General features: G+C 34.7%; 50 protein-coding genes, 2 tRNA genes and 3 rRNA genes (1 of these 55 only partly in view). 34 read left to right on the forward strand and 21 right to left on the reverse strand.

Annotated elements, in window-relative coordinates:
- The first annotated feature begins 414 nt into the window (after positions 1 to 414).
- The gene (locus ACNH59_RS14115) at positions 415 to 1728 is read left to right on the forward strand and encodes an ammonium transporter (protein ID WP_418263167.1); all 1314 of its coding nucleotides are present in this window, start codon (positions 415 to 417) and stop codon (positions 1726 to 1728) included.
- Between the two features lie 119 nt (positions 1729 to 1847).
- On the opposite strand, the gene ACNH59_RS14120 is transcribed toward ACNH59_RS14115, so the two are convergent.
- The 3 genes from ACNH59_RS14120 to corA all read right to left on the reverse strand — a co-directional run bounded on the left by ACNH59_RS14120 (position 1848) and on the right by corA (position 6369).
- Positions 1848 to 3032, reverse strand: coding sequence for an acetate/propionate family kinase (locus tag ACNH59_RS14120; RefSeq protein ID WP_418263168.1), 1185 nt, complete (start codon positions 3030 to 3032; stop codon positions 1848 to 1850).
- 131 nt (positions 3033 to 3163) lie between these two features.
- Entirely contained in the window at positions 3164 to 5257 is a 2094-nt protein-coding gene (pta, locus tag ACNH59_RS14125; protein WP_418263169.1) for a phosphate acetyltransferase, read from the reverse strand.
- Positions 5258 to 5301: 44 nt separating this feature from the next.
- Positions 5302 to 6369, reverse strand: coding sequence for a magnesium/cobalt transporter CorA (gene corA / locus ACNH59_RS14130; RefSeq protein WP_418263170.1), 1068 nt, complete (start codon positions 6367 to 6369; stop codon positions 5302 to 5304).
- A gap of 292 nt (positions 6370 to 6661) precedes the next feature.
- Here corA and ACNH59_RS14135 point away from each other — a divergent pair, with 292 nt between their 5' ends.
- On the forward strand, positions 6662 to 6871 hold the full coding sequence (locus tag ACNH59_RS14135; protein ID WP_418263171.1) for a hypothetical protein: 210 nt from the start codon (positions 6662 to 6664) through the stop codon (positions 6869 to 6871).
- A gap of 7 nt (positions 6872 to 6878) precedes the next feature.
- Here the strand turns inward: ACNH59_RS14135 and ACNH59_RS14140 are convergent, their stop codons facing one another.
- The gene (locus tag ACNH59_RS14140; protein WP_418263172.1) at positions 6879 to 7670 is read right to left on the reverse strand and encodes an ABC transporter substrate-binding protein; all 792 of its coding nucleotides are present in this window, start codon (positions 7668 to 7670) and stop codon (positions 6879 to 6881) included.
- 110 nt (positions 7671 to 7780) lie between these two features.
- Positions 7781 to 8593, reverse strand: coding sequence for an orotidine-5'-phosphate decarboxylase (pyrF, locus tag ACNH59_RS14145; protein ID WP_418263173.1), 813 nt, complete (start codon positions 8591 to 8593; stop codon positions 7781 to 7783).
- A 159-nt stretch (positions 8594 to 8752) separates the two neighbouring features.
- Between pyrF and ACNH59_RS14150 the strand changes: the two genes are divergently transcribed.
- The 13 genes from ACNH59_RS14150 to ACNH59_RS14210 all read left to right on the forward strand — a co-directional run bounded on the left by ACNH59_RS14150 (position 8753) and on the right by ACNH59_RS14210 (position 18047).
- Complete coding sequence (locus ACNH59_RS14150) at positions 8753 to 9220, forward strand: Dps family protein (RefSeq protein WP_418263174.1); 468 nt, start codon at positions 8753 to 8755, stop codon at positions 9218 to 9220.
- Between the two features lie 15 nt (positions 9221 to 9235).
- The gene (locus ACNH59_RS14155; RefSeq protein ID WP_418263175.1) at positions 9236 to 9463 is read left to right on the forward strand and encodes a hypothetical protein; all 228 of its coding nucleotides are present in this window, start codon (positions 9236 to 9238) and stop codon (positions 9461 to 9463) included.
- A gap of 42 nt (positions 9464 to 9505) precedes the next feature.
- Positions 9506 to 9691: a CsbD family protein gene (locus ACNH59_RS14160; RefSeq protein WP_418263176.1), complete on the forward strand. Its 186-nt coding sequence runs from the start codon at positions 9506 to 9508 to the stop codon at positions 9689 to 9691.
- 107 nt (positions 9692 to 9798) lie between these two features.
- On the forward strand, positions 9799 to 10920 hold the full coding sequence (locus ACNH59_RS14165) for an AI-2E family transporter (protein ID WP_418263177.1): 1122 nt from the start codon (positions 9799 to 9801) through the stop codon (positions 10918 to 10920).
- Between the two features lie 221 nt (positions 10921 to 11141).
- Positions 11142 to 11708: a helix-turn-helix domain-containing protein gene (locus ACNH59_RS14170; RefSeq protein ID WP_418263178.1), complete on the forward strand. Its 567-nt coding sequence runs from the start codon at positions 11142 to 11144 to the stop codon at positions 11706 to 11708.
- Between the two features lie 6 nt (positions 11709 to 11714).
- Positions 11715 to 12161, forward strand: coding sequence for a response regulator (locus ACNH59_RS14175; protein ID WP_418263179.1), 447 nt, complete (start codon positions 11715 to 11717; stop codon positions 12159 to 12161).
- A gap of 3 nt (positions 12162 to 12164) precedes the next feature.
- Positions 12165 to 14372 carry a PAS domain-containing protein gene (locus tag ACNH59_RS14180; RefSeq protein ID WP_418263180.1) on the forward strand — a complete coding sequence of 736 codons (2208 nt, stop codon included), beginning with the start codon at positions 12165 to 12167 and terminating at the stop codon, positions 14370 to 14372.
- A gap of 87 nt (positions 14373 to 14459) precedes the next feature.
- Positions 14460 to 15011, forward strand: coding sequence for a hypothetical protein (locus ACNH59_RS14185; protein WP_418263181.1), 552 nt, complete (start codon positions 14460 to 14462; stop codon positions 15009 to 15011).
- 4 nt (positions 15012 to 15015) lie between these two features.
- Positions 15016 to 15990 (forward strand): YihY/virulence factor BrkB family protein, encoded by a 975-nt coding sequence (locus ACNH59_RS14190; RefSeq protein ID WP_418263182.1) that lies wholly within the window; start codon positions 15016 to 15018, stop codon positions 15988 to 15990.
- A gap of 167 nt (positions 15991 to 16157) precedes the next feature.
- A complete protein-coding gene (locus ACNH59_RS14195; protein ID WP_418263183.1) occupies positions 16158 to 16808 on the forward strand; it encodes a porin family protein in 651 nt (216 codons plus the stop codon).
- A 23-nt stretch (positions 16809 to 16831) separates the two neighbouring features.
- Positions 16832 to 16984: a lmo0937 family membrane protein gene (locus ACNH59_RS14200; protein WP_418263184.1), complete on the forward strand. Its 153-nt coding sequence runs from the start codon at positions 16832 to 16834 to the stop codon at positions 16982 to 16984.
- Positions 16985 to 17032: 48 nt separating this feature from the next.
- The gene (locus tag ACNH59_RS14205; RefSeq protein ID WP_418263185.1) at positions 17033 to 17311 is read left to right on the forward strand and encodes a YtxH domain-containing protein; all 279 of its coding nucleotides are present in this window, start codon (positions 17033 to 17035) and stop codon (positions 17309 to 17311) included.
- Positions 17312 to 17387: 76 nt separating this feature from the next.
- Positions 17388 to 18047, forward strand: coding sequence for a hypothetical protein (locus tag ACNH59_RS14210; RefSeq protein WP_418263186.1), 660 nt, complete (start codon positions 17388 to 17390; stop codon positions 18045 to 18047).
- 68 nt (positions 18048 to 18115) lie between these two features.
- Here the strand turns inward: ACNH59_RS14210 and prfA are convergent, their stop codons facing one another.
- Positions 18116 to 19192, reverse strand: coding sequence for a peptide chain release factor 1 (gene prfA / locus ACNH59_RS14215; protein WP_418263187.1), 1077 nt, complete (start codon positions 19190 to 19192; stop codon positions 18116 to 18118).
- Between the two features lie 269 nt (positions 19193 to 19461).
- Entirely contained in the window at positions 19462 to 19908 is a 447-nt protein-coding gene (locus ACNH59_RS14220; protein WP_418263188.1) for a hypothetical protein, read from the reverse strand.
- Positions 19909 to 20232: 324 nt separating this feature from the next.
- Between ACNH59_RS14220 and ACNH59_RS14225 the strand changes: the two genes are divergently transcribed.
- From ACNH59_RS14225 to lysA, 3 genes are all read left to right on the forward strand, one after another.
- Complete coding sequence (locus ACNH59_RS14225) at positions 20233 to 21552, forward strand: mechanosensitive ion channel family protein (protein ID WP_418263189.1); 1320 nt, start codon at positions 20233 to 20235, stop codon at positions 21550 to 21552.
- Between the two features lie 236 nt (positions 21553 to 21788).
- Positions 21789 to 22805 carry an LLM class flavin-dependent oxidoreductase gene (locus ACNH59_RS14230; protein ID WP_418263190.1) on the forward strand — a complete coding sequence of 339 codons (1017 nt, stop codon included), beginning with the start codon at positions 21789 to 21791 and terminating at the stop codon, positions 22803 to 22805.
- Between the two features lie 113 nt (positions 22806 to 22918).
- Positions 22919 to 24145: a diaminopimelate decarboxylase gene (gene lysA / locus ACNH59_RS14235; RefSeq protein WP_418264903.1), complete on the forward strand. Its 1227-nt coding sequence runs from the start codon at positions 22919 to 22921 to the stop codon at positions 24143 to 24145.
- A 43-nt stretch (positions 24146 to 24188) separates the two neighbouring features.
- Here the strand turns inward: lysA and pafA are convergent, their stop codons facing one another.
- The 6 genes from pafA to ACNH59_RS14265 form a co-directional block, all read right to left on the reverse strand.
- On the reverse strand, positions 24189 to 25796 hold the full coding sequence (gene pafA, locus ACNH59_RS14240) for an alkaline phosphatase PafA (RefSeq protein ID WP_418263191.1): 1608 nt from the start codon (positions 25794 to 25796) through the stop codon (positions 24189 to 24191).
- Positions 25797 to 26150: 354 nt separating this feature from the next.
- A 5S ribosomal RNA gene (gene rrf, locus ACNH59_RS14245) occupies positions 26151 to 26260 on the reverse strand.
- Positions 26261 to 26443: 183 nt separating this feature from the next.
- A 23S ribosomal RNA gene (locus tag ACNH59_RS14250) occupies positions 26444 to 29326 on the reverse strand.
- A gap of 193 nt (positions 29327 to 29519) precedes the next feature.
- Positions 29520 to 29593: transfer RNA gene (locus ACNH59_RS14255), tRNA-Ala, on the reverse strand.
- A 101-nt stretch (positions 29594 to 29694) separates the two neighbouring features.
- Positions 29695 to 29768, reverse strand: a tRNA-Ile gene (locus tag ACNH59_RS14260).
- A 130-nt stretch (positions 29769 to 29898) separates the two neighbouring features.
- Positions 29899 to 31412: ribosomal RNA gene (locus tag ACNH59_RS14265) — 16S ribosomal RNA — on the reverse strand.
- Together the 16S, 23S and 5S rRNA genes with 2 tRNA genes alongside form the textbook arrangement of a ribosomal RNA operon.
- A 1155-nt stretch (positions 31413 to 32567) precedes the next feature.
- On the opposite strand from ACNH59_RS14265, the gene thrS reads away from it, so the two are divergent.
- The 7 genes from thrS to ACNH59_RS14300 all read left to right on the forward strand — a co-directional run bounded on the left by thrS (position 32568) and on the right by ACNH59_RS14300 (position 38986).
- Positions 32568 to 34514: a threonine--tRNA ligase gene (gene thrS, locus ACNH59_RS14270; protein WP_418263192.1), complete on the forward strand. Its 1947-nt coding sequence runs from the start codon at positions 32568 to 32570 to the stop codon at positions 34512 to 34514.
- 17 nt (positions 34515 to 34531) lie between these two features.
- Positions 34532 to 35089: a translation initiation factor IF-3 gene (infC, locus tag ACNH59_RS14275; RefSeq protein ID WP_418264904.1), complete on the forward strand. Its 558-nt coding sequence runs from the start codon at positions 34532 to 34534 to the stop codon at positions 35087 to 35089.
- Between the two features lie 103 nt (positions 35090 to 35192).
- A complete protein-coding gene (gene rpmI / locus ACNH59_RS14280) occupies positions 35193 to 35390 on the forward strand; it encodes a 50S ribosomal protein L35 (protein WP_011921545.1) in 198 nt (65 codons plus the stop codon).
- A 167-nt stretch (positions 35391 to 35557) separates the two neighbouring features.
- The gene (gene rplT / locus ACNH59_RS14285) at positions 35558 to 35902 is read left to right on the forward strand and encodes a 50S ribosomal protein L20 (RefSeq protein ID WP_077371129.1); all 345 of its coding nucleotides are present in this window, start codon (positions 35558 to 35560) and stop codon (positions 35900 to 35902) included.
- 156 nt (positions 35903 to 36058) lie between these two features.
- The gene (locus ACNH59_RS14290; protein ID WP_418263193.1) at positions 36059 to 37789 is read left to right on the forward strand and encodes a tetratricopeptide repeat-containing sensor histidine kinase; all 1731 of its coding nucleotides are present in this window, start codon (positions 36059 to 36061) and stop codon (positions 37787 to 37789) included.
- A gap of 11 nt (positions 37790 to 37800) precedes the next feature.
- Complete coding sequence (locus tag ACNH59_RS14295) at positions 37801 to 38469, forward strand: response regulator (RefSeq protein ID WP_418263194.1); 669 nt, start codon at positions 37801 to 37803, stop codon at positions 38467 to 38469.
- A 142-nt stretch (positions 38470 to 38611) separates the two neighbouring features.
- Entirely contained in the window at positions 38612 to 38986 is a 375-nt protein-coding gene (locus tag ACNH59_RS14300; RefSeq protein WP_418263195.1) for a hypothetical protein, read from the forward strand.
- Between the two features lie 28 nt (positions 38987 to 39014).
- On the opposite strand, the gene ACNH59_RS14305 is transcribed toward ACNH59_RS14300, so the two are convergent.
- From ACNH59_RS14305 to tgt, 5 genes are all read right to left on the reverse strand, one after another.
- On the reverse strand, positions 39015 to 40277 hold the full coding sequence (locus ACNH59_RS14305; RefSeq protein WP_418263196.1) for an asparagine synthetase B: 1263 nt from the start codon (positions 40275 to 40277) through the stop codon (positions 39015 to 39017).
- A 135-nt stretch (positions 40278 to 40412) separates the two neighbouring features.
- Positions 40413 to 41960 (reverse strand): replicative DNA helicase, encoded by a 1548-nt coding sequence (dnaB, locus tag ACNH59_RS14310; RefSeq protein ID WP_418263197.1) that lies wholly within the window; start codon positions 41958 to 41960, stop codon positions 40413 to 40415.
- A 142-nt stretch (positions 41961 to 42102) separates the two neighbouring features.
- Positions 42103 to 43056, reverse strand: a complete 954-nt coding sequence (locus ACNH59_RS14315; protein ID WP_418263198.1) for an acetyl-CoA carboxylase carboxyltransferase subunit alpha — start codon at positions 43054 to 43056, stop codon at positions 42103 to 42105.
- A gap of 210 nt (positions 43057 to 43266) precedes the next feature.
- On the reverse strand, positions 43267 to 44355 hold the full coding sequence (locus ACNH59_RS14320) for an LptF/LptG family permease (RefSeq protein ID WP_418263199.1): 1089 nt from the start codon (positions 44353 to 44355) through the stop codon (positions 43267 to 43269).
- A 67-nt stretch (positions 44356 to 44422) separates the two neighbouring features.
- On the reverse strand, positions 44423 to 45553 hold the full coding sequence (tgt, locus tag ACNH59_RS14325) for a tRNA guanosine(34) transglycosylase Tgt (RefSeq protein ID WP_418263200.1): 1131 nt from the start codon (positions 45551 to 45553) through the stop codon (positions 44423 to 44425).
- A 420-nt stretch (positions 45554 to 45973) separates the two neighbouring features.
- Between tgt and ACNH59_RS14330 the strand changes: the two genes are divergently transcribed.
- The 9 genes from ACNH59_RS14330 to ACNH59_RS14370 all read left to right on the forward strand — a co-directional run bounded on the left by ACNH59_RS14330 (position 45974) and on the right by ACNH59_RS14370 (position 54809).
- On the forward strand, positions 45974 to 47536 hold the full coding sequence (locus tag ACNH59_RS14330; RefSeq protein WP_418263201.1) for a protein adenylyltransferase SelO: 1563 nt from the start codon (positions 45974 to 45976) through the stop codon (positions 47534 to 47536).
- 88 nt (positions 47537 to 47624) lie between these two features.
- The gene (locus ACNH59_RS14335; protein ID WP_418263202.1) at positions 47625 to 48266 is read left to right on the forward strand and encodes an HAD family hydrolase; all 642 of its coding nucleotides are present in this window, start codon (positions 47625 to 47627) and stop codon (positions 48264 to 48266) included.
- Between the two features lie 58 nt (positions 48267 to 48324).
- Positions 48325 to 48552: a hypothetical protein gene (locus tag ACNH59_RS14340; RefSeq protein WP_418263203.1), complete on the forward strand. Its 228-nt coding sequence runs from the start codon at positions 48325 to 48327 to the stop codon at positions 48550 to 48552.
- Positions 48553 to 48936: 384 nt separating this feature from the next.
- A complete protein-coding gene (locus ACNH59_RS14345; protein ID WP_418263204.1) occupies positions 48937 to 49500 on the forward strand; it encodes a ferritin-like domain-containing protein in 564 nt (187 codons plus the stop codon).
- Between the two features lie 223 nt (positions 49501 to 49723).
- Complete coding sequence (locus ACNH59_RS14350) at positions 49724 to 50572, forward strand: transketolase (protein WP_418263205.1); 849 nt, start codon at positions 49724 to 49726, stop codon at positions 50570 to 50572.
- A 62-nt stretch (positions 50573 to 50634) separates the two neighbouring features.
- Positions 50635 to 51588, forward strand: a complete 954-nt coding sequence (locus ACNH59_RS14355) for a transketolase family protein (RefSeq protein ID WP_418263206.1) — start codon at positions 50635 to 50637, stop codon at positions 51586 to 51588.
- 431 nt (positions 51589 to 52019) lie between these two features.
- The gene (locus ACNH59_RS14360; RefSeq protein ID WP_418263207.1) at positions 52020 to 52391 is read left to right on the forward strand and encodes a VOC family protein; all 372 of its coding nucleotides are present in this window, start codon (positions 52020 to 52022) and stop codon (positions 52389 to 52391) included.
- Between the two features lie 47 nt (positions 52392 to 52438).
- Positions 52439 to 53329: a dienelactone hydrolase family protein gene (locus ACNH59_RS14365; RefSeq protein ID WP_418263208.1), complete on the forward strand. Its 891-nt coding sequence runs from the start codon at positions 52439 to 52441 to the stop codon at positions 53327 to 53329.
- A 58-nt stretch (positions 53330 to 53387) separates the two neighbouring features.
- Positions 53388 to 54809, forward strand: a complete 1422-nt coding sequence (locus ACNH59_RS14370) for an SDR family oxidoreductase (protein WP_418263209.1) — start codon at positions 53388 to 53390, stop codon at positions 54807 to 54809.
- Between the two features lie 41 nt (positions 54810 to 54850).
- On the opposite strand, the gene ACNH59_RS14375 is transcribed toward ACNH59_RS14370, so the two are convergent.
- The 3 genes in view from ACNH59_RS14375 to ACNH59_RS14385 are tightly spaced (at most 7 nt apart) and all read right to left on the reverse strand, a layout consistent with a single transcriptional unit that may run on beyond the window.
- On the reverse strand, positions 54851 to 56317 hold the full coding sequence (locus ACNH59_RS14375; RefSeq protein WP_418263210.1) for an oligosaccharide flippase family protein: 1467 nt from the start codon (positions 56315 to 56317) through the stop codon (positions 54851 to 54853).
- 7 nt (positions 56318 to 56324) lie between these two features.
- Entirely contained in the window at positions 56325 to 57659 is a 1335-nt protein-coding gene (locus ACNH59_RS14380) for a glycosyltransferase family 4 protein (protein WP_418263211.1), read from the reverse strand.
- 1 nt (position 57660) lies between these two features.
- Positions 57661 to 57671, reverse strand: partial view of a YfhO family protein gene (locus ACNH59_RS14385; protein WP_418263212.1) — the 3' portion only. It continues 2431 nt past the right edge of the window; only the last 11 of its 2442 coding nucleotides appear in the window; its start codon lies off the right edge, out of view; the stop codon is at positions 57661 to 57663.

A 57671-nucleotide genomic window follows, 5' to 3' on the forward strand; every position in this document is an offset into this window, starting at 1 on the left:
CTAGCTCTTGAAGTAACATTTATTTTTCAACCATTTTATAAATCGTTATTTTAATTGAACCAATGTTTATCCATTTGATCGAAAAACAAAATACCAACAACTTAACCATTAATTATTCTGCATTAGTAAAAACACCTACTAGAAATCATTATTTTTATATTTTTAGAATTCAATATCCAATTTATCAATATGAAAATTTAAAGAATCGGAATTTTAAAAATCAGTCATATTTAAAAAAGTTTCTAAAGTTTTTTACACAAATTGAACTTTTACAAACAATAAAGTCAAAAACAAGGGGGTAAAACTGCTTAAAACGTAAAAATAAAACAAACACCCCTATTCATTTAGATGGGTTCTGTTATATTTTTATACATTTGCAAAAAAAATACCATACAATTAAACCTAACAATTAATATGAGAAAAATTATTCTTAGCGTGATATTAATCGCACTTTTGGTTTTCACCTTCTTTTCTAATTTCCTTTTAACACCTCATCCCGTACCTGCTGAAGCTGTGGCTTTTGACACTGGTGACACCGCTTGGATGATTGTAGCTACCGCCTTAGTACTTATAATGACTCCTGGATTAGGATTCTTTTACGGTGGTATGGTTGGTAAAAAAAATGTAATCAGCACCATGTTACAAAGTTTTATGGCCATGATTATCGTAAGTGTACTTTGGATTGTAATTGGTTTCAGTATGTCTTTTGGTACTAGTATCGGAGGAGTGATTGGAAATCCATTAGAATACTTTATGTTTGAAGGCGTAGGTACCAATACTGCTTGGAGTCTTGCCCCTACTATTCCATTCATGCTTTTTGCTTTGTTTCAAGCTAAATTTGCCATCATCACACCAGCCTTAATCACAGGTGCTTTTGCAGAAAGGATTCGTTTTTGGGCTTATATGTTGTTCATGGTACTATTCATCCTTTTAATCTATACTCCATTGTGTCATATGACTTGGCATCCTGATGGATTGTTCTTTCAAATGGGAGTTTTGGATTTTGCAGGTGGAACTGTAGTACACATGAGTGCTGGATGGGCTGCTTTAGCTGGAGCGATGTTCCTTGGGAAAAGAAAAGTACAAAAAGTAAACCCTGCCCGTATTACTTACGTATTATTAGGAACTGGTTTGCTATGGTTTGGATGGTTTGGTTTCAATGCTGGTTCAGCTATGGGAGCAAATGGCTTAGCAACTCAAGCTCTAGGAACTACTACCGTTGCCGCTGCTGCTGCAGGAATGGCTTGGGTATTTATCGATAAAATATTAGGACACAAACTATCTGCTATGGGAGCTTGTATCGGAACTGTTGTTGGATTAGTAGCAATTACACCAGCCGCAGGATTTGTAAGTATCCCACACGCTATTTTCATTGGAGTTTTCAGTAGTTTAGTGAGTAACTATATGGTAAGTTTATTTCCAAAAGGAAAAATTGACGATGCCCTTGATGTATTTGCTTGCCACGGAGTAGGTGGTATGACAGGAATGTTGTTAACTGGAGTTTTTGCTTCATCAGCGGTAAACCCAGCAGTGGAAAACCAAGGTTTGATCTTTGGAGAAACTACCCTTTTCTTTCACCAAACTGTTGCTTTAATCATGGTTTCACTTTTTGCGTTTGTGGCTTCATATACCTTGTTTTATATTGTAAACAAAATCACTCCATTGCGTGTTACTGAAGAAAAAGAAGAATTAGGATTAGATATCTCTCAACACGGAGAATACCTATAAAACTTATTTTATAAACATTTAAAACACTCTAAAGATTCGTTTTTAGAGTGTTTTTTTTATCCAAATTGACCTTAACCTATAGTAGAAACAGACCTAAAACTCAGAATACATTATAAGTATCATACCATTAACAACTGATATACTTGATTGGCTATTTCCAATTCTTCGTTAGTTGGAATTACTAAAATTTTAGTTTTTGAAGTAGCTTTGTTTATCTCCCTAATTTCTTTAGATCGTAAATCATTTTTAGCTTCATCAAGCTCCAATCCGAAAAAATCCATATTTGCACAAACCGATTTTCGTATATAAGAAGAATTCTCCCCTATTCCAGCGGTAAAAATAATGGCATCCAATCCATTCATGACCGCTGTATACGCTCCTATATACTTTTGAATTCGATACACATTCATATCTAATGCCAACTGACATTCTCGATTTCCGTTTCCAGCGCGTTCTTCAATATCCCGCAAATCGCTATAGCCTGTTAAACCCAACATACCACTTTTTTTCAGCAATAACGAACTCACTTCGTCCATAGTATAACCAAGTGTTTTCACGAGATAAAAAATAACAGACTGATCAATATCCCCACAGCGGGTTCCCATAATCAAACCATTGGAAGGTGAAAATCCCATACTATGGTCAATACTTTTTCCGTCCTTGATGGCAGTCATGCTACAGCCGTTTCCTAAGTGAATACAAATTAACTTAGAATGATTATCTAAATATTCGATAGCCCTCTCAGACACATATTTATGACTGGTGCCATGAAACCCATAGATCCTAATTTTATTTTCTAATAATAATTGATTTGGAATAGCATATCTATGTGCTACAGCGGGAATTGTTTGGTGAAAAGCGGTATCAAAAACCACCACTTGTTTCGCTGTTACAAAAATTTCCTCCGCAACAATTATTCCTTCTAAATGAGCAGGATTATGTAAAGGTGCTAGTTGAGACAGCTCATCAATTTCTTTCTTTACTTCTTCTGTTACTTCTACCGTTTCTGAAAAAATAGCTCCTCCATGAACCACACGATGTCCTACAGCATTAATTTCATCCTTGGACTTAATAACACCTACTTTATCATCCAATAACAATTGTGCAATTTTCTCTAAACCTATTTTATGGTTGGCAATTGGCACAATTTCTTCAATTGTATTCGAATCTGTTTTATAAACAAAATTGGAAGTTTCTAAACCGATTCTATCAATCATTCCGGAACAAATGACTGTTTTTTCAGGCATATTCATTAATTGATATTTGATAGACGAACTTCCTGAATTGATAATAACTATTTTCATTGAATTATTTTTTTGAGATTCTGAGCTTATAAGTTTCTAAGAATCTAAGTTTTATATTTAAACTAAATATGATGACAATTCCAAAATCTTTAAACCATTAAACTCCTAAAATTTTAAACTCTTAAACCCTCCTAAAGCCCTTGTGCCTGAATAGCCGTAATCACAACAGTATTAATAATATCATCTACCGTGCAACCACGACTCAAATCATTAACAGGCTTATTCAATCCTTGTAACATTGGACCAATTGCCAAGGCTCCTGTTTCTCTTTGAACGGCTTTGTACGTATTATTACCTGTATTCAAATCTGGAAAAATAAGCACACTCGCTTGCCCTGCTACTTCGGAATTTGGCATTTTACTTAGTCCCACACTTTTGTCTACAGCCGCATCATACTGAATAGGTCCTTCAATTTTCAAATCGGGACGCTTGGCACGAACAATTTCGGTAGCTTGACGTACTTTGTCCACTTCGTTTCCTTTTCCAGAAGAACCTGAAGAATAAGACAACATAGCTACTTTGGGTTCGATTCCAAAAGCCAAACTTGTATCTGCTGAAGAAATGGCAATTTCAGCCAATTGTTCTGCGGTAGGGTTAGGATTAATAGCGCAATCTCCAAAAACCGAAACTCGATCTTCTAAACACATAAAAAACACAGAGGAAACTACCGAAGACTCTGGTTTGGTTTTAATAAACTGCAAAGCTGGTAAAATAGTATGTTGAGTGGTATGTGCTGCACCTGACACCATTCCATCGGCATGCCCTTTGTAGACCATCATGGTTCCAAAATACGATACATCTTCCATCAAATCCATCGCCATGCGTAAACTTACATTTTTTGCTTTACGCAATTCATAATAGGTATTGGCATAATCCTCATAATTAGGAGACTCAATTGGGTTTATAATTTTAATTTTTTCAAAATCAAAGACTATTCCTAGTTCATTTACTTTATTTTCAATTTGACGTTTATTCCCTATAATGGTGATATCCACAACATCAATTGCTAATAATCGTGAGGCAGCAATAATGATACGCTCATCAGTTCCTTCAGGTAAAACTATATGTTTACGATGCGTTTTTGCCCTTTTTACTAAGTTATACTGAAACATCTTTGGAGTCATTCCTTCAGCCTCAAATGCACTCAGTTTAGCTGCTAACAGTTCCACATCAAAGTATTTTTCAAACGTACTAATTGATGTTTCTATTTTTTGCGCATTATCGGCATAAATTTTAGAATTTATACCACCTATTTTATTAGTAATCATATAAGTACCTTCATTAACACTAATAATTGGTACAACGCTCGTCAATCCTTCAATTAATTTCAAAATACTTTCTTCAGGTAAAATATTCCCCGTTAAAATTATACCTGAAATAGAAGGGTAATTCGCAGATTCATTTGCTTGTAAAGCTCCTAAAATAATATCAGCCCTGTCTCCAGGTGTAATTACTAATCCTTTCTCTTTTAAGTGCAATAAATAATTTCTCAACTGCATCGCACCTACACTATAACTCCCTACTTCATTATTCAAATATTCATTACCAAACAATACTTGAGCATCTAAGGTTTCTATTATTTCCTTAACCGTTGGGTTTTTTAAGCTAGATATAAGCGGAATGGAATTCACCAACACCGATGAAGGCAAACTTGCTTTCAGACCATTAATGGCTAAGTCTAAATTCTCTACCTGAACCTTATTTGCTACTACTGCCAAGACATCGACTTCTTTCACTTTAAAAGAATCGTAAGCTAAATACAAACTATCTACAAATTCATCTAGCGTTTTCCCAACGCCTGAACTCACAATAATAGCAGGAATACCGAGATTTTTAGCAATTAAAACATTCATATCCAATTCAATTGCCGTTCCTTCTCCACTGAAACTAGTACCCTCCACTAATACAAAATCATATTGCTCTTCGAGTCGTTTGAATTTTTCAATAATCAAATCCAAAACCTCTCCTATTTTGCCACTATTTTTTTTCTTAATTAATTTACTTTTAGTAATGGCATAAGCGTCCTCAAAAGCAATATCAAGGTTAAAATGAGAAATTACAGTCTCAATATGATTGTCTAATTTGCCATCTTTAAAATCCTCTATAATAGGTCTAAAATAGCCCACTTTAGCTGTTTTTCCAATTAGCATACTCATCAAACCCAAAGTAATAATAGATTTTCCACTGTTTTTTTCGCTTGTGGCGATGTAAATTGCTTTATTCATTTATGCTAGCTATAATATTATTATCAATTGAAATATTGATTATTCTAAAACCATTTTCTTTTTTTAAAGTAAAAAATCATTAAGATTCCAATCAAAAACATTACCCCTATAATGATGTAATACCCATTAGAATACTTCAACTCAGGCATGTTTTCAAAATTCATTCCGTACACTCCAACAATAAAAGTCAATGGTATAAAAATTGCGGAGATTACCGTTAAGGTTTTCATGATTTCATTCATCTTATGAGCTTGTGATGAAAAAAAGAAATTAGACGCACTTTCTAAGGTCCCCATATCCGATTCTATTTGCTCTAATAATTCCAAACTTTTTTGATACAACCTTGAAAAATAATTATAAGTTTCAGGTTCAATTATAAAAAAAGATTCATCAACTTTCAAACTTTTGATCGCTAATAAGGAATCTCTTAAGGGAATAATTGAGCGTTTGAGAAAATTAAAATTATCTCTATGTCTTTCAATATTAACTAAAATTTCAGGATTAGAATTTGTTTTAGAAAGTACGATTAAGGCTTCTACTTTGTCTTCCTCATTTTCGATGGTGATGTAGAAATTTTCCATAACAGCATCTAAAAGAAGGTATAGTAAATAATCTGTGTTTTTAGCACGTACATTGCCCGTTTGCACCCTTATACGTTCTCGAATATGTGTAAAAAAATCGCTTCTTTTTTCCTGAAACGAAATCAACACTCCTTCTTTCAAAATAAAACTAATCTGCTCCACATGAATGCTATCTGATTCCTCAGTGTGTAATAAAGACTTGATATTGAAAAATAAGTATTTTTCAAATTGCTCTAATTTGGTTCTTCGTGAAGTATTTAAAACATCGGAAAGTATAAAATTATCTATTTTAAAAAAACTTCCAATAGCCTGAACCAATTCTACATTATTCAATCCATGAAGATTCAACCAATTATTTTTAGAATAATCTATTTTATTTAAACCTTCGATTGTAAAACTACCCTCCTCTTTAACATACAATTCATCATAAACAAACAACTGCATCTGAGATTCATATTGCTTGTACTTACCTGTATACTCCAAAGGATTAACTTGAGTTTTTCGTACTTTCTTGAATTTAATTTTCCGCATCCAATATCATATTTACAGTAATATTACAAAAAAGTTTTATAAAACTTAGCTTTGAAACAGTCTTGTATAAAAAGAATAACTCAGCATTAATCTGTAATATACTCCTTGAGCGAAAATAGCCATATAAGTTCCGTTTCTTTGTTTCAAGTCTTTTTCATTGAAAAAATCATTAATCAAACGAAGCTTTTAATAATTTCCCCAATAGGTTAATCTTATAACGTTTTTATTGAATTGTGTAAAGCGCAAATAGTATCATCCCTTATCTTTGATAATATTTAAAAAAGTAAAAACTATGAAAACGACTGGATTTATATTAGTTATTATTGGAGCAATAATGATGATTTATACTGGATTTAATTATGTAACTACCGAAAAGATAGTTGAGATAGGTCCGATAGAAATCAGCAAGGAAAAAAAGAACCCTGTAAACTGGTCTCCAATTTTAGGTGGTGTACTCCTTTTAGGTGGAATAATTTTGATTTCCAAACACTCAAAAAAATAGTGCCTATTTAATTTAAATTGGAATGTAACATTTTGAAATATTCTAATGCTTTCAATAACCTTGTACCATACCAAGAGAACATTTCTCCATCAACCATAATAATTTGGGTAGTTGACAAATCCGGTTGTAACTCATATCCATCTTCCTTTTTAAAAGGATATGGTTCTGATGATAACAAAACCAATTCCGGATTTGATTCAATCAATTTGTCAATTGTGACTTCGGGATAACGAGGAATCGATGCAAACACATTTTCAAAATGATTGAGTTGTAGCAACTCTTCAATATAATTATCGGAACCCGCAACCATATAAGGGTTTTTCCATATAAAATACGCCACCTTACGGAAGGGTTTGTCTTGAATAAATAACCTAAAATTAGCCAAGGAAAAAACCATTTTGTCGCTCCATTTACGAGCTTCCACACGGCGGTTGAACATCTTACCAAAATCAGATATCATTTGAAAATTATCGTTGATAGTTGAAATATCAGTTACCCAAACGGGGCAAATTTCACTGAGCTTTTCAACAATTTCTTTGGTATTTTCTTCTTTGTTACAAATGACAATATCAGGTTCAAGTAGTCTAATTTTTTCAAAATGTACTTTCTTGGTTCCTCCTACTTTAGTTTTCGTAGCTTTTAAATGATATGGATGCACACAAAACTTAGTGACCCCAACAATTTGAGATTCTAAACCCAAATCATACAGTAATTCTGTTTGAGAAGGCACCAAAGAGACTATGCGTTTAGGAGTTTTCGCAAAAGTATGAACGGTACCAAGTTGGTCAACTAATGTCATTTAAAGGGGGAGTTGGGTAACTGGTTAATTGTTTAAGGGGTTAACTGGTTAACTGATTATTCAAAAAATTAAACTTTTAAACAATTAACCGATTAACCTTTTATAAACTCCTACATCATCAAGCCTGCCATTTCCTGTTGTATTTTTAAGGCTTCGGCTCTAGCTTTTTCGGCAAAATCAGTTCCATTAGAAGCGTAGATAATCCCTCTTGAAGAATTAATTAACAATCCAACTTTTTGATTCATACCGTATTTACATACTTCAGACAAGCTTCCACCTTGAGCGCCAACACCTGGAACTAACAAGAAGCTGTCAGGAACAATTTTACGAATTTCAGTAAAATATTCAGCTTTTGTAGCTCCCACAACATACATTAAGTTATGACTATTTTTCCAAGATTTAGAAGTTTCTAATACTTGTTTGTACAATTCTTTGGCTTCCACTTTCAAAGTCTGAAAATCAAAAGCGCCTTCATTCGATGTCAATGCAAGCATAATGGTGTGTTTATCCTCAAAAGCTAAAAAGGGCTCTACTGAGTCTTTACCCATATAAGGTGCTACGGTCACACTATCAAAATTTAAATCTTCAAAAAAAGCTTTGGCATACATCGAAGAAGTGTTTCCAATATCACCACGTTTTGCATCGGCAATAGTGAAAAGATCAGGGTAATTTTCATTAATGTAATTGATTGTTTTTTGCAAAGAAATCCAGCCTTTTATTCCATAAGCTTCAAAAAAAGCCGTGTTAGGTTTGTAAGACACACACAAATCATGAGTGGCATCAATGATAGCTTTATTGAACTCAAAAATAGGATCTTCAAGCGCTAATAAATGTTGTGGTATCTTGTTTAAATCAACGTCTAAGCCTACGCAAAGAAAAGATTTTTTAAGTTGGATTTGGTCAAAAAGTTGTTCTGTAGTCATATCTTATCTAGATTCTGGCGACAAATTTACAAACTAGAATTTAAATAACTTGGAATTTTACAATAATCCTAAAAAATTGTATAAATGCTTTACAGACTTGATATAATATCTTTGTAAAGAACATATAAAACAACTAAAAAAACACAAAAAATTAAAAATATGGACACTAAATTAGGAATGCCTCAAGCAGAAATGAAAACGAATGTTAAAAATTTGACCATTGTTTTAGCTACTGAAATGGTGCTTTATGTTAAAACTAGAAAATTTCATTGGAATGTTGCAGGAAACAGTTTTATGGAAATGCACAAACTTTTTGAAAATCAATACAATGAATTAGAATTAATTATTGATGAAGTAGCGGAGCGAATTGGAAAATTAGGAGCCAAAGCTATTGGAACAATGAAAGAGTTTAATGAGCTATCAATTTTAAAAGAAGCGACAAAAGACCAAGACAAAGAAGCGATGGTGCAAGAGTTACTAGATGATTATAGAACATTAATTAGTCAAATTAGAGATTTCATTAAAGAAACGGAGGAAACAGATGATTTTGGAACTGCCGACTTTTTAACTGGAATAATTCAAAAACATGAGGCTCAAGCCTGGATATTAAGACGATACAATAGCTAACCTAATTGAGATCTTATGATTTTGCAACTCAACCCATCCATACTAGTCAACACCCCTTTAGGTGTTGGACAAGCATTATTCCTAATTGATTATGGAATGCATCAAAACAGTTGTTGGGTAATTGCCATGCAGGAAAGCGGTATCATTAAACATTTTGACTGCAATGATGTAATATTGAGCACAAACTACACCTATGGCATGAATTTGAGAAAAAACGATTTTAAAAAAAGCGGAAAAATTTAAAGTAAAATAATAAAATAAATAGTAACATAAAAATCAATTATCATGAATAGTACAGAATTTAAAGGAAATTGGGATGAGCTAAAAGGTAAATTAAAGCAAAAATTTGCTGACTTAACTGACGATGATTTATTATTTGCCGAGGGAAAACAAGATGAAATGCTAGGAAAACTAGAACAAAAACTTGGTAAATCGAAAGATGAAATCAAAAAAATCATAGCTGACTTGTAGCTTAACCGACTTGAAAGAGAAAAACTAGAAGCCTATTGGTTTTTAATTCTTAATTTTAGAGAATTAAAACCATTAGGCTATCTTATCATTAAACAAAAAAAAGAAATATGTTGAGTAAAAGTCATCTTGCATTAGATTTATTAGGCCTTGTCTTAATTATATTTATAGCCTTCATTTTACAAGACTTTGTTATTCCCTTATTATTTGCTATCATACTAAGTGTTTTAATTTATCCTATAGTGCAATTTTTTGAATCGAGACTTTGCTTTAATCGGATTATTTCGATCACCTTAGCCATTACAATTTTTACCGTAATCATATTCACAGTTTTTGTATTAATTGGAATACAGTTTGAGGAAATCATGAGCAAAAGTAGTAGGTACTATGTTCAAATTGAACGCAAAACCACTCCCGTTTTTGCAAAATTAGAGGAGATTTTAGGGGTAAACAGCAAAGATATTGTAGGAGGTGGAAAACTTGAAGTAAAAGAAATTGTGAAGCAAAATTCCAGCAGTATTATTCAATTTTTAACCAAATCTGGAGGTATCTTAAGTGATTTTATTCTGTCCCCATTATACATGTTTTTGTTTTTACTCTATCGCAATTTTCTAGTTAGTTATATATACAAATCAACTGCAGGAATCTATAGCAAATCAAAAACCAGAAAAATTTTAAGTGAACTCTACAAAGTGCAACAGAATTATTTACTGGGTTTAGTCAGTGTGATGATTATAGTAGGTTTATTAAATAGTATTGGTTTACTAATTTTAGGTATTGATTATCCTTTTTTCTTTGGATTTTTATGTGCCTTATTATTACTTGTTCCTTATATCGGAATAATTATTGGTTCTCTATTACCAGCTTTAGTAGCATTAGCCACTAAAGATTCCTATTTGTATGCAGTGGGTGTAATTGGTATTTTTGGATTTATTCAATTTATAGAAGGCAATTTTATAACCCCAAAAATAACTGGTAACAAAGTTTCTTTAAATGCTTTTGCTTCTATTTTATCCATTGTACTCTTCTCTATGTTGTGGGGAATACCCGGAATGATTTTAGCTTTACCGATTACGGCATCTTTAAAAGTTATCTTTGACAACTCCTATAACTTGACTAATTTTGGTTTTTTATTAGGCGAAGCCAAAGAGAAATATTTCAGCAACAAAGCAAAAAACAGACTCAAGATCTGGAAACGCATTAGACAACAAAAAAATCAAAACGCTGATTAGAAGATATCTATATTGTTAAACTATTAATTTTAAGTACGAATAAAATACAACTAAAATAGGACAAACAATTTAAACGTATCTTTGGCGTTAAGTAGGAGGACAATTAATACTTAAAGTTAAAAAGAACCGTCTGTAAATTTATAGATAACTTAAAGTAAAGAATAATACCGTGAGCTGTATCTTCTATTATATTTAGTTAAATTAGTATTTAAACACCCATGATGAAAGTATTTATAAAGTTTGATTTCAATAGTATATGCAGCAAAATTCTTGAAGAAAAATTAGAAGAATCTCAAATTAAATATAGAATCTTAGGCTTTGGTGAGGTTGAGTTTTTAGAAAAAGTACCTACCGAAAAACTAGACAACTTCACGCAATCCCTTCAGCAATACGGAATTAATATAGTTGAAAATCAGAAAACAATATTAATTCAAAAAATTAAAGACGCCATCATTGAAATGGTTTTTAATGAAGAAGCAAGTGTTAATGTGAAAAGTTCTGTTTATTTGGCAGACAAACTCAATCATAGTTATGGCTATTTGTCTAATTTATTTTCTGAGGTAACCTATACTTCCATTGAAAACTTTATCATCCTTCAAAAAATTGAATATACCAAACAGTTAATCATTAGTAATCAATTAACATTAACAGAAATTGCTTTCAAACTCAATTATTCCAGCGTTTCCCATTTGAGTTCACAATTTAAAAACACCACTGGACTTACCCCTTCAGCATTTCAAAGAATTATAAAAAAACGTAGAGAAATAGCTTCTCAAAACTTAAACTAAATAACCATGCAACAAGATCGCATAATTATTACACTAGCTGATGACGATGAAGATGATAGGCTCTTTTTCACCGATGCATTTGATGAAATCAAAATAAATACCACGGTCAACACCGTTAATAATGGTAAGGAATTACTAAATTTCCTAAAACATCCTGAAACGATTCTACCAAATATCATTTTTCTTGATTTAAATATGCCTATCATGAACGGAATTGATTGTTTGAAAGAAATAAAAAAAGAGGAACGTTTCAAGGACATTGCTATCGCTATCTATTCTACTTCCTCTTCCGAGAAAGACATCGAAAACACCTTTGTTTTGGGTGCAAATATTTACATCAAAAAACCTAGTAATTTTTCAGAATTAAAAAAGATATTGTCTGATGTAGTTGTTATCAACTGGCAATACCATACTAATAGTTTAAATAAAGAAAACTTTTTACTTCGCTTATAATTTATGAAGGATAACAAGTATAAATCGTCTATTTACCACAAGATTATATTTGCGATAAGCTTAATTGTATTGTTGTTTATAGGCGTCATTACCGTTAAACACATCAATAATATCTCTGATTCCTCCAGATTACTCATGCATACCTATGAGGTAAATTTGGAGTTAGAACATTTATTTTCCTACATAAAAGATTCAGAAAACAGTATGCGTGGGTATTTAATCTCAAAAGACACTCTTTATCTTAAACCCTATAGAACAGCTACAAAAAACGTAAACAACTCTTTTTTGTTATTGAATAATTTGACGAAAGACAATCCCATCCAACAAAAGAATTTGGAATCCTTATATGGTATTGTCAATAAGCGTTACGAATACATCTCTAATTATGCCGATGCAAACAATAGTATTGATCTAACCAAAGACAATCATTTCAAAAAAAATTTTAGAGAAAGTAGTACCTTATTGGTCGAAATTAGAAATAAGTTGAATGAAATGGTAGCGTTAGAAGAATTGTTTCTGAAAGAACGAAATAAACTCTATCAAAGTCAAATCTACCTGACGCCTATTTTAACACTTAGCATTTTGTTTCTTACTCTTATGGTATTGGTTTTTGCGTATTACCAAACCAATAAGGACGTCGAAAAATTGCAAGCAGCTAACATTAAATTAAGTAAATCCCAATTTTTAAGTTATCAAGCAGAAATTCTCTCTGAATTTGGAACCTGGGAATGGAACTTAAATAATAACAGCCTCAGCTTTTCGGATAATTTATATCGAATATTAGGTGTCGAACCGCAGTCTATTGAGGCTTCTGAAGAATCATTTTTGAAATTTGTTCATCCAGAAGATATCGAAGTTGTAAAAGAAACCAATAAAAAAATTGTGAACCAAGAAGAGGTTCCTTATACCTATTTCCGAATCATTAAAGCCGACGGAACTCCAAGGCTACTAAGAGCCACAGGAAAACTCTTTACAGATCGTTTAGGGAACCAAACGGTATTAGGAGTGACTGAGGACATCACCGTGGAAAATGACAAAACCGAACTACTAAAAAGCAATTATGAGGATTTAATCAAAGCCAATAATCACCTTAAAATTTTTGAAGAATCCAGCAAGCAAGCTGAAATTTTAGGTAAATATGGTAGTTGGGTTCTTAATTATGATACCTTAGAATTTACCTATTCGGATAACCGATTTCGATTATTGGGTTTTGAACCTCAATCTTTTAAACCCTCTGTAGAAAAATTTGTTGAGTTTGTACATCCAGAAGACAAACATATTGTGATCAATGCACTTGATAAGGCGCAAAAAGAAAAAAAATTCCCTACTATCAATTACCGCATCATTAGAAAAGATGGTAAAATTAGAAGATTTAGAACCAATGCCACTTCATTCATCGACTTTTTAGGTGCCAAATGTATGATTGGAACCACCCAAGATGTTACCGTGGATTACAACAAAAGTTTACAGCTTAAAGCTCGTAACAAGGAACTGGAACAAAAAATTAACGAACTCAACGAGTTCAACCATGTTGCTAGTCATGACTTACAAGAGCCACTTCGTAAAATTCAAACTTTCATTTCCCGTATCAACGATAAAGAAACCAATAACCTATCCGATTTTGGAAAAGAGTATCTCTCTCGTATTGAGTCGGCATCAGTTAGAATGCGAGTACTAATCAATGATTTGCTACAATATTCACGAACAAATAAATCCGAAAACAAATTAGAAAAGGTGGATTTGAATATTGTTTTGCAGGATAGCTTAACCGAATTATCCCAAAAAATTGAAGACACACAAGCCCGTATCCACTATACCGATTTACCAGTTATCAACGGACTTCAATTTCAAATGCAACAACTGTTTTACAACTTATTGAGTAATTCTTTGAAATATGCCAAAGAGCAGGTCATTCCAGAAGTTTCCATTTCTTATACCGAAGTCATGGCTAAAACAGAGCCTCTTTTGAACGAAAAGCAAAACAAAAAATACTACAAATTTGAGTTTACAGATAACGGAATCGGATTTGAGCAAGAACACGCTGAAAAGATTTTTTTACTTTTCAATCGTCTGCATGGTAAAACGGATTACCAAGGAACAGGGGTAGGATTGGCCATTTGCAAAAAAATTATTGAAAATCACAATGGATTTATTTTTGCTACTAGTCAACCTGAGATTAGAACAACTTTTACTTTTTTTATTCCTGCCTAATTAATAAATGGGAATTATATAATTCCTATATTGAATCGTATAATATTTTTTAATCTTAGTTTTCTAATTTTGTATTAAAATAGGACTATGAGAAAAAAGTTTCCATATAAAATTGTCATCAGTAGTCTATTCTTACTTTTATGTTTTAGTACGATATACTCCTGTTATAAACAAAAAAAAGATTTTGGTGAATTCATAATTCACGAGACTACATTTGATGTCAATTCAGCGATGGACTTCAATAACCTCGCTTGTATTAATGAATCTAATAAAAAAATCATTGACATCAGTACTATTATTTTTCGCCAAAATAAAAAGGTGCCAAATCTAGCTCTTTTCTTAAAAATAAAAAAAGACCATCAAAATAATAGTTATCAATTAAAACAATTGACTAAAAGAAATATGATTGTCATCCCTAAGCCTATTTATAATCTAGACCTAAATAAGGATTCATTAGGAGATCATAATTCTACTGACTATCTTGTCGCTATTTTGGATAACGAAATCAACATACAAATAGAAATTTTAGATAACTTAAAAAGTACTACATTCAATCCTGACTTAAAATCATTTGCAGAAAAATCAAAAAAAATTCTCGAGAAAAATCGCAAAGATTTAGAAGCTAGCTTTAATCTTTAGCAGCATGAAATCCTCCAACACATACGCTAAATCTCTTTGGAAGGTCCTAAAACAGACCTTCAGTTCTTTTTTAGAACATAAAGTTTTAAAAATGAGTGCTTCGTTAGCTTATATCACCATGTTTTCTTTAGGACCATTGTTACTTGTACTTCTATATTTATCCGACTTTTTTTGGGGAAGAAAAGCTATCGAAGGAAAAATATTTAGCCAAATAAAAAGTTTTGTAGGTCCCTCAAGTGCCCAACAAATTCAATCTATAATTGAAAAACTTTCTCTTTCTGAGTCTAGTAATTTAGCTGGAATGATTGGAGTTATTACATTACTCATTGGGGCGACCTCTGTTTTTGCAGAAATTCAAGATTCTATCAATACCATTTGGGGAATCAAACCAAAAAAGAAATCGGGATTTTGGCTTTATCTTAAATCTCGATTGTTATCTTTTGGAGTAATTGTAAGTTTTGGATTTATTCTGTTGGTTTCTTTGGGAGTTTCAGCCGTCATGGAGGCTTTAAACGAACACTATTTTTCTTTTTTCTCTAGTTCGTTTTATTATTCCACATTAGCCTTAAATACAGTGATTACCTTCATTATCATCTCACTATTGTTTGGATCAATTTTCACTATTTTACCTGACGCTCAAATCAAATGGCGACATGTAAGACTGGCTTCATTTACAACAGCTATATTATTCATGGTTGGGAAATTTATAATCTCTTTTTACATCACTAATTCTAATATTCAAAATGTATATGGAGCCGCAGGATCTTTTGTTATAATAATGGTTTGGGTCTACTATTCATCTGCAATTTTATATTTTGGTGCTGAATTTGCAAAAAATTATGCGATGCTATTTTCTATCCCCATCTTACCTTCAAAATTCGCTGAAATAGTCCATTCTATCGAAATTATATCCAAAGAAAAAAACCTTCAAGATGCCAAAAAAGAGCTAGATATAATAAATATAAAAAACAAGCAGTAATAATCTAGGCTCGTAAAACTTCATCAAACTTCTCATTATGGGGGAGTTTTTTTATTTATAAGAATATCTAAATGGAAATTCTATAAAACATCACAAATATCTTATAACAGGTTAGGCTTCTTCTTGTTGCATCTTTGTAATGTAGAAACAAATAAATATATATTCTTATGAAAAATCGAATTAGAACAATAGCAGCCCTAACTTTATTTATTGGCTTAGGAACAACTCAAATGAAGGCACAAGTTAACAATGGTACACCACAATTTGGTATCAAAGGTGGTGTAAACTTTTCCAACATGTACACCGAAGATGTTGATGACAACAATGTATTGACAAGTTTTAATGCCGGTATTTATACCTTGATTCCAATTACAGATTTTGCTGCTTTCCAACCAGAAGTTCTGTTTAGTCGTAAAGGTTCAGAATTGACTTATGACAATGTGATTGCTTCAGGTAAAGCCAAATTCAAATTGAATTATATCGAAGTACCTTTGCTAGTAAAAGGAAATTTAACTAAGAATTTAAGTGTGCACGCTGGTCCTTATTTTGCTTACTTAATCGATGCCCAAGTGACAAATGAAACTAGTGATGGGGCTTACAATTTTGAAGAAAATTTCGACAATGATGATTTCAACAAATTTGATGCAGGTTTATCAGCTGGTATTGGACTTGACTTTGATACTATTGGATTTGGAGCGCGTTATAACTACGGTTTAACAACGGTAGGTAAAGAAAGAGATTCAGGTACTGGAACATATACTTTTCCTGATGGAAAAAACAGTAATGTGAGTGTGTACATGACTCTAAAACTGAATTAGTAACTTATTAAAATATAGAAATCATGTCTAACTTATTGTATTTAATCGCAGTAGTACTTATTATATCATGGCTATTAGGTGTTTTTGTCTATAGTGCTGGCTCTTTAATTCACTTACTTTTAGTAATTGCTTTAATTGCCATTATACTAAGACTAATCAAAGGTAGAGGAATTTAAAAAAGAAAAAAAACATTAACAACAACAATTTAAAAACAATATTAAATTATGAAAACGAATAAAACAATCATCGGATTTTTAGGAGCAGCGGCAGTAGGAGCAGCATTAGGTATTTTATTTGCTCCAGACAAAGGAACTAACACTCGAAAAAAAATTGCTAAAAAAACTTCTGAAACTAAAGAAGAAATCAAAAGCAAAATTGATCAACTCAAAGAAACCCTTGCCGATAAATACAATGAAGCTTTGGATAAAGGAGAGAAAATTATTGAAAATGGTCAAGCTAACATTGATAATATAAAGAAAATCAACGAGAAATCAATTCTTTAAGTCAATTTGTAGATTAACAAATTTAAAGACTTAATAATCTGCATAATGAATTATCTAAATTAAAAAAATCAAAAAAATGAAAAGAGTACCATTTATAGTAACAATTCTAGCAACAGCAACCTTCTTTACTTCTTGTAAAGATGAGAATCAACAAGAGGCTGAAAGAAGACTAGACAACTACACGCATTACATTGATTCTATCAGCTCCGTGGCCGAGGAAAAAGCAGTGGAAAACTGGAATGCCATTGAAGAAAATTATAATAAAGTAAAAATGGACGCTGAAAAAGCCATTACAACTGCCACTGACAAAGCTGAAATTCAAGAAAAATTGGATAAAGCCTCTATTAAATATGAGGAATTCAAAATGAAGATCGTGTCAAAAAAAGAACAAATGAACAATGACACTAAAATAGTGATGTACAAATCTCTGTTTGGTCCTGCTTATGTGAGTGACGACATGCAGTTTAAATGGGTTAACAAAGACAATATCCTTTCTGTATATCAAAACTTTGTTAATACAGTACAAAAGAATAAAGATTCTTATTCTCGTGAAGATTGGGACGAAATCAAGCTTGTTTATGAAGCTTTGGATACCCGAAAAAATACTGTTGAAAAAGAAGGATTATCTGGAAGCGACAACCGTAAAATTGCAGCTTTAAAAATCAAATTTGCTCCAATGTACACTGTAAATCGTATGGGTGCAAAGTCTGAAGAAAACGCAGAAGCTAAGCAATAAATATAATGTCATTAAAAAAAAATGAGGTCTTTAAAGGCCTCATTTTTTTTATTCAATAAATTCAAAATTTAAAAAACCTCACTTGCTTCCTTTAATTTCTCCATATTATTTACCAATTGTAATTCATCGACAATTTTCTGAATATCACCATTCATGATATTTCCCAAATCGTACAATGTTAATCCCACACGGTGATCGGTCACACGACCTTGAGCGTAATTATAAGTACGAATCTTAGCAGATCTGTCTCCAGAACTTACTTGTGACGTACGCTTAGAAGCATCTTCTTCTTGTTTTTTCGCTAATTCTTGTTCGTATAAACGAGAACGCAATACAATTAAAGCTTTGTCTTTATTTTTATGTTGCGATTTTTGATCTTGACATTGTGCTACTAATCCTGTAGGAATGTGTGTCAAACGCACAGCCGATTTAGTGGTATTTACAGATTGCCCACCAGGTCCTGACGAACAAAAGAAATCCACACGTACATCATTCATATCGATTTGTACATCAAATTCCTCAGCTTCTGGCAATACCATTACCGTTGCTGCCGAAGTATGCACACGTCCTTGAGTCTCAGTTTGTGGAACACGTTGCACACGGTGTACTCCGGCCTCAAACTTCAATGTTCCATACACATCTTCTCCTGTAACTTCAAAAATTACCTCTTTGAAACCTCCAGAAGTCCCTTCATTCATATCTACAACAGAAGTTCTCCAACCTCTATTTTCGCAATACTTAGTATACATACGGAATAAATCTCCAGCAAAAATACTCGCTTCGTCCCCACCCGTTCCAGCACGAATTTCCACCATCACATTCTTCGCATCCTCAGGATCTTTAGGAATTAACATGAATTTGATTTCTTCTTCAAGTTCTGGTAATCGCTCTTTAGCTTCATCCAGCTGCATCTTGGCCATTTCTGTCATATCCGCATCACTACCGTCGGCAATTATTTCATTTGCCTCGTCAATATTAGCCATTAAGAGCACGTACTCGTCTCTCTTTTCAGCTAACGCCTTCAAGTCTTTATATTCTTTATTAAGCTGAACATATCGTTTTTGATCTGCAATTACATCCGGTTGAATAATCAAATCCGAAATTTCATCAAAACGCTGCTTTACTATTTGAAGTCTATCTAACATATCCTTAGTCCTTTATTTGGAGTGCAAAAATACAAAAAAGTATTCAGTTTCCTCTTTGCAAAATTTAGTTTTTTTAATCTGAACATTCCAGCTATATCCCCTCACTTTTATTTAGAAATTGACTCATCATAAAAGTAAGCTTCTAGGAAAGGTTAGCAAATAACAAATTATCACTTTCTATAACTAATTTACTGTATAAGTAATTGTAACATATATTCTCAATTTCCAGTACTAACCGTGGATTAGCAACTAAATCTCAGTTAGAAACCTTAATAAATAGCCTTTATTTGATATTCTGTTTCGTTGAAACGGAAATTATCCCCGTTTTTAAGTCCTCGCATGGCTGCGTATATTGGTGCCTTGGTCGAAATCCCATAAAGTATTTCACCTTGAACTTCAATTTGCTCAATGGATACACAAATGTAAAGAATCAACTTATCGGTCACTACTAAAGCTCCTGGTTCGACAATCGTACTTTCTTTTTCTGGATTTAGTGTTTTAAGAAATTCCATCTCGCGTAAAGCAAAATCAAGCTCATTACCAACAGCATTTAAAAGTTCGATTTTACCTGCTGCTCGATCATCGGTTTGACTTGGAGATTGATCTATTTCAAAAGTATCAGCTGTCATAGCTTCCAATCGGTTTTGAAAACCTACTATTAGTTCATTTTGTTTTTTAATGCAGGCTTCTAATATCAGATTTTTGGGGATGTTCATATAATTTCTAATTTAATATTAATTAATACAAGAATCTAAATGTAGCACATTTTAGGAGACCAAACTTCACAACTGCTAAAAAACACTTGTACCTACTTAACCACATCAATAAGTTGTTTGACTTCAACAATTCACAACTGTACTATTAGCGAAATACAGTTTTAATAAAGTTCCAATCACACTGTGAAAGCATATACACCTATCACTTTTTTATGTAAATATTCACAAAAACCAAACTACATTGTTAAGGAAAGGCTAATACTTCCGTTCAATCCTTTACTTAAATTATGTATGTTAACTTTGCAAAAAAGAAACAAACAAAACATGATTCAATTTAACGACAAAAACACTTCTATACAACTAGACCCAAAATGGTTAATCGATTTTTTTGGCATAGATCCACAAATTGCATCCTATATGAATCTTCCAATTCTATTTTTTGGTCTAATCCTTTGTTGTTTTATTTCTTGGCTTTTAACCAAAAAAATAATTGTAAATTCAATACATAAACTTTTTTTGAAAACAAAGGTTACTTGGGATGACATCTTAATCGAGAAAAAAATATTTGACAAGCTCGCATTGATTATCCCCACTTTAATTATCTTATTTGTAGCTCCTTCCATTTTACACGAGTTTCCAATAATTTCAAAATACACCGTCACTTTTGCTATGATTATTGTTCTAATAGTCATCGTTTGGACTATAAATGCATTACTTGCAGTCTTTAATGAAATTTTATCGAAGTCTCCTATTTTCAAAGACAAGCCTATTTCGAGCTACATTCAGGTATTAAATATTATTGTTTATTTCATAGGTGGAATTTTAATTTTGTCATTACTGCTTGGAAAGAGTCCATTTTACTTTTTGGGTGCCATGGGTGCGATGACAGCAATCTTACTATTAATTTTCAAAGACACTATTTTGGGTTTTGTAGCAAGCATTCAAATGTCAGTATATGATATGGTTCGTGTAGACGATTGGATTGAAATGCCAAAATATGATGCTGATGGTGTTGTATTGTCTATTAATTTAAGCACAGTAAAAGTTCAAAACTGGGACAAGACCATCACAACTATTCCTACTTATGCTTTTATCAATGATTCCTTTAAAAACTGGCGTGGTATGAGTAATTCAGGAGGACGAAGAATCAACAGATCCATTTACCTTAAAGTAAGTAGCTTCTGTTTTTGTAATGAACAAATGCTAGAACAATTTAAAAAATACACGCTTATCAAGGATTACATTTTAGAAAAAGAAGAAGAAATAAAAAAATACAATTCTGGTTTAGCAGATAGTGAATCTAACCCCGTTAATGCATTAAGTTTAACAAACATTGGCGTTTTTAGAGTATATGCCGAAAACTACATTATTGCCAATCCAAACATCAACACCAAAATGACAAATATGGTGAGGCAATTAGACCCAACATCGAAAGGGTTACCACTAGAAATCTATTGTTTCACACACGAAAAACAATGGGAAAAATACGAGCAAATCAAATCGGATATTTTTGATCATTTGCTAACCATTACTTCGCAGTTTCATCTGGAAGTTTTTGAAGAACCTACTGGAAAAGACTTTCATGCCTTAGCTAGCGGTAAGAATCAATTCTCAAATGTACCTCGTTATTATTCACCATCGTAATTTATACGATTAAGAACTATAATAAGGTCAATTTGATAAGATTATTTAAATCAACAAAATAACAACATCTTATAACTTGAAATTCAGCAAAATTGTTTATAAAAAAACAAGTTGGTCTATGCTAAACCACTGTATCTCCTTCAAATCAATTCAAGAACTTTAGTCTTATTTTATGATTTTCATGCAGAAGCAGTTTAGACAACAGCCTTATCTTTGTTGCTATCAAAATAAAAACTATGAACAATCATCCAATCGCTTATTCCGTTTTAGATCTTGCAGTTGTGACTAAAGGAAGTTCCTTCAATGATACCATTAAAAATACGATAGCTCTTGCTCAAAAAGTAGAAGGGTTTGGATACAAGCGTTACTGGTTAGCAGAACATCACAATATGCCTGCCATTGCAAGTAGTGCCACTTCAGTTTTAATTGGTCATGTGGCACAGGCTACAAGAACTTTAAAAGTAGGTTCAGGAGGAATCATGCTCCCTAATCACTCCCCACTTATCATTGCAGAACAGTTTGGAACTTTAGGTACGATTTACCCAAACCGAATTGATCTAGGATTAGGAAGAGCTCCTGGAACCGACCAAGAAACCGCAAGAGCGATTCGCTCCGATTTTATGGATGCTGCACATTCCTTTCCAGATGAAATTGAAAAAATTCAAACCTATTTTGCGAGCAACAATCAAAATGCAAAGGTAAGAGCTCCAATAGCTGAAGGTGTAAATGTTCCAATTTATATTTTAGGTTCAAGCACAGAAAGTGCACATCTAGCAGCAAAAAAAGGACTTCCGTACGCTTTTGCAAGCCACTTTGCAACGGCACAATTATTTACAGCTTTGGAAATATATCGAAAAGAGTTCATGCCTTCAGCACTACTTCAAAAGCCTTACGTAATGGCAGGAATTAATGCATTTATTGCCGATACTGATCAAGAAGCAGAACGAATGGCAACATCTTTTATAAAAATGATAATAAGTTTGCTAACTGGAGCCAAAAGAGAATCTCTTGATGAAGCTTGTGAGATGACAGATGATTTAAGAGAAACTTTCTCCCACCCTACTGTACAACAAATGGCTCGCTACACATTTATTGGTTCTAAAAATAAGGTAAAAACGGAATTAATCGATTTTCTAAATCAAACCGAAATAAATGAATTAATTATCACTACTAACTGCCATAATCAAAATGCACGAATAAAATCCTACCAATTATTAGGAGAAGTTATAAATGAGATTAATAAAAACAAATAACGATTACTTCTAAAAAGACGATAATAATTACAAAACAAACATTATGTTATATTTTGTTAGAAATAGTAAAATGCATTGTAAAACCAATAAAGAATAATAAATTTGCTCAAAAAATTAAAATGCAACCAAAAGACTTACTTCAACTTTCAGAACAATTTGGCAGTCCGCTATATGTGTATGATGCCGAAAAAATAAAATCACAATACAATAGATTAACTAAAGCTTTCTCTAAAGTAGAAAAACTGCGTATAAATTACGCAATGAAAGCATTATCTAACGTTGCGATACTTCAATTACTAGAAGGAATGGGTTCAGGATTGGATACCGTTTCTATCCAAGAAGTACAATTAGGACTTCATGCAGGATATTCTCCAGAGCGTATTTTTTACACACCAAACGGAGTTTCTCTAGAAGAAATCGAAGAAGTAAATGCACTAGGTGTTCAAATCAATATTGACAACCTTTCAATACTAGAACAATTTGGAGCCAAACATCCAAATGTTCCTGTTTGTATTCGTATAAATCCTCACGTAATGGCGGGTGGAAATGCAAACATTTCAGTAGGACATATTGACAGTAAATTTGGTATCTCTGTACACCAATTACCACATCTAGTTCGTATTGTTGAAAATACCAAAATGAACATCGTAGGGATACACATGCACACTGGATCTGACATCTTAGATATTGAAGTATTCTTATATGCTGCCGAAATCTTATTTGACGCTGCAAGACACTTTAAAGACTTAGAATTTTTAGATTTCGGAAGCGGATTCAAAGTTCCATACAAAAAAGACGATATAGAAACGGATATTGAAGAATTAGGGAAAAAATTATCCAAAAGATTCAATGAATTTTGTACAGAATACGGTAAAAACTTAACCTTAATCTTTGAACCAGGAAAATTCTTGGTGAGTGAAGCTGGTTATTTCTTAGCTAAAGTTAATGTTGTTAAACAGACAACGTCAACTGTCTTTGCAGGCATTGATAGTGGATTTAACCATTTAATACGTCCAATGTTTTATGGTTCGTCACACCATATTGAAAACATTTCTAATCCAAAAGGAAAAGAACGCTTTTATTCTGTGGTAGGATATATTTGCGAAACAGATACATTTGCTAACAACCGTAGGATTTCAGAAATAAATGAAGGTGATATTTTAAGTTTTAGAAATGCAGGAGCATATTGCTTCTCAATGGCATCTAATTACAACTCAAGATACAAACCAGCTGAAGTACTTTGGATGAACGGTCAAGGACATCTTATTCGTGCACATGAAACCTTTGAAGACTTAATAAAAGGTCAAATAGGTTTACCTCAAATAGCTGATGCTCAATAAAAACAAAAAATCCCATTCCAATCGAAATGGGATTTTTTTTATATTATTTATCTAGAACCTCTGATAATACATTTGCTTCTGTACCATTAGGAAAAGAGACTTTTATTTTTTGTGCTATAGTTGGAGCAATTTGTGTTATTGATTTTTTTTCAAAAGACTCTCCTTTTTTGATATGCCATCCATAAAAGATTGCTGGAACATGAGTATCATATACATAAGGAGTACCATGAGAAGTACCTTTACCTCCATGTCCTCCAGGTTTATCAAGAATAACTAAATCACCACTTTGTTTAGGATCATAACCTTTTGATATAAAACTTAAAAAATAATCTGATCCCGTATCAGCAAGAATCTCTTCCTCTAAATACACTCTTTTTATATGTGGAAAAGTCATTAAATACTCTTTAAACAAAGTTTTTACCTTATTTAAATCAATGCCTTTTTCTTGAATTATTTTTTTATTAAAAAATAAATTATCATTAGAGTAATTTAATACAACATCCGCTCCAAAGGTAGTTTTTGAATATTGACGAAGCCCACTTACCAACTCCTTAGAATTAATATTTTGTACATTATATTTATTATCTCTTAAAAAACTCGCATTCTCTTCTGCAGCATGATCAGCAGTTAAAAATAACAGATAATTACCTTTACCCACCTTTTTATCTAGATAAGAAAGAAAGTCTGTAATAGTTTCGTCTAAACGTAAATAAGTGTCTTGAATCTCTCTTGAACGAGAACTTGTCAAATGACCAACATAATCTGTTGAAGAAAAACTAACCGTTAAAAAATCAGTATCACTATCCGTACCTAAATTTTCATTAGCAATCGTTTCTTTAGCAAAATCAGCTAAAAAATTATTCCCAAAAGGGGTGGATTTTATGATTTTAGCACCATTTTTTTCATACATTGATTTTAAGTCATACGGAAAAACAGGCTTCTTACTTCCAAACAAAAGTCCTTCATAATTATTATCATCTGTCAAACTTTCATTATAAACCGATTCTGGTTTTAACAAATTCCAATCTTTATCTAAATAAGAAGCGTATTTTTTTCTAGCATTAAACTCCATAACCCAATTAGGTAATTTAGTACCATAAAAACTACTAGAAATAAAATTGCCCGTATCACTAAGCCAAAAAGCCCAATTAGCAAAGTGACCAGCTGGCAAAATAGCACCACGATCTTTAATACTAATTCCAATTACTTTACCTCTAAAATTTGTATCTAACCGCAATTCGTCAGTAATTGTAGTTGTTTCTAAATTAACAGGGGACATCATTCCCTCAATTTTATTTCCATCTCCTAACAGAGTTACCGATGCATCTTCTGCACAATATCTTGATTTTCCTACCGATTTATCAAACCAATCATTTGCAAGTATTCCATGAATAGAAGGAGTTGTTCCTGTATATATAGATGCATGTCCCGGTCCAGTATATGTTGGCATATAATTGAAGTGCATGTTTTGAAAAACATATCCCCCATTCATCAATCTTTTAAAGCCATTCTCCGAGAAATCATCTTGAAAACGATATAAATATTCCATTTTCATTTGATCCACAACGATTCCAACCACTAATTTTGGACGTTCTTGGGCATTTATTTGATTGAATAAAGTAATTGTTAAAAGTAAAAATATTTTTTTCATAGTATCTATTGCTTATTGTAAGTAAAAATAAGGACAAAATAGAGCCAAACAAAAAAACAACATCAAATAAATAACAAGGATATGAATATATTCAAATTAGCAGAAAAGTTTGTAAAACAAAAAAAACCGTTTCGTTAGAAACAGGGTTTTAAAGACACGAGGGCAAAGCCCGAACTGAGCGAAGCTAAAGGCGACGACATACTCTCCCACATAACTGCAGTACTCCCGATGTTTCGGGACTCCGGCGAGCTTAACTACTCTGTTCGGATTAACTTTTACCTTATTTTTTTAAAAAATAAAACAAAAAAAGCTATAAAACAAAAAACCCCGTTTCGTTAGAAACAGGGTTTTAAAGAAAGGCGACGACATACTCTCCCACATAACTGCAGTACCATCTGCGCAGGCGGGCTTAACTACTCTGTTCGGGATGGGAAGAGGTGAGCCCCGCCGCAATAACCACCTTAAGATTATAGCCCCCTCCAACTCCCCCAAAGGGGGAGAGCCAACCGCGTGATGTTTGGCGTTCCTTTACTAAAAAAGGCATGGAGGGACAAATATCTTAACATACTGAGATAAAGAAAATTTTATTTATTAGAAAGTTTCGCCAGCCCTCTTGTTCCCCCTTCGGGGGTTAGGGGGCTGACCTTGTACATAAGCTTACAGGTTATTAGTACTACTCGACTATGACATTACTGCCTTTACATCTATAGCCTATCAACGTGGTCATCTCCCACGACCTTTAAAAGAAATCTCATCTTGTGGTGGGTTTCGCGCTTATATGCTTTCAGCGCTTATCCCTTCCAAACGTAGCTACTCTGCAGTGCCACTGGCGTGACAACAGATACACTAGAGGTTTGTCCAATTCGGTCCTCTCGTACTAGAATCAGATCCACTCAAATTTCTTGCGCCCACAGTAGATAGAGACCGAACTGTCTCACGACGTTCTGAACCCAGCTCGCGTGCCACTTTAATGGGCGAACAGCCCAACCCTTGGGACCTTCTCCAGCCCCAGGATGTGACGAGCCGACATCGAGGTGCCAAACCCCCCCGTCGATATGAGCTCTTGGGGGAGATCAGCCTGTTATCCCCGGCGTACCTTTTATCCTTTGAGCGATGGCCCTTCCATGCGGAACCACCGGATCACTATGCTCTACTTTCGTACCTGATCGACCTGTATGTCTCTCAGTCAAGCTCCCTTATGCCATTGCACTCTTCGCACGGTTACCAAGCGTACTGAGGGAACCTTTAGAAGCCTCCGTTACTCTTTTGGAGGCGACCACCCCAGTCAAACTACCCACCAAGCAATGTCCTCCGCAACGCGGAGTTAGGCCTCAGATAAACAAAGGGTTGTATTTCAACAATGACTCCACAACGCCTAGCGACGCCACTTCACAGTCTCCAACCTATCCTACACATCATTTATCCAAGGTCAATACTAAGCTATAGTAAAGGTGCACAGGGTCTTTTCGTCCCACTGCGGGTAAACGGCATCTTCACCGTTACTACAATTTCACCGAGCTCATGGCTGAGACAGTGTCCAGATCGTTACACCATTCGTGCAGGTCGGAACTTACCCGACAAGGAATTTCGCTACCTTAGGACCGTTATAGTTACGGCCGCCGTTTACTGGGGCTTCAATTCAATGCTTCTCCGAAGATAACATCTCCTCTTAACCTTCCAGCACCGGGCAGGTGTCAGGCCCTATACTTCATCTTACGATTTTGCAGAGCCCTGTGTTTTTGATAAACAGTCGCCTGGACCTCTTCACTGCGGCCAGCATTGCTGCTGGCGACCCTTCTCCCGAAGTTACGGGTCTATTTTGCCTAATTCCTTAGCCATGAATCTCTCGAGCACCTTAGAATTCTCATCTCGACTACCTGTGTCGGTTTGCGGTACGGGTACTAATTACCTGAAGTTTAGAGGTTTTTCTTGGAAGCCCTTAGGCGCACTATCTCTTTGTCCGAAGACTCCGAGTACTATCGTATTTCCCCAAAAACCGTGGATTTGCCTGCGGTTCTTATAGGTAGGTACTTCAACGAACTATTCCGTCAGTTCGCGGCGCTTTCATCACTCCGTCACCCCATCACAGTAATTAGTAGTACGGGAATATTAACCCGTGGTCCATCGACTGTCCCTTTCGGGTTCGCCTTAGGTCCCGACTAACCCACAGCTGATTAGCATAGCTGTGGAAACCTTAGTCTTTCGGTGTGCGGGTTTCTCGCCCGCATTATCGTTACTTATGCCTACATTTTCTTTTCTAACCAGTCCAGCTCTCCTTACGAAAAACCTTCAACCCTGTTAGAATGCTCCCCTACCACTTTGTATTGCTACAAAATCCATAGCTTCGGTAATATACTTATGCCCGATTATTATCCATGCTCGTCCGCTCGACTAGTGAGCTGTTACGCACTCTTTAAATGAATGGCTGCTTCCAAGCCAACATCCTAGCTGTCTGGGCAGACAAACCGCGTTCTTTCAACTTAGTATATATTTGGGGACCTTAGCTGATGGTCTGGGTTCTTTCCCTCTCGGACTTGGACCTTAGCACCCAAGCCCTCACTGCTGGTAAACATTATATAGCATTCGGAGTTTGTCAGGAATTGGTAGGCGGTGAAGCCCCCGCATCCAATCAGTAGCTCTACCTCTATATAACTTATAACCAGCGCTGCACCTAAATGCATTTCGGGGAGTACGAGCTATTTCCGAGTTTGATTGGCCTTTCACCCCTACCCACAGATCATCCCAAGACTTTTCAACGTCAACGGGTTCGGTCCTCCACTTTGGGTTAACAAAGCTTCAACCTGTCCATGGGTAGATCACACGGTTTCGCGTCTAACACTACTGACTAAAGCGCCCTATTCAGACTCGCTTTCGCTACGGATCCGTGGCTTAACCACTTATCCTTGCCAGCAACGTTAACTCGTAGGCTCATTATGCAAAAGGCACGCCGTCACCCCACCAAAGGGCTCCGACCGCTTGTAAGCGTATGGTTTCAGGATCTATTTCACTCCGTTATTCACGGTTCTTTTCACCTTTCCCTCACGGTACTGGTTCACTATCGGTCTCTCAGGAGTATTTAGCCTTAGCGGATGGTCCCGCCAAATTCAGACAGGGTTTCACGTGCCCCGCCCTACTCAGGATACCACTATTTATTATACTCGTTACCCATACGGGGCTATCACCCTCTATGGCGTCACTTTCCAGTAACTTCCGGTTCCTTGTACATAAAATCTCGTGGTCCTACAACCCCAACATTGCCTTAACAACATTGGTTTGGGCTAATCCGCGTTCGCTCGCCACTACTTACGGAATCACTTTTGTTTTCTTCTCCTCCGCCTACTTAGATGTTTCAGTTCAGCGGGTTTGCCCACCTATCGGTGTACTATGTCTTCAACATAGTGGGTTGCCCCATTCGGATACCTACGGATCAATTTGTGTGTGCCAATCCCCGTAGCTTTTCGCAGCTTATCACGTCCTTCTTCGCCTCTGAGAGCCTAGGCATCCCCCATACGCCCTTATTTTGCTTATTGTACCAATCATAAAATTAATTATGACCGTTATTTTTTGTCTTTTACTATCACTAGCAAAAAACTCTTTCTACTTATTTTTTACTTTTCTTATCTCAATATGTCAATGAACTTTAAGCCCCCTCCAGCTCCCCCGAAGGGGGAGAGCCGATTGCTCTGTATTCCTCCCTTTTGGGGAGGTTAGGAGGGGCCTTTGTGGAGAATAACGGAGTCGAACCGTTGACCTCCTGCGTGCAAGGCAGGCGCTCTAGCCAGCTGAGCTAATCCCCCGTATCTAGTTGTCAGTTAACAGTATTCAGTTAACAGTTTTTTGAAACGGTTCACTTTTCGTGTAACTCAACCTCTAAAATTTCCTCTTAAGTATAAAATAGTAGTCCCGGGCAGACTCGAACTGCCGACCCCTACATTATCAGTGTAGTACTCTAACCAGCTGAGCTACGAGACTCTGTTTTTACTTAATTCTTTTTTCAATTTCTTTAAATTAACAGCAAGAGTAATAAATTCTCAATATTCTAAATCCGAAAGATTCTTCGTCTTTTTCCCTAGCGTGCTAAAAGCTAACACTAAGGCTCTAGAAAGGAGGTGTTCCAGCCGCACCTTCCGGTACGGCTACCTTGTTACGACTTAGCCCTAGTTACCAGTTTTACCCTAGGCAGCTCCTTGCGGTCACCGACTTCAGGCACCCCCAGCTTCCATGGCTTGACGGGCGGTGTGTACAAGGCCCGGGAACGTATTCACCGGATCATGGCTGATATCCGATTACTAGCGATTCCAGCTTCACGGAGTCGAGTTGCAGACTCCGATCCGAACTGAGAACGGTTTTGTAGATTCGCACCTGGTCGCCCAGTGGCTGCTCTCTGTACCGTCCATTGTAGCACGTGTGTAGCCCAAGGCGTAAGGGCCGTGATGATTTGACGTCATCCCCACCTTCCTCACAGTTTACACTGGCAGTCTTGTTAGAGTTCCCGACTTGACTCGCTGGCAACTAACAACAGGGGTTGCGCTCGTTATAGGACTTAACCTGACACCTCACGGCACGAGCTGACGACAACCATGCAGCACCTTGTAATTTGTCTTGCGAAAGATCTGTTTCCAAATCGGTCAAACTACATTTAAGCCTTGGTAAGGTTCCTCGCGTATCATCGAATTAAACCACATGCTCCACCGCTTGTGCGGGCCCCCGTCAATTCCTTTGAGTTTCAAACTTGCGTTCGTACTCCCCAGGTGGGATACTTATCACTTTCGCTTAGCCACTGAGATTGCTCCCAACAGCTAGTATCCATCGTTTACGGCGTGGACTACCAGGGTATCTAATCCTGTTCGCTACCCACGCTTTCGTCCATCAGCGTCAATATATCAGTAGTAACCTGCCTTCGCAATTGGTATTCCATGTAATCTCTAAGCATTTCACCGCTACACTACATATTCTAGTTACTTCCTAATAATTCAAGTTTAGCAGTATCAATGGCCGTTCCACCGTTGAGCGATGGGCTTTCACCACTGACTTACTAAACCGCCTACGGACCCTTTAAACCCAATGATTCCGGATAACGCTTGGATCCTCCGTATTACCGCGGCTGCTGGCACGGAGTTAGCCGATCCTTATTCTTACGATACCGTCAAGCTCCTACACGTAGGAGTGTTTCTTCTCGTACAAAAGCAGTTTACAATCCATAGGACCGTCATCCTGCACGCGGCATGGCTGGTTCAGACTTGCGTCCATTGACCAATATTCCTCACTGCTGCCTCCCGTAGGAGTCTGGTCCGTGTCTCAGTACCAGTGTGGGGGATCTCCCTCTCAGGACCCCTACCCATCGTAGCCTTGGTAAGCCGTTACCTTACCAACAAGCTAATGGGACGCATGCTCATCTTTCACCGTTGTGACTTTAATTATAAAGTGATGCCAATTCATAATACTATGAGGTATTAATCCAAATTTCTCTGGGCTATCCCTCTGTGAAAGGTAGATTGCATACGCGTTACGCACCCGTGCGCCGGTCTCTAGGTCCGAAAACCTATACCCCTCGACTTGCATGTGTTAAGCCTGCCGCTAGCGTTCATCCTGAGCCAGGATCAAACTCTTCATCGTATATTGTGCGTCCGCCGTGGCGGACTATTAATTGTCGACTCAGTATCTATCGGTTTTTATTCGAATCTATCGATTCTATTACTCTTATTCTTTTGTTCTAACATCTCTGTTAAAACGGCTGTCAATTCAATATGTCTAGGAACGTATTCTTCTTTTTTTTATCCTCGTTAACCACATTCTCATGTGTTTCTCGAAGCGGGTGCAAAAGTAAAAAACTCTTTTGTTTCTGGCAAGAAAAAATTAAAGTTTTTTTTTAGAATTTTATTTCTATTTCTTTAACCTCTCTTATCAATAACTCAATGAACTTCTCTATTCTTGCGGGGTGCAAATGTAAAACGTAAATCCTAATCTCACAAGCTTTTTTTGATATTTTTTCTAGAAGAATTTCTCCCTCTTTATTTCTCTTAAAACCTGTCAGTATTTCGATGAACGCATTCGCTGTTGCGGGTGCAAAAGTAGTGAGTCTTCCCAATTAAACAATACCCCACAACAACCTTTTTTTAATCTTTTTTACAATATGCTGAAAATGCATTGTTTATGTTTTTGCATTTGTAGGAATTTAGCGTTTTTATTATCGGGAATACTATGGACCATATCGTAATCACTCGTATTATTAGACTATTTTCAGTATTTGCGTCTGATTATTTCAAGAACTTAATGTAATTCTATATCATTATAAGAGTACTTCAGTGTTTTTCCACTTCAACCTACACCCTACCCCAAACCAAAACAGCACTTTTTATTCCTATAATATAGGTAACACTATTTACTCCCCACTATACAGACATTCTACATAAAATCGTTATGTAAAAAATAAATCTTCATCTTTAGCCCCGATAGTAGCGGCATCCTGTTGTGTTGCCTAAGCATAAACAACAGATATAGCGAATAGCGGGACAAAAGCCAATAATGAAAACTATTCTAAGTGCTCCAAAAAACATATCTCAACACCTAATAATTATTATTTCACCTTTAAAAAAACACCCCAATATAGCCAAACGCTAAAAACACCGTCTCAACATCAACATTAAACTCACCCAACCAAAATCAAATTATTAATCACTAAGTTTTACAAAACATAAAAACAAACGCTACATATATATTGTATGTATTTTTGTAATCATATATATTTGCAGTCTTAAAATTAAACAAACAATGATTAAGATTACTTTACCCGATGGGTCAGTTAGAGAGTATGCACCAAACGTAACACCTATGGATGTTGCCAAGAGCATTAGCGAAGGTTTTGCCAGAAATGTAATTTCAGCATCTTTCAACACCATAACCATTGAAACTTCTACTCCTTTGACCACTGATGGTAGTCTTGTTCTTTACACTTGGAATGACGAAGGAGGAAAGAAAGCTTTTTGGCACTCGACTTCACACGTAATGGCTCAAGTTCTTGAGGAATTATACCCTGGAATTAAATTAACATTAGGACCGGCTATTGCAAATGGTTTCTACTATGACGTAGATTTTGAAGAACACAAAATCACTGAAGCAGATTTTAAAAAAATCGAAGACCGAGTATTAGAAATTTCTAGAGGAAAACACGAGTTTAAAATGCATCCTGTAACTAAAGCGGAAGCATTAGAAATGTACAAGGACAACGTTTACAAAACAGAATTGATTTCTAATCTTGAAGATGGCACCATTACTTTTTGCGATCACGATACTTTTACCGATTTATGCCGAGGCGGTCACATTCCAAACACAGGAATCATCAAAGCCATGAAAGTGATGAGCGTTGCTGGTGCCTACTGGAGAGGTGATGAAAAAAACAAACAATTAACTCGAGTTTACGGAACTTCATTCCCAAAACAAAAAGATTTAACTGAATATTTAGCCTTACTTGAAGAAGCAAAAAGACGTGACCACAGAAAACTAGGCAAAGAATTAGAATTATTTGCTTTTTCACAAAAAGTAGGTCAAGGTCTTCCGCTATGGCTACCAAAAGGAGCCGCTTTAAGAGAACGTTTGGAGCAATTTTTAAAAAAAGCTCAAAAAAAAGCAGGTTATGAACAAGTAGCTACTCCTCATATTGGACAAAAAGAACTTTATGTAACTTCTGGACACTATGCTAAATATGGAGCTGACAGTTTCCAACCTATAAGTACTCCAAACGAAGGAGAGGAATTTTTATTAAAACCAATGAACTGCCCTCACCATTGTGAAATTTTCAACGTTCGCCCTTGGTCTTATAAAGATCTACCGAAACGTTATGCTGAATTTGGAACCGTTTACCGTTACGAGCAAAGTGGAGAATTACATGGTTTAACTCGTGTAAGAGGTTTTACTCAAGACGATGCACATATCTTTTGTACACCTGAACAACTCGACGAGGAATTTAAGAAGGTTATCGACTTAGTTTTATATGTTTTTGGATCATTAGGATTTGAAGATTTCACAGCACAAATTTCACTAAGAGATCAAGAAAACAGGGAAAAATATATTGGTACAGATGAAAACTGGGAGAAAGCAGAATCGGCTATTATCAATGCCGCTGCTGACAAAGGTTTGAAAACTGTAGTTGAATATGGCGAAGCGGCTTTCTATGGCCCTAAGTTGGATTTCATGGTCAAAGACGCCCTAGGGAGACAATGGCAACTGGGAACGATCCAAGTAGACTACAACCTACCGGAGCGTTTTGACTTAACCTACAAAGGATCAGACAATGAATTGCACCGTCCTGTAATGATTCACAGAGCTCCTTTTGGTTCAATGGAGCGATTTATAGCTATTTTACTAGAGCATACTGCGGGTAATTTCCCACTTTGGCTGATGCCGGAACAGGCTATTATCTTGTCTTTGAGCGAGAAATATGAAATATATGCTAAAAAAGTTTTAGATTTGCTAGAAAATCACGAAATTCGCGCCCTCATTGACAACCGAAACGAAACCATTGGTAAGAAAATCAGAGACGCGGAGATGCAAAAAATCCCGTTTATGCTGATTGTAGGTGAAGAAGAGGAGAAAAATGGAACAATTTCCATTCGTCGTCACGGTCAAGAAGGAAAAGGAAACATTACGATAACAATAGAGGAATTTGCTGCTATTGTTGACGAAGAGATAAAAAAGACATTAAAAGTATTTACAGTTTAACTTAAATTTATAAAGCCATAGCAATAAGAAGCAACAGAGGTTACCAACCTCGCGTAGAAAAGAAAGATGCCCACAGAATTAATAATAATATTCGTGGAATACAAGAAGTAAGACTCGTAGGTGAAAATATTGAACCAGGAGTTTTTAAACTTTCTGAAGCATTAAAACTAGCTGATCAATTTGAATTGGATCTAGTTGAAATTTCGCCAAATGCAGAGCCACCGGTTTGCAAGATTATGGATTACAAAAAATTTGTTTACGAACAAAAGAAACGTGATAAAATCTTAAAAGCTAAATCGACACAGGTTACTGTAAAAGAAATTCGTTTTGGTCCTCAAACAGATGAGCATGATTATGAATTCAAAAGAAAAAATGCTGAAAAATTCTTAAAGGAAGGTTCAAAATTAAAAGCTTTTGTATTCTTTAAAGGTCGTTCGATTATTTATAAAGATCAAGGGCAAATTCTATTATTACGTTTGGCTCAAGATTTGGAAGAATTTGGTAAAGTTGAAGCGATGCCAGTTCTTGAAGGAAAGCGAATGATTATGTTCATTGCTCCTAAAAAGAAAAAATAAGAAGTATTCAGTTTACAGTTTTTAGTAATTAGTTAAAAACCTGAAACAATAAACTTGAAACAAAAAATAAGTAAGTAAGAATAAATTAAAACACTAGGAAAAAATGCCTAAAATGAAAACTAAATCTAGCGCCAAGAAACGTTTTAAAGTTACTGGTTCTGGAAAAATTAAAAGAAAGCATGCTTTCAAAAGTCACATCTTGACTAAAAAATCTAAAAAACGTAAATTAGCTTTGACTCACTCAGCGCTAGTTCACAAAACAGATGAGAAAAGCATCAAACAACAATTAAGAATCATCTAAATGGTTGATAGTTGACGGTTGATTGTTGATGGACTTATATCCAATAACTGACAACCAACAACGAACAACTAGATTCTAGGTTAAAACAATTTAATAACCTTGGAGTATGGCCTATAAGTGCTCTTGATTCAATTCGGGCCGCCTGCTACAAAAAAAAAGTAAAAATTATGCCAAGATCGGTAAACTCAGTTGCTAAAAGAGCAAGAAGAAAAAAAATAATGAAGCAAGCCAAAGGTTTCTTTGGTAGACGTAAAAACGTTTGGACAGTTGCTAAAAATGCGGTAGAAAAAGCAATGTGCTATGCATACCGCGATAGAAAAGTGAACAAAAGAAATTTCCGTTCATTATGGATTCAACGTATCAACGCTGGAGCTAGATTAGAAGGAATGTCTTATTCACAATTCATGGGTAAAGTAAAATCTAACGGAATCGAATTGAACAGAAAAGTTCTTGCAGATTTAGCGATGAACCACCCTGAAGCTTTCAAAGCTGTACTTAATAAAGTAAAATAAACGTTTTATCAACCTCAATTTAAGCTTACTTACTTATATAGAAACCTCATCCGCCTAGGCGAGATGGGGTTTTTTGTTTTAAAAAATGTTCAAAAAAAGCTTTAATATTTTAGACTAACACAATATACTTATTAAGAAAAATAGTATTTTAGTCTCATGATTTCCAAACACCACTTTCTTACAATACTACTCCTATTAACACTACTTTTTTCTTTCTTTTCTTGTAAAGAAAAAGCAAAAAGTACTGTTGTTAACGAAAATGAAACGACTGAAGAGATTGAAGAGTACATAAAACTAGGAGAAAAATACCATAAAGAGTCCGAATTTAATAAAGCATTTTATTGCTTTGACAAAGCAAAAAGCATTTGTAATCCCAATAAAAATACCCAAAAATATGTTTACACAATTACATATTTAACATCTATTCTACAAATACACGGAGATTATGCAAGTGCAGAAACTATCGCAACAGAAGCAATTCCATACATTTCAAATGTAAAAAATGAAAATTTCAAATGGCGCATTTATAGTATTTTAGGATTAAATCACATACATACTTTAGATTACCAAAGCGCTCTATACTATTTCAATAAATCAATTTCATTCAAAACAGATTCGGAGCGAAAACTCACAAGCCAACTAAACATTGGCTACATTTCTCTAAAAAAGAAAGAGTACTATAATGCTATAAAAATACTTGAACCCTTATTGTCAAAAAAAGAAATTATTAATAATCTTCAATTATACTCTACAACTTTAAACTATTTAGGTTATTGTTATTATAAAACTGGAAACAATAAAGCTATTTCGTATTTAATGAAAGCTCTAGATATCAACCTAAATTATAAAGAATTTTTACCCGACGAGTGGGAACTTGTAACCAGCTACATATATTTATACGAGTTTTACTCAGAGAAAGCTCCAAAAGAAGCCATTAGATACGCCAACTTAGCTTACCAGAAAGCAACTGAACTAAGAAGTGCTGATGATCAATTAACCGCCTTAAAACACTTAATCCAACATAGCCACGGAAACCAACTTAAACAATACTCCCTGAAATATATAACGCTAAATGACAGCATTACTAGAGTTAGGCAAATAGCCAAAAATCAATTTGCAAAAATAAAGTACGATTCGAAAAAAGAAAAAGAAGAAAACCAAAGGCTGAAAACTGAAAAAGCCTTACGGCAAGAACAACAAAAATTAAAAAATTTGGTACTCTATCTTGCGATAGGAATTATACTCATCGTAGCGGTTTTTATAATTTATTTACAAGTCGAAAAAAACAAAAAAGAAAAACTAAAAACATCCTATGATACAGAAACAAGAATCTCAAAAAAACTACATGATGAATTAGCTAATGATCTCTATCAAACCATTGCTTTTACTGAATCACATGATTTAAATTCGATTGAAAACAAAGAAAAGCTATTAGAAAATTTAGATCTAATTTATTCAACCACAAGAAATATTTCTAGAGAAAACAGCCCAATAGAAACCGGAGCGCCTTTTGCAGCTAATTTAAAGGAAATGATTCAAGAATTTAGCAATGAATCCGTAAGTATTGTAGTTAAAAATTTAGAGCTCATTGATTGGAAGAAAGTAGATCCTAACAAAAAAATCATCATACATAGAGTACTACAAGAGCTTTTGATCAATATGAAAAAACATAGTCAATGTAAATTCACGATACTTTTATTTAAGGATTCGAAGAAAGGAATCATTATCAATTATGCAGACAATGGAATTGGTGTAGATCTAGAGAAAACTAAAAACAGGAACGGACTCTCTAACGTTGAAAACAGAATCAATAGTATTAACGGTAAAATAAAATTCGAATCTCATCCAAATAAAGGGTTTAAAGTATCTATAAACATTCCAACTTAACACTTCTTATTATGTTTAAAAAAGTTTTAATTTCTGAAGATATCGACAGCATTGGCATGACATTAAAGTTAATGCTTGAAAAACTTAAAATTGAAGAAGTTCATCAAGTTAGCCATTGTGATGAAGCCTTTCTGAAAATAAAAAAAGCAATATTAGAGCAACAACCTTATGACTTACTCATTTGTGATCTTTCTTTCAAAGACAGTCATATAAATACAACACTATTCACTGGTGAAGAATTAATTAATACCGTTAAAACAATACAACCTGATATTAAAATAGTTGTCTACAGCATTGAGGACAAATCGTACCGCATAAAATATTTGTTTGAAAAATCAGGAATCAATGCATATATCTTAAAAGGTAGAAACAGTATCCCTACATTACAAAAAGCAATTCAAGACATCTATTTGAATCATGAGGTTGTCATCCCTATCGAAATAGAACAGAAATTAAATGATCGCAATCTTATAGAAATTGACGATTATGACATTTCAATTCTACAATTAATGTCCAAAGGATACACCTTGGAAGAAATTTCAACCTACTTCAAAACGAACACTATCAACCCTAGTAGCAGTAGCAGTATCGAAAAAAAAATTACAAAACTTAAATCTTATTTTAAAGCTAACAACAACGTCCAACTAATTGCCTTGTCTAAAGATTTAGGAATTATTTAATATCCCATCATCTCTCTATGTACGTAATCGATTGTAAATCGATTACACCTATTTTCCTGCTTATTTTCTTGAAATAAACACTCAAAATGAGGTTTTCCGTAAAAAACAAATTATAGGAATCCCTACATTTGAAAGAAAAAAAATGCTTTTGAAAATCTATAAATACTTATTTTCGGTAGGAACTGTTTTATTTCTTTTGGCAGCATGCAAGGACAATGACATAAAAGAAGAAAAGACCGATGAAAAGGTTGCTTTTCACCATCGATTAAATAACATTCAAATAGAGAATTACAGTTTCAGAAATACGGAGTTTAAATACGATCACGAAGTTACTGGTGTTGATGAAAAAGGAAATGATATTCGTGGTAACATTAATATAGAAGGTGAACACGGAGAAGGTAAACTATACAATGTTTTAGATAAACCTGAAATCAATATTGTTATTGAATCAAACGAAAATGGAAAGTTAATTGCTACGGATGCTGATGGTAATAAATTCTACCTTCAAATTAAATAAACGATCATTATAAACCTAGGATAGAATTTTAGGTTTTCAGTTTCTTTTTTCTTGCTGCAGGGAATAAAACATTATTCAAGATCAACCGATAACCCGGTGAATTGGGATGCAAATCCAAAACGGTTGGAGCATCCCCTACTTGATGTTGGTAATCTTCAGGGTCATGACCACTGAAAAAAGCAAACATCCCTTTTCCTTTTTCTCCATGAATGTAACGAGCTTCACCATTCAGTTCACAAGTTCCCATTAGCAATACATTAGATTTTATCAAATTCGAATCAAAGGCAGTGGTTTGCCCCATAAAGCCTTTTACCAATTGTGTGTGATTTTGGCATAACATGCTAGGAATTGGATCCCATTTGGCTGAAAACTCCATTAAGGTAAAGTAATCCTTATCCATAGGAATACGTCTTTTTTCAGTCATATCTATATCTGAAAATTCATATTTTTCAGGTCTTCTTTCCAATATAAAATCTTTAAACGCAAATGAATTCAAATAATTTAATTTCGACTGATAATTTGCTTCAGAAGGATCTCCGTCAAACATGGGTTCACAAATATCAATTCCATCAGCAGTTAGAGCAATATCAAAACTGTCTGTAGCCGAACACATTGCAAACATAAATCCTCCTCCAATTACAAAATCACGAATTTTCTTTGCTACTGCGCCTTTTGCTTGTGCAACTTTGGCAAAACCCAATTTAGCCGCTAGGTCTTCGGCTGATTTTTTTTGCTCAATATACCATGGCGTACTTTTGTAAGCTCCATAAAACTTCCCATACTGCCCTGTAAAATCTTCATGATGCAAATGCAGCCAATCGTATAAAATGAGTTGATCACTTAATACTTCTTCATCATATATTGGGGTAAAAGGAATTTCAGCATAGGTCAAAACCAAGGTTACTGCATCATCCCACGGTTGTTTACCTTTTGGTGTATAAACAGCTACTTTGGGTGCTTTTTCAAGTATTACCGTTTCCATGTTTTGGGAAGGACTAGAAATTTCATTTAGGATCGAATTGGCATCTGCATCAGATAGCACTTCAAAACTTACTCCTCTAATTTGACATTCTTTTCGGATTTCGGATGCATCGGGCAATAAAAAGGAACCTCCTCTATAATTGAGTAGCCAACTGGCCTTGTATTTTTTGTCCAAACACCAAAAAGTGATTCCATAAGCTTTCAAATGATTTTTTTGAGTCGTTTCATCCATTGGGAGTAAGACAAAAGAAGCCTTGGTAGAAAATGAAAACAATATGATTAGCAGTACAATTGTATTTTTGAAACCCATTTTTTTATTATTTTACTCAAAGATACTGGATTTTATAGTTATTGCTGCAATCCAAATTGAACAAGTATAACTGGATAACAAAAAAACCTTTGTATTTCTACAAAGGCTTTTCCTAATATTATATTTTGTTTTTAGTTAAAACGGCATATCGCTATCATCATCATCGTCATCATTAAAAGTACTACCAAATGCTTCATTTGCAGAAGGCAAACTTTTGGTTGAAAAAGGATTTTCATCTTGATTCATTGAAGAGGGTAAATCATCATAATTACCACTAAAATCGTCTAAATTATCAAACTTACCTAAGTGTCCTAAGAATTTCAAACGAACATTTTCAATTCCACCATTACGGTGTTTTGCAATCATTATTTCTGCTTGACCTGCAGTAGGTGAAGCTTCATCGTCATCCCACTCTTCGATCTTATAATATTCTGGACGATACAAAAAGGAAACAATATCAGCATCCTGCTCAATTGCTCCAGATTCACGAAGGTCAGAAAGCAAAGGTCTCTTACTAGATCCACGGGTTTCTACCGCACGAGAAAGTTGAGAAAGTGCAATAACAGGAACGTTTAGTTCCTTTGCCAATGCTTTTAAATTTCGAGAAATAGTCGAGATTTCTTGCTCACGGTTTCCGCCTCCTTTTGCATTTCCTCCAGCGGTCATCAATTGTAAATAATCAATTACGATAATTTTGATTCCGTGTTGGGACACCAATCGTCTTGCCTTAGCACGTAAGTCAAAAATGGATAATGAAGGCGTATCATCAATATAAAGCGGTGCTTTTTCAAGGTTCTTAACCTTGGTGCTTAGCATGGTCCATTCATGTGGTTCTAGTTTTCCTGTACGCAATTTTTCAGAGGACAATCCAGTTTCTGAAGAAATCAAACGAGTAATTAACTGAACTGATGCCATCTCCAAGGAGAACAATGCCACAGGATGTCCGTAATCAATTGCCATATTTCTAGCCATGGAAAGTACGAAAGCAGTTTTTCCCATCGCAGGTCTTGCTGCAATAATAATCAAATCACTTGGTTGCCACCCCGAAGTCAATTTATCTAAATTAGTAAAACCAGTTTCTACACCACTTAATCCTTCTTGTTTGCTAATTTCTTCAATCTTCTTTTTGGCTTGGAGTACCAAACTTTGAGCTGTTTCAGAACTACGTTTGATATTTCCTTGAGTAACCTCGTAAAGCTTAGATTCAGCTTGATCTAATAAGTTAAATACATCTGTAGTCTCATCATATGATGCCTCAATAATTTCAGATGAAATTCGGATCAAACTACGTTGAATAAACTTTTGTAGAATAATACGCGAGTGAAATTCGATATGCGCTGAGGAAGATATCTTTTGAGTCAATTGAATCAAGTAAAGATCACCTCCTGCTAGTTCTAACTTTGCATTCTTTTTCAATTGGGCAGAAACAGTTAACAAGTCAATAGGCTGTGTTTCAGTAAATAATTGAACAATTGCTTCAAAAATATGTTTGTGCGCTTCTTTATAAAAAGCATCAGGTTGTAAAATATCAATGACATCATCAACCCCCTTTTTATCAATCATCATGGCACCCAATACCGCCTCTTCTAATTCTATCACCTGTGGAGGTAATTTTCCTTTTTCTAGACTTATTATTGTCGATTTATCCACCTTAACGGGGTTTATATTTTTGAAATTTTCCATCTCACGAAAGTAACTTAAATTATAAAAATAATCGAATTTAGTTATTACAAATTAATGTTTACAACTTCTGTTTTTTTGTTTATAACCCAAAAAAAATCCGAAACTTTAAGGCTTCGGATTGGACTTTGCAAAAGTAAGTTTTTTACTCTTTAAACTCACCCATTTTGCTGTATTTATCCATTCTCTGAGCTATTAACTCTTCTGTTGATAAATCTTTTAATTCGTTGTATCCTTTTAAAACATATTCTTCAACTGTTTTAAAAGTTGTTTCTCTATCATAGTGAGCACCTCCTAATGGTTCAGGAATAATATCATCTACTAATTTTTGTTTTTTCATATCTGAAGAAGTCAATTTCAAAGCATCGGCTGCTTTTTCTTTATATTCCCAGCTTTTCCAAAGGATAGAAGAACAAGATTCTGGAGAAATTACAGAGTACCAAGTGTTTTCTAACATATACACTCTATCTCCCACACCTATTCCTAATGCACCACCTGATGCACCTTCACCTACAATTACAGTTATAATTGGCACCTTTAAACGTACCATCTCAAAAATATTTCTTGCAATAGCTTCTCCTTGTCCTCTTTCTTCAGCTTCTAAACCAGGATAAGCTCCAGGAGTATCTACTAATGTTAAAACAGGGATATTGAATTTTTCGGCCATTTTCATCAAACGCAACGCTTTTCTATATCCTTCAGGATTTGCCATCCCAAAGTTTCTATATTGACGTGTTTTAGTGTTGTAACCTTTTTGTTGCCCTACAATCATAAAAGATTGTCCACCAATTTTCCCTAATCCACCAATCATGGCTTTATCATCTTTAAAGCTTCTGTCTCCATGAAGTTCTAAGAAGGTATTTCCACAAATCGCTCTGATATGATCTAAGGTATATGGTCTACTAGGATGTCTAGACAATTGTACTCTTTGCCAAGCAGTCAAATTCTTGTAAATATCTTTCTTGGTTTCTAAAAGCTTTTTATTGATTTGCTTACAAGTATTGGTAACATCAACATCTGATTCTTTTCCAATAACTTGACACTTCTCTAATTGCTCTTCTAATTCTTTTATTGGAAGCTCAAAATCTAAATATTCCATAGGATTTGTGCGTTTTAATTTATTTTGGATTGCAAATATAAAATTTTATATCGTTTAAAAGTTTTATTTTTTGTTTAACTCTTAAAAACATGATGAAATTAGTGAATTTAAAAGAGATTACCAATTGTAACAATAACTTCTTAAAATTTAAAAATAACGTAATTATTAAACAAAAATCAAGATATCAACTGTTTATAAAAACAGATAACTTTAACGCTTGGCTTTGCGTAATAAATATAAGGCTAGAATACCGAAAACAAAATTAGGAAACCAAACCGCTATAAAAGGTGAAAAAGTAGTTTTTTCGGCTATAACACCAAACACTTTGTCAAAAAAGACAAAACCAAAAGCGATAGCTATCCCTATAGTTAAGTTCATTCCCATCCCTCCTCTTCGTTTCATTGCAGATACCGAAACCGCAATAATAGTCAATATAAACGCCGAAACTGGTACACTATACTTTTTGTACAAAACAACCATATAGGTATTAATATTAGAAGAACCTCTGGCCTTTTCTTTTTCAATAAACGCGTTGAGCTTGTCTAATGTCAAAGTTTCTGCTATATAAACTACCGGAGTTAAATCCTCTAAATCAAAGCTAAATACTGTTTTCTTTTCAGGAGCCCTTTCAATCTTATCACCTAATTCCCCAACGGTTCTTTTAGTATAATCATACATGGTATAAGTACTATCAGAAGGGTTCCACTGAATTCTACTTGCGGTGATCTTAGATTCCAGTTTTTCTTTATTAAACTTTTCTAAAGCAAAATTAAAAGCAGTTTTTGAATACGAATTAAAGCTATTAACATACAAAAACTCATGATCATTAATCTGGCGATATACATCGGTATTAAGACCGCGCATTTGTTCTTTTCCGCCTCTCTTTAAATAAGTGTACCTAAAATTATTGAAGCCTTCACTGGAAACAGGAACCACAAAAAAACCCATTATCAGTACAAAAACAGATACCAGCGTCGCGCCTATAATATAAGGCCTCAGAAATCGAGTAAATGAAATCCCAGAACTTAAGATGGCAATAATTTCTGTATTATTAGCTAACTTAGAGGTAAACCAAATAATGGATAAAAATAAAAATATAGGAAACAATGCATTGGCAAAGTAGATTGTAAAATGATAATAATAGACCGCAATCTTTATAAATGGAACTTCGTTCTCAATCATATAGTTGATCTTTTCGGATACATCCACAATAATCCCAATAGGAACAAACATGAGCAACATAGTCACAAAAGTGGCCAAGTATCTTTTTAAAATGTACTTATCTAATATTGTTAGCATTGTCAACTGTAATCGTTTATTTGTTTAATTGTTTAACCGAATAACCGATTAAAAAATTAAACCTATTTTATAGCCTCTGACTCATATTTTTAACCATCATATCTTTCCAGGTTCTAAAACCACCTTCAATAATATGTTTTCGAGCTTCACGCACTAACCACATATAGAATCCAAGGTTGTGAATCGTAGCTATTTGTTTTCCCAAATATTCATTGGCAGCAAACAAATGGCGCAAATAAGCTTTAGAGTATTCGGTATCGACATAAGTAATCCCCATTTCGTCAATTGGCGAAAAATCAGCTTCCCATTTTTTATTTTTGATGTTTATGGTACCATTGGCCGTAAACAACATTCCGTTTCTGGCATTACGAGTTGGCATTACACAGTCAAACATATCGATTCCAAGGGCAATATTTTCTAGAATATTAATTGGTGTCCCTACCCCCATCAAATAGCGAGGTTTGTCTTCTGGTAAGATAGCCGTAACCACTTCAGTCATCGCATACATCTCCTCAGCAGGCTCCCCTACTGATAATCCTCCAATAGCATTACCTACTTGGTTTGTATTGGCAATATATTCTGCTGACTTCTCTCTTAAATCTTTATAAACACTTCCTTGGATAATTGGAAAAAAATGTTGATCAAAACCGTATTTCATTGGTAATTTATCCAAATGACTGATACAACGATCCAACCATCGGTGAGTCATATTCATCGAACGACGTGCATAATGGTAATCACAAGGATAGGGTGTACATTCGTCAAAAGCCATAATGATATCAGCACCAATAGTGCGCTGAATTTCCATAACATTCTCTGGCGTAAAAAAGTGGTATGAACCATCAATATGCGATTTAAACTTCACTCCTTCTTCCTTAATTTTGCGGTTTGAAGAAAGTGAATACACTTGATATCCCCCAGAATCCGTCAAAATAGGACGATCCCAATTCATGAATTTGTGCAATCCACCCGCTTTTTCAAGAATTTCAGTCTGCGGACGCAAGTACAAATGGTAAGTATTTGCTAAAATAATATCAGGATTAATATCATCTCTTAATTCCCTCTGGTGCACCCCTTTAACAGTAGCAACCGTACCAACAGGCATAAAAATTGGGGTTTCAATCACACCATGATCAGTGGTTATACTTCCAGCTCTAGCCTTAGACTGAGGATCTTTTTTTAATAAATCAAACTTCATACTGCGTTTTTTGTACCGATTGTTCTCCCGACCTTTCGGGAGCGCAAATATAGTTTAATTTAGAAAAAGTCTCCTTATTATAAATATAAACTCTTTCACAAAAAAAAAACCTGACAAAAATAATATGGGCATGGCCCTGTTTCCACTTCGTTCCACCAGCGTTGGGCTATACATTTCAAATCCTCGACAAGTTCTACTACTGTCTTTTTTTTGTCAACGGGCTTTTCTCCCGAAGCTTTGGGATTATCCCTCATGCAAAAAAACACAGAAACTCATTTTAAAATTCATGACAATTTGTGAAATTCGTGGTTTCTTTTTTAAATACATTTCGAAAAAGTAAAATCAAATACTTGGTAAAAAAGCAATCACAATCCATCTACAACAATAGTATTTGTACCTTTGTAACAAACAATCAAAGCCATGAAACTCCACATTCAAGATACTTTCAACAAAGAATTACCTGCTGACTCAATTACCAGTAATTACGTTCGACAGGTGGAAAAAGCATGTTATTCATTGGTAACACCACAAAAAACTGCCAACCCTAAAATTCTACATGTTTCACCAGAAATGGCCGAAAATCTCGGAATTTCTATAGCCGAAACCCAATCAGAACTATTTCAAAATATCTTTACAGGCAACGAAGTTTTACCCAATACACAACCTTATGCTATGTGTTATGGCGGACACCAATTTGGTCATTGGGCAGGACAACTCGGTGATGGTCGAGCCATCAATCTAGCAGAAGTGGTTCATAACCATCAGCGTTGGGCTATACAACTTAAAGGAGCTGGCAAAACTCCTTATTCAAGAACTGCCGACGGATTAGCCGTTTTACGTTCATCTATCAGAGAGTATTTGTGTAGCGAAGCCATGTTTCATTTGGGTGTACCTACTACCCGAGCCTTGTCTCTTGCACTATCTGGAGACCAAGTACTGAGAGACATTTTGTACAATGGAAACCCTGCCTATGAAAAAGGAGCCATCGTTTCTCGCATTGCCCCTAGTTTTCTTCGTTTTGGAAATTATCAAATATTTGCTTCACGTCAAGACTATGAAAACTTAAAAATACTTGTTGATTATACCATCAAACATTTTTATGCTGAATTAGGCAACCCTTCAAAAGGTACTTATTTGAAATTTTTCCAAGAAGTTTCTAACCGAAGTTTAGATATGGTGCTCCATTGGCAACGTGTTGGATTTGTTCATGGCGTGATGAATACGGATAATATGTCTATTCTAGGATTGACGATCGATTACGGACCTTATGGCTGGCTGGAAGGTTATGATTACGGATGGACTCCCAATACTACCGATGCTCAAAACAAACGTTATCGCTATGGCAAACAACCTGAAATGGTGTTATGGAATTTATACCAACTTGCTAATGCTATCTACCCATTAATCGAGGAAACAGCTGGACTAGAAGCTATATTAGAAGACTACAAAACAAAATATGAAAGCAAATACTTGGCAATGATGCGTTCCAAAATTGGACTATTTACCCAAAGAGAAAATGATGCGGCACTCATCCAAGAACTTGAAGAAAACTTACATCGAACAGAAACCGATATGACAATCTTTTTTAGAAATTTAAGTCGTTTTGAAAAAGATAATCCAGATCATGGTTTCCTAGACATTCAAGATGCTTTTTATGATTCTTTGGACCAAAAATCAGAGATAATTCAAATATGGAATAATTGGTTTCATCAATACAGTAAAAGATTAAGCTTTGAAAAAGAAACCGACAGCGAGCGAGCTATTCAAATAAATCTTATAAATCCAAAATACGTATTGCGAAATTACATGGCTCAACTTGCTATAGAAGCTGCGGACAAGGAAGATTACAGCGTGATTGACGAATTATTCCAACTTTTAAAAAACCCATACGCTGAACAACCCGAGCATGAAAAATGGTTTGCCAAACGTCCTGAATGGGCTCGAAACAAAGTAGGTTGCTCCATGTTATCTTGCAGTTCTTAAATCATATTACACAACTAAACCTTTCCTTATTTTGCTCCGCTAAAAAATTTTATTTTATTTGCGGAGAATAGAATTCATCAATATTATTATGAAATACAAATGCATTATTTTTGATTGTGATGGAGTACTTGTCGATAGCGAAAGTATCTCTAATGCAACATTAGTTGATATGGCAAAATCTATTGGTGTACTCATCGAACTTGATTTTGCCATGACTCATTTTCTTGGCAAATCATTGCAGTTTTGTTTTGATTATATTGAAAGTTTAGCTTCTCAAAAACTCCCTGATACTTTTGAAGAAGAATTCAGAGAACGTACTTTTGAAGCCTTTAGAACACAAATGCAACCCATTCCAGGTGTCCATGAATTACTTTCTAAAATCAATATCGATGTTTGTGTTGCTTCAAACGGCCCAGCCGAAAAAATAAGACTCAACTTAACCACTACAAAGCTCATTGACCGTTTTGAAGGAAATATTTTTAGCGCTTACGATATTAACAGCTGGAAACCCAATCCCGAACTCTATCTTCATGCCGCAAAATCAATGGGCTATTCTGTTGAAGAATGTGTGGTTATCGAAGATAGTTTGGCTGGTGTTACTGCTGCAAAAGCTGGGGGTTTTGATGTTTTTGGATACACTAACAAGCACAACAAAGATCAATTCAACGGAATTGACATTCCCGTTTTTAACGACATGAAAAACTTATATCTGTTGCTATCAAAACAGTAAAATAGTATTAATCAGCTTTTTTTCTTAACTTTAATAGCATTCAAATGTCGATTAAATCATGAAAAAGATACTTCTATTTATTGTTGGATTTTTAATGATGGGGTGCTCAACTGATAAAAATATCCCAGAATACCAAAATCTTTATGGGCAATGGAATTGGTTAGAATCTACTGGTGGAATCGCTGGCATGACGCTTACACCTCAATCAACTGGAAAAACAATTCTTCTGGACATTTCTAACACCACTATTAAAAAATACGAGAACGGGAAACTAGAATCCGAATAAAAATATAAAATCGAGATAGAATCCTCTATTTTTGGAGGGGAAAAGCCGATGATTGTCTACGAAAATGACTCGAAATCTTCGTTCGAAATCAAGAGCAATCAATTATTCTTAAACGAGGAATGCAACGATTGCTTCCTAAGCAAATACGAAAAAAAATAGTTTCAAATTACTGTTTTACAATATAACCAAAGAATCTCCCTACTATTTTTTGTTAATTAACACTTTAAGCAATCAAACAACTAACTGTGAAACAGTTAAAAATCATTAACTTTATAACAATCAAAAAATAAGGCTGTATGTCTATCACAAAAACAAACTAAATCCATTACTCAGGAGTCTTTCTACTTGATTGGATTTAAATATTAATTTTTTAAAAAAAACATCATGGAAAAAGCAATCACCAAAAATGGAGCCTATTCGAGCACAGAAGATTCTGCTCATGGACTAAGAGATTTATTTGTAAAAGGCTTAAAAGACATTTATCACGCAGAAAAAGCATTGAGTAAAACATTAGCGAAAATGATGAAAAATGCCACCAACAAAGACTTGGTCGAAGCCATACAGAATCACTTGGAGCAAAACAAAAAACATCTTATCCGTCTTGAAGAAATCTTTAAATCTACCAGCATCAGACCTACTACAGAAAAATGCGAAGCGATGAATGGTATCCTAAAAGAAACAAATGAATTACTCAAATCAACAGATATTGGAACCGTTAGAGACGCTGGAATTATCTCATCCGAACAAAAAATAAAACATTACGAAATAGCCACATATGGTACATTATGTGCTTTCGCGAATACTTTAGGCGAAAAAAATGCAGCAGGATTACTAAAGAAAACCCTAAGAGAAGACAAAAAAGCTGATAAAGCCTTATCAAGAATCGCTATGAGCTCTATTAACAGGAAAGCTTTCTACGCCAATGCGCTTACTACAGCTTTCTTATAATTTCTTAACAAAAAAAAGGCCTATAAAGTCTTTCAAAGAGAAAAAAAGTTGCAACTCTAAGCAGAATATTTCTAGTAAAAAACTTCAATAAAAATAAAAAAGCTGTCCTAACCGACAGCTTTTTCACATTTAGTGGTATTATGTAGGCTAACTTATCTAAAAATCATTTGTCTTACGGCAAAATAAAATTTACATTTGCAGCAGTTTAACTTTTACACACAAAATGAAGCCTAATACACAACAATTAAACGATTTAACGATCCAAGTAAGAAGAGACATTCTTAGAATGGTACACGCTGTCAACTCTGGTCACCCAGGAGGATCTCTTGGCTGTACAGAATTTTTAGTAGCCTTGTACCAAAACCTAATGGAACGCAAAGAAGGTTTTGATATGGACGGAATTGGTGAAGACCTTTTCTTCCTTTCAAACGGACATATTTCTCCAGTTTTTTATAGCGTTTTAGCTAGAAGCGGTTACTTTCCAGTATCTGAATTAGCTACTTTTCGTTTGATCAACTCAAGACTACAAGGACACCCTACTACTCACGATCATTTACCAGGTGTGCGTGTTGCTGCAGGATCATTAGGCCAAGGTTTATCTGTTGCAATTGGTGCTGCACAAGCAAAAAAATTAAACAATGATAACCACTTGATTTATGCTCTAACAGGAGATGGTGAATTACAAGAGGGACAAAACTGGGAAGCTATCATGTATGCTTCTGCTAAAAAAGTAGACAACTTAATTGCAACTGTTGATTTAAACGGAAAGCAAATTGACGGAACTACTGACGAAGTATTAGCAATGGGAAGCCTTCGTGCTAAATTTGAAGCTTTTGATTGGGATGTTCTTGAAATCAAAGAAGGTAACAACTTAGAAGCTATTATTGCTGGTATGAATGATGCCAAATCTAGAACAGGAAAAGGAAAACCAGTTTGCGTATTGCTTTATACTGAAATGGGTAATGGAGTTGATTATATGATGTACAGTCATGCTTGGCATGGTAAAGCACCTAATGATGCTCAACTAGAAAATGCTTTAGCTCAAAACCCTGAAACTTTAGGAGATTATTAATCAGTCCAAAGTTTTCAGAATATTAATACATACAAAACATACTGAAATAAATTCAGCATAAAATGAAAAAATACACAAATACAGGAAGTAAAGATACCCGTTCAGGTTTTGGAGTGGGAATGACTGAATTAGGTCAAAAAAATGAAAATGTTGTTGCACTTTGTGCTGACTTAATTGGATCATTAAAATTTGATGATTTTAAAAAAAATCACCCAGAGCGTTTTTTCCAAATCGGAATTGCGGAAGCTAACATGATTGGAATTGCAGCAGGATTAACTATAGGTGGAAAAATTCCTTTTACAGGAACATTTGCAAACTTTTCAACAGGAAGAGTTTACGACCAAATTCGCCAATCAGTAGCTTACTCTGAGAAAAATGTAAAAATATGTGCGTCTCACGCTGGTTTAACCTTAGGTGAAGACGGTGCTACACACCAAATTTTGGAAGATATTGGATTGATGAAAATGTTACCAGGCATGACCGTAATCAATACTTGTGACCACAATCAAACTAAAGCTGCTACTATTGCATTAGCTGATCACCAAGGTCCTGCTTACTTGCGTTTTGGGCGTCCGGTTGTGCCAAACTTCACACCTGCTGACGAACCGTTTGTAATTGGAAAAGCAATCATGCTTAACGAAGGTACTGATGTTACAATCATCGCTACGGGACACTTAGTTTGGGAAGCTTTGATTGCTGCTGAAGCTTTAGAAGCTAAAGGGATTTCAGCTGAAGTAATCAATATCCACACAATCAAACCATTGGATGATGAAGCTATTTTAAAATCAGTTGCTAAAACAGGTTGTGTAGTTACCGCTGAAGAGCACAACATCCTTGGAGGTCTTGGAGAAAGCGTTTCTAGAGTATTAGCATTGAACACACCAGCTCCACAAGAATTTGTTGCAGTTCAAGATAGTTTTGGTGAGTCTGGAACTCCTGAGCAATTAATGGAAAAATACAAATTAAACAATCAAGCTATTTTTGCTGCTGCTGAAAAAGTAATCGCAAGAAAATAATCGCTTTTTTTAAAATAAAAACCAAGCCGCTACTTTTAAAGTTAGCGGCTTTTTTATTGGATACCAATAACTAACAGTTGGCTTTTAAAAGTACTATTAAAAAATACTGGATAGGAATAAGAATATTATTTATAACAAACTAAGAGGAATATCTAAAGGAGATGATCAAAATAGACAAGTGGTTTTGTTAACTTCAAAAAAAAGTTATTGCTTTATAGAGACTAATATACAATGATTTTTTTCCTCAGAACGAAACATAAAATAGTAAGAATTAGTTCATTCAAAACTAAAAACCAATTTTATTTCCTTATTTTTATATTCATTACACTAATAAACAGCTCGTTAACCATCATTGTTATACAACATCCATAAAATTATTTTCGATTTTCAAACGATATCAAACATCAAGTATTCAACTAAAAATATAAATTATGAAGTTAGGTGCATTTTCAATTAGTCTTAGCGTCAAGGATATTAATATTTCCAAAGAATTTTATGAAAACCTCGGATTTAAAATCTTTGCAGGGGATATTGAAAAAAAATATCTTATAATGAAGAATGAAAACGCACTGATTGGACTTTTCCAAGGTATGTTTGACAATAACTTTTTAACATTTAACCCTGGATGGGATGAGAATGCCAATGAAATGGAAGATTTTGATGATGTAAGAGAAATTCAAAAGAAATTAATAAACACTGGTATCAATACTAGCAACAAAATAGACCCTAAAACCACTGGGCCAGCTAATTTTATGATTACTGATCCAGACGGCAATGTGATTTTATTTGACCAACATCGTTAAAAACTGCAAAAAACTGTTTGGAATACTAATTGCAAAAAACAGCAATCATGAGTGAACTTAAAAAAGATGCTATTAGCCAAGAAGTTTTTGATCTTTATGATGATTATGCACATAATAAAATAGATCGCCGACAATTTGTCGAGAAACTTTCGGTTTATACAATTGGAAGTATTACTGTAGGAGCGCTTTTGAGTTTCATGACTCCAAACTATGTAGATACTATTCTAGTCCCTAAAGACGACCCTCGATTGGATTCTGATTATATCACCTACAATTCACCCAAAGGAGGTGGTACCATAAAAGGATTACTTTCTATACCAAAAGGGATTTACAAAAAACTAGCTGGGGTTATTGTGGTACATGAAAATCGCGGACTAAATCCTTATATAGAAGATGTGGGCCGTCGCACCGCAATTGAAGGTTTTATCAGTCTTGCTCCGGATGCTCTTTCACCTTTAGGGGGATATCCTGGAAATGACGACGATGGTAGAGAATTACAAAAAAAACGAGATAAAAACGAGATGCTGGAAGATTTCATAGCTGCATATAATTATTTAAAAACACATGCAAAATGCAATGGTAAAATTGGCGTGGTAGGTTTTTGTTTTGGAGGATGGATTTCTAATATGATGGCCGTAAAATTGCCTGATTTAGGTGCTACTGTCCCTTTTTACGGAGGACACCCCACAGACGAGGAAGCCGCACTGATTAAAAGCCCATTATTAATTCAATATGCAGAACTTGACACACGGATCAATGCGGGGTGGGAGAATTTTGAAACTGTTTTAAAAGCAAACAAAACCAAATACACTGTCCATTTCTACCCAAATGTCAACCATGGTTTTCATAACAATACAACTCCTCGTTATGATGAAGCCGCTGCTGAATTAGCATGGAACAGAACCATCGATTTTTTTAAAAAGCATCTTAAAAGATGACGTTCAAAACCGAAATAAACTACAAAAAATTAAAACCAAATTCTAATTATCTTTCGTCATGAAAATACTATTAACAGGAGCAACTGGATATATCGGAAAAAGAATTCTTCCCGTATTAGTCGAAATGGGACATGAAGTAGTATGTTGTGTGCGTGATGTCAAAAGATTTCATCCTCCTGCTTCTATTAGAGATAAAATAGCGATCATCGAAATGGATCTTCTAGACGAAAAATCATTAGAAAAATTACCTAAAGAAATTGATGGCGCTTATTACCTTGTACATTCTATGGCGACTACTTCCGATTATGAAAGAATGGAACATCAATCTGCCCTCAATTTCAAAGAAGCTTTAAACAAAACTAACGTAAAACATGTCGTGTATTTAAGTGGCATTGTCAATGAATCTGAATTGTCTTCTCATTTATCCTCTCGAAAAAATGTTGAAAACCTTCTCTCAGGGGGGAAATATCATTTGACCACCTTACGAGCAGGAATCATAATTGGCTCTGGAAGTGCTTCTTTCGAAATCATCAGAGATTTAGTCGAAAAACTACCTCTAATGATTACCCCAAAATGGTTAAAAACCAAGTGTCAACCTATTGGCGTTACCGATGTGATTGCTTTTTTGACCCAAACCATATTTAATTCTGAAACATTTGATCAGAATTTTGATATTGGGGGTCCTGACATTCTCAGTTACAAAGAGATGTTGTTAGAGTTTGCTCGTGTTCGAGGCTTAAAACGACGCATATTTATTGTTCCTGTAATGACACCACGGCTGTCTTCCTATTGGTTGTATTTTGTCACTTCTACCACTTATAAATTGGCCACTGCCTTGGTAGATAGTATGAAAGTAGAAGTCATCTGTCGCAATCATAATCTTAATACTCTATTAGGAATTCAGCCCCTAAGCTACCGAGAATCTCTAAAAAAAGCCTTCCTCAAAATTGACAATAATGCCATTGTATCTAGCTGGAAGGATGCCTATAGCAGTAGCGGAATTAATATTGCTATCTCTGATTTTATCAACGTACCTTCACACGGATGTTTTATAGATCATCGAGAAAAACTCATTCAAAATAGAGAAGCCTGTATTGAAAAAATTTGGAGTATCGGTGGGGAAAATGGCTGGTATTATGGCAATTGGCTATGGAGAATAAGAGGCATCATAGATAAAATTGTGGGAGGTGTTGGTTTGCGACGCGGCCGAACCAATAAAAACTCACTCAACGTGGGTGACGCTTTAGATTTTTGGCGCATTTTATATGCCAATAAAAGCGAAGGCAGATTGTTACTTTACGCAGAAATGAAATTGCCAGGTGAAGCTTGGTTGGAATTCAAAATCAAGGAAAACAAACTAGTTCAAACCGCCACTTTTAGACCCTTAGGACTAATGGGAAGACTTTATTGGTACTCTGTACTCCCTTTTCATGGTTTTATCTTTAAAGGTATGTTGAATGCACTAACAAAAGGAAATTAATGAATGCTCTTTAATGATTAAAAGTTCATCATAAATCCATCTTATCCCCTTTTTAGTTTTTTCCAAATACCATCAATCACTCCGTTAATCTCTGGTGAAATAGTGAATTTATAATTCAGATAAAGATAAATTACCGTAACAATTATCGACTTCAATACAATTCCAACCAAGGGGTAAACCGGAAAATCCCAAAAATAAAATGCGACAAAAACTACTGCTGTCAATACAATGGATGCAATAGTTTGTTTAGTAAAAGGATACAAATGCATGCGTTTGACCACAAATAGCAGTTTGGCTAAACTATATAATGTTATAGATAATAAAGTTGCAAAAGCGGAACCAATAATCCCGTAGCGAGGGATAAAAAACATATTCAATCCGATGGTCAAGAAAACCAATAACAACCCTAAGAATAATACCATCCTGTAATATTTAGAATTGAAAATAATAGCATTGTTATTACCCAATATCAAATCAAAATATTTAGAAAGACCAATCATAAAAACAACCACGATTCCACCGCTGTATTCTTTTGGAACCAATTCATACATCTGATTGATATTGACAAAAATACACAACATCACATAACCACCTACAACCTGGAGGTTTATAGACGTTTTTTTGTATAAATCATTTAAGTCATCGTGTTTATCCTCGTGCATTAGTTTGGCCGTAATCGGATAAACTATTTGATGCATGGCACGACTTGGGACCGAAATAACCAAAGCGATATAAGTCGCTACGGAATAATAAGCAATATTGTCAATTAACATGTACTGATTCAACATGATTTTGTCACCATCCAAAAGTAAATTCGCTACACTCCCAGATAAAATAATGTAAAAGGTGTATTCTAATATTTCTTTGACATTTTGAGGAATCGAGAATTGAAAATTAGGTTGTTTGATACGGAAAGCATACCACATGGTTACTACCAAAGCTAAAAAATAAATTCCTGCCGTAACATAAACAAAATCGACTACCGTCATCCACTTAAAGTAAACTCCTATCAATGCCAAAAGTGAAAAAATACGCAAACCCACCTCTTTAATAAAATTCCCAAACACCGAGTGCATATGTACTCTTGCCCAGGCATAGAAAATTTCAAAATAGGCCATGCAAAGCCCTATAAACGGAATCAACCAAATGAACTCTTTGACAACAGGGTTTTTTTTGGAAACAAAATAGACAATATCATCATAGTAAAAAAGCCCTATTAACGCTAAAGGCACACACAATATTAATGGAAACAAAACCGTAAAAGACAAGAAACGCTCCCGCTCCTCCTCTGACCTGTATTGCGAATAATATTTAACAAGCGTATTTTGCATCCCAATGGCAAACAATGGCATAATGACGTTTGCTGCTGAAAGTATATAGTTAGCTACAGCGTAATAGGTCGCTCCTAGAAAAACAGGATACAAAAACAAGGTATTAATGGCACCAACACCAAAACCTAAATAAGTAATTATTGTATTCTTAAATGATTGATTTAATACTATTCCCATTAATAATTTAGGATTTAGAATTGGATAATAATTCAACCAGTTCCTTAGTTAAATTTTTTCTAGCATATTTCTGTAAACCAATACCGTGGGATTGTAATTTATTTTCTAAATACTGATTATAGTAGCTAGCTATTTGGCTTTTCAGCCTTTCTTTTTCGGTATACGTAAAAAACACTCCCGTATTTGTTCCTGTTATAATTTCAGCAAAATCAGAACCTTGAGGTCCAATAGCTATGATAGGACGATTAGATACCATGTATTCAAAAAGCTTCCCAGGGATAATACTTTGTGTATCTTTAGAATCAATTTCGATAAGTAATAGCACTTGTGATTTCTTTTGATGAGCAATTGCTTCTTCATGAGAAATATAACCCAGATTATTCAAGTAATCGTTTAAACCAAAATGTGATAAGGTCTCCAAAACTTCCTGACTCACTGCTCCAATCAATTTGATTTCAAAATTATTCTTGAAGCCCGAAATTTCCTTAGTTAATTCAACCAAAGATTCCCATAAAATTAAAGGGTTTCTTTCCGATAAAAACGAACCAATATGCGCCAAACTAAACTTGACATCCAGAACCTGATTACCCACAGGCTCCACGTCGTATCCGTTTGTGATTACTGATATAGGCTTAGTTGTTATGGTTTGAAATTCAGTTTTTGTGGTTTTACTTGTCACAATTATACGGTCGGCCGAATTCAATACTTGATACTCTAATCTTTTATGCTCTTGAGCAGCATAATTTGACAAACGCAATGATTTATGATAACCAATGGTAGTCCATGGATCTCTAAAATCGGCAAACCATTTTAAATCTAATTTTTGTTTCAGCTGCAAACCAATCAAATGCAAACTGTGTGGTGGTCCCGAAGTGATGATGGTCTCTATTTGATGCTCTTTAATGTATTTTTCTAAATAAGCAACTGAAGGTTTTACCCAAAACACACGTGCATCAGGAATGAAAAGGTTTCCTCGTATCCAAAGAAATATTTTGTCCAAAACACTCTGCTTCTTCTTGTTAGGAATTATACCAGAACTAATTTTCTTGGTTTTGTTCTTCGAAAAAAAAGAAGCCAATTGATACGGTTCAAAAATAGGTTTCTTTAATATAATCGCTTTCTCAGATACATCAGAAATTAATTTTTCATCTACAATAGGATAGGTCGGGTTTTCAGGAATATATACAATTGGCTGTATCCCAAAATCCGGCAAATATTTCACAAATTTCAACCAGCGTTGTACCCCAGGACCTCCAGCAGGTGGCCAGTAATAAGTTATGATAAGTACTTTTTTTAGTCCGTTATCTTTGGTACTATTTTTATCGAAAGCAGTGTTTTCCATTTTATTCAACAC

The organism is Flavobacterium faecale, from assembly GCF_048320115.1.
Classification (GTDB): Bacteria; Bacteroidota; Bacteroidia; order Flavobacteriales; family Flavobacteriaceae; genus Flavobacterium; species Flavobacterium faecale_A.

What these genes read in the sequence shown, in the direction of transcription:
- ACNH59_RS14330 (WP_418263201.1), top strand. Translation starts at nt 45,974, where the DNA reads ATGAAACTCCACATTCAAGATACTTTCAACAAAGAATTACCTGCTGAC.
- ACNH59_RS14195 (WP_418263183.1), top strand. Translation starts at nt 16,158, where the DNA reads ATGAAAAATCGAATTAGAACAATAGCAGCCCTAACTTTATTTATTGGC.
- ACNH59_RS14120 (WP_418263168.1), bottom strand. Translation starts at nt 3,032, where the DNA reads ATGAAAATAGTTATTATCAATTCAGGAAGTTCGTCTATCAAATATCAA.
- ACNH59_RS14290 (WP_418263193.1), top strand. Translation starts at nt 36,059, where the DNA reads ATGATTTCCAAACACCACTTTCTTACAATACTACTCCTATTAACACTA.
- ACNH59_RS14345 (WP_418263204.1), top strand. Translation starts at nt 48,937, where the DNA reads ATGGAAAAAGCAATCACCAAAAATGGAGCCTATTCGAGCACAGAAGAT.
- ACNH59_RS14360 (WP_418263207.1), top strand. Translation starts at nt 52,020, where the DNA reads ATGAAGTTAGGTGCATTTTCAATTAGTCTTAGCGTCAAGGATATTAAT.
- ACNH59_RS14165 (WP_418263177.1), top strand. Translation starts at nt 9,799, where the DNA reads ATGTTGAGTAAAAGTCATCTTGCATTAGATTTATTAGGCCTTGTCTTA.
- ACNH59_RS14380 (WP_418263211.1), bottom strand. Translation starts at nt 57,659, where the DNA reads ATGGAAAACACTGCTTTCGATAAAAATAGTACCAAAGATAACGGACTA.
- ACNH59_RS14220 (WP_418263188.1), bottom strand. Translation starts at nt 19,908, where the DNA reads ATGAACATCCCCAAAAATCTGATATTAGAAGCCTGCATTAAAAAACAA.
- ACNH59_RS14315 (WP_418263198.1), bottom strand. Translation starts at nt 43,056, where the DNA reads ATGGAATATTTAGATTTTGAGCTTCCAATAAAAGAATTAGAAGAGCAA.
- rplT (WP_077371129.1), top strand. Translation starts at nt 35,558, where the DNA reads ATGCCAAGATCGGTAAACTCAGTTGCTAAAAGAGCAAGAAGAAAAAAA.
- ACNH59_RS14365 (WP_418263208.1), top strand. Translation starts at nt 52,439, where the DNA reads ATGAGTGAACTTAAAAAAGATGCTATTAGCCAAGAAGTTTTTGATCTT.
- pafA (WP_418263191.1), bottom strand. Translation starts at nt 25,796, where the DNA reads ATGAAAAAAATATTTTTACTTTTAACAATTACTTTATTCAATCAAATA.
- ACNH59_RS14295 (WP_418263194.1), top strand. Translation starts at nt 37,801, where the DNA reads ATGTTTAAAAAAGTTTTAATTTCTGAAGATATCGACAGCATTGGCATG.
- ACNH59_RS14135 (WP_418263171.1), top strand. Translation starts at nt 6,662, where the DNA reads ATGAAAACGACTGGATTTATATTAGTTATTATTGGAGCAATAATGATG.
- ACNH59_RS14180 (WP_418263180.1), top strand. Translation starts at nt 12,165, where the DNA reads ATGAAGGATAACAAGTATAAATCGTCTATTTACCACAAGATTATATTT.
- pta (WP_418263169.1), bottom strand. Translation starts at nt 5,257, where the DNA reads ATGAATAAAGCAATTTACATCGCCACAAGCGAAAAAAACAGTGGAAAA.
- ACNH59_RS14230 (WP_418263190.1), top strand. Translation starts at nt 21,789, where the DNA reads ATGAACAATCATCCAATCGCTTATTCCGTTTTAGATCTTGCAGTTGTG.
- tgt (WP_418263200.1), bottom strand. Translation starts at nt 45,553, where the DNA reads ATGAAGTTTGATTTATTAAAAAAAGATCCTCAGTCTAAGGCTAGAGCT.
- ACNH59_RS14375 (WP_418263210.1), bottom strand. Translation starts at nt 56,317, where the DNA reads ATGGGAATAGTATTAAATCAATCATTTAAGAATACAATAATTACTTAT.
- ACNH59_RS14160 (WP_418263176.1), top strand. Translation starts at nt 9,506, where the DNA reads ATGAATAGTACAGAATTTAAAGGAAATTGGGATGAGCTAAAAGGTAAA.
- ACNH59_RS14335 (WP_418263202.1), top strand. Translation starts at nt 47,625, where the DNA reads ATGAAATACAAATGCATTATTTTTGATTGTGATGGAGTACTTGTCGAT.
- ACNH59_RS14140 (WP_418263172.1), bottom strand. Translation starts at nt 7,670, where the DNA reads ATGACATTAGTTGACCAACTTGGTACCGTTCATACTTTTGCGAAAACT.
- thrS (WP_418263192.1), top strand. Translation starts at nt 32,568, where the DNA reads ATGATTAAGATTACTTTACCCGATGGGTCAGTTAGAGAGTATGCACCA.
- ACNH59_RS14355 (WP_418263206.1), top strand. Translation starts at nt 50,635, where the DNA reads ATGAAAAAATACACAAATACAGGAAGTAAAGATACCCGTTCAGGTTTT.
- ACNH59_RS14185 (WP_418263181.1), top strand. Translation starts at nt 14,460, where the DNA reads ATGAGAAAAAAGTTTCCATATAAAATTGTCATCAGTAGTCTATTCTTA.
- ACNH59_RS14115 (WP_418263167.1), top strand. Translation starts at nt 415, where the DNA reads ATGAGAAAAATTATTCTTAGCGTGATATTAATCGCACTTTTGGTTTTC.
- ACNH59_RS14370 (WP_418263209.1), top strand. Translation starts at nt 53,388, where the DNA reads ATGAAAATACTATTAACAGGAGCAACTGGATATATCGGAAAAAGAATT.
- rpmI (WP_011921545.1), top strand. Translation starts at nt 35,193, where the DNA reads ATGCCTAAAATGAAAACTAAATCTAGCGCCAAGAAACGTTTTAAAGTT.
- ACNH59_RS14150 (WP_418263174.1), top strand. Translation starts at nt 8,753, where the DNA reads ATGGACACTAAATTAGGAATGCCTCAAGCAGAAATGAAAACGAATGTT.
- ACNH59_RS14155 (WP_418263175.1), top strand. Translation starts at nt 9,236, where the DNA reads ATGATTTTGCAACTCAACCCATCCATACTAGTCAACACCCCTTTAGGT.
- ACNH59_RS14320 (WP_418263199.1), bottom strand. Translation starts at nt 44,355, where the DNA reads ATGCTAACAATATTAGATAAGTACATTTTAAAAAGATACTTGGCCACT.
- prfA (WP_418263187.1), bottom strand. Translation starts at nt 19,192, where the DNA reads ATGTTAGATAGACTTCAAATAGTAAAGCAGCGTTTTGATGAAATTTCG.
- pyrF (WP_418263173.1), bottom strand. Translation starts at nt 8,593, where the DNA reads ATGACTACAGAACAACTTTTTGACCAAATCCAACTTAAAAAATCTTTT.
- ACNH59_RS14350 (WP_418263205.1), top strand. Translation starts at nt 49,724, where the DNA reads ATGAAGCCTAATACACAACAATTAAACGATTTAACGATCCAAGTAAGA.
- ACNH59_RS14200 (WP_418263184.1), top strand. Translation starts at nt 16,832, where the DNA reads ATGTCTAACTTATTGTATTTAATCGCAGTAGTACTTATTATATCATGG.
- ACNH59_RS14190 (WP_418263182.1), top strand. Translation starts at nt 15,016, where the DNA reads ATGAAATCCTCCAACACATACGCTAAATCTCTTTGGAAGGTCCTAAAA.
- ACNH59_RS14205 (WP_418263185.1), top strand. Translation starts at nt 17,033, where the DNA reads ATGAAAACGAATAAAACAATCATCGGATTTTTAGGAGCAGCGGCAGTA.
- dnaB (WP_418263197.1), bottom strand. Translation starts at nt 41,960, where the DNA reads ATGGAAAATTTCAAAAATATAAACCCCGTTAAGGTGGATAAATCGACA.
- ACNH59_RS14305 (WP_418263196.1), bottom strand. Translation starts at nt 40,277, where the DNA reads ATGGGTTTCAAAAATACAATTGTACTGCTAATCATATTGTTTTCATTT.
- ACNH59_RS14340 (WP_418263203.1), top strand. Translation starts at nt 48,325, where the DNA reads ATGAAAAAGATACTTCTATTTATTGTTGGATTTTTAATGATGGGGTGC.
- corA (WP_418263170.1), bottom strand. Translation starts at nt 6,369, where the DNA reads ATGCGGAAAATTAAATTCAAGAAAGTACGAAAAACTCAAGTTAATCCT.
- ACNH59_RS14225 (WP_418263189.1), top strand. Translation starts at nt 20,233, where the DNA reads ATGATTCAATTTAACGACAAAAACACTTCTATACAACTAGACCCAAAA.
- ACNH59_RS14210 (WP_418263186.1), top strand. Translation starts at nt 17,388, where the DNA reads ATGAAAAGAGTACCATTTATAGTAACAATTCTAGCAACAGCAACCTTC.
- ACNH59_RS14300 (WP_418263195.1), top strand. Translation starts at nt 38,612, where the DNA reads ATGCTTTTGAAAATCTATAAATACTTATTTTCGGTAGGAACTGTTTTA.
- ACNH59_RS14170 (WP_418263178.1), top strand. Translation starts at nt 11,142, where the DNA reads ATGAAAGTATTTATAAAGTTTGATTTCAATAGTATATGCAGCAAAATT.
- ACNH59_RS14175 (WP_418263179.1), top strand. Translation starts at nt 11,715, where the DNA reads ATGCAACAAGATCGCATAATTATTACACTAGCTGATGACGATGAAGAT.